Origin of the sequence: Pseudomonas sp. NyZ201 (assembly GCF_049860765.1) — a bacterium.
Lineage (GTDB): Bacteria > Pseudomonadota > Gammaproteobacteria > Pseudomonadales > Pseudomonadaceae > Aquipseudomonas > Aquipseudomonas bharatica.
In genome coordinates, this window is the sequence record NZ_CP187557.1 from 512,473 (window position 1) to 568,376 (window position 55,904).

The window sequence follows — 55,904 nt, forward strand, 5'->3', positions numbered from 1 at the left end:
AGTCCAGCCGCCGCGTCAGCACCATGAATACCCCAAGCAGCGCGAACAGCAGCAAGGCCCCCATCAGCAGCGCGTAATCCTCGGCGCTCAACAGCCCGTAGAGCAGCGCATACAACACCGCCAGGCCGCCAGCGAAACCGAACCCGCGCACACGGCTGTGCAACACGTGGCACAGATAGAAACCGATCAACAGCACACAGCCGCCCGCCGACAACAGATACGCCAGGCCAAACCCGATGTGCTCCGACAACGACAGCAGCAACAGGTAGAACAGCGCCAGGGCCGCGCCCACCAGCGCGTACTGGATCGGGTGCACGCTGAGGTTGCGCAGCACCTCGAAGAGGAAGAAGCCGGCAAAGGTCAAGGCGATGAACAGCAGCGCGTATTTGATCGCCCGCTCGCTCTTCAGGTAGTGGTCCACCGGGTCGACGAAGCTCACGCCAAACGCCCGGCTTGCGAAGCCCTCGCAGTTCTGCTGGGTAGTGCAGCGGCCCAAGGTTTCTTCGAGGTTGGTGGAGAAGAACGAGGTCTGCCATGTCGCCTTGAAGCCCGTCGCGTCGATCTCGCGGCTGGTGGGCAGGTAGTTGCCGATGAAGCTCGGATGCGGCCAGTTGGCGGCGAGCGTCACGCTGCTGCTGCGGCCCACCGGCAGCACATGCAGTTGCCCGGTGCCTTGCAGGTCGAGGTCGAAGGCATAGTCCAGGCGCATCTCTGCCTTGCTGTCGAGGTTGTCGATCACTGCGTGCACGCCGCCGCCCAGCCAGTCCAGCCGGCTGCCGGCGGCGAAGTCCAGGGTGCGGCCGTCGAGCTGCAGTTGCAGGCCGTTCTGGATGCCGCGGATATCGCTGATGCCCACGGCGATGAAGGGCTTGTCGAAGCGGTAGTCGTCCAGGTCGCTGGTGATGCCCCAGTTGGCCGGAACCTTGAACTGCCCGCTGATCCGGCTCTGCGCATGGAACAGCCGCGCTTGGTAGATACCCCGCGAGCGCAGTTCGGTGCTGGCGCTGCCGTCGAGGACGAAACGCTCGGGGAGAAACACCAGGTAGCTCCTGGTCACCTCGGCGGTCTGGAAACTCTTGCCATCCTGGATCTTCCACACCCGCTCGTACTTGCTGTACGGCACCACCAGCAGCGGCCCGCTGATCTGCTGGGCGCGGCTGGCGCTTTGCGCGATATCCTCGACCACGCTGTCGCGCAGGGCCTGGCGTTCATCGATAAGGCCGCCGATCATGACCAGCGGGATCAGCACCACCACCACCAGCAAGGCGATGGTGCCGAGTTTCAGGCTTAGTGACTTGTTCATGCAAAGGGCTCCGCTTGAGAAGGAGCCCAGTCTGGCGGCGCTATGTGGAGGCTTTCGGAAGCTTGTGTGGAGCTTGTGTGGAGAGATTCAGCCCAGGCGACTGGCCGGCAGCCATAGCCGCACGCGCACCCCATCCTCGACATTGGCGATCTCCAGCGAGCCGCCATGCAAGTGCAGCACTTCCTCGACGAAATTCAGGCCCAGGCCGGTGCTCTTGCGGCCCGTGCCCGGGCGCGGCAGCGAATAGAACCGTTCGCTGAGCCGGCCCAGGGCGTAGTCGGGGATGGCCTCGCCCTGGTTGAACAGGCTTAGGGCCACGCGCTGCACATCCTGCTCCAGCTCGAACACCAGCAAACCACCGGGCGGGGTGAAATCGAGGGCGTTTTCCAGCAGGTTGCCGATGGCCTGGCGCATCAGGAAGGGCTCGCAGTACAGCCGGGCCACGGCCGGGATGCGTTGCCGGACCTGCAAGCCGGCGCTTTCGATGCGCGCGCCGCGCGCCATCAGCAGTTCATCGACCAGCGCCGCCACGGCCACCTGCTGTTGATCTTCCAGACCCTGGCGCTGCTCGACCTGGGCCAGGTCCAGCAGGCGCTCGATCAGTTGCTGCATGCGCGCGCTTTCGCTTTCGATATTGCTGGCGAAGCGCTGCCGCTGCTCTTCGCTCATCGGCCCCTGCAGCAGCTCGCTGGCGCCACGGATCGCGGCCAGCGGGCTTTTCAGTTCATGGGTCAGGGTGTGCACGTAGCGTTCGACGTAGTCCTTGCCTTCCAGCTGGGTGCGCATGCGTTCCACGGCGCCGGCCAGCATCGCCAGCTCGCCGCCGCGATAGTGCGGCAGGGCGACCCGCTCGCCCTCGCTGACCGCCTGGGCATAGCGGGTCAGGCGCCGCAGCGAGCGCGCCAGCCACCAGGACAGCGCCGCGCCGACCAGCAGGCCGAGGACGATCAGGCCGATACCGAGGGTGATCAGGCGCTTCTCCGAGCGATCGACGTAGGGCTTGAGCGACAGGTTGGGCTTGGCCACGGTGACTACGCCGATCAGGGTTTCACCATCGCGGATCGGCGCCGCCACGTGCATCACCGACGAGTCGGGATCGTCGGGATCGCTGCGGGTCGAGCGCGCGCCGTACTGGCCGCGCAGGGTCAGGTAGACGTCGTTCCAGCGCGAATAGTCCTGGCCTACAGCCTCGCCGGCAGAGTCGAGCAGAACGATGCCCTTGGCGTCGGTAACGTAGATGCGGTGATTGACTTCGGTCTTGGCCAGGCCCCAGATATCCGCGTTGGGCCGGCGTTGGCCGTAGGCCTTGAGCACGTGCGGCAACTCGCTCTGGCCGAGTGTCCCGGCCTTGACCTGGTCACGCAGGATCTCGGCCAGCAGGTTGGCGGTGTCCACCAGGGTTTCCTCGGTGGACTGGCGCACCGCCGGGCGTACCTGTTCACGCACGGTGTTGAGGACGAACCAGGCGGTCAGCCCGACGAACAGGAAGTACACCAGGAAGATGCGGGTACCCAGGCGCATCAGGCGTGCGCCGGGTTGTAGCTGTAGCCCAGGCCGCGGTGGGTCTGGATTGGCTCGGCATCGGCGACGACCCCGCGCAGCTTGGCGCGCAGGCTCTTGATATGGCTGTCGATGGTGCGCTCGTAGCCGGCGTCGGCGGACACCCCCACGGCATCGAGCAACTGCTCGCGGCTGAACACCCGCTCCGGTTGCGCCAGCAGGCATTGCAGCAGGCGGAATTCATGGCGGGTCAGGTTGAGCAACTGCTCGCGGTAGTGGATCTGCATGCGCAGGGTGTCGAGGCTGAACGGCGTGCTGGCCGGTGCCGGGGCGAGGGCAGGCGCTGGCGCCATGCGCTTGAGGATGGCGCGCACCCGGGCGCTGACTTCACGCGGGCTGAAGGGCTTGACCACATAGTCGTCGGCGCCGATTTCCAGGCCCACCACCCGGTCGATCTCGCTGTCGCGGGCACTGAGGAACATCACCGGCACCTCGCTGAAGCGTCGCAGTTGCCGGCAGGTCTCGAAGCCACTGATATCCGGCAGGCCGATGTCCAGGATCACCAGGTCCGCCGGCTGCTGGCGCAGGCGTTCCAGAGCCCGTTGGCCGAGGCTGACCCACTCGGTGCTGTGGCCGTCGCCTTGCAGGGCGAAGACCAGGGTGTCGGCGATCGCCGCTTCGTCTTCAACGATGAGGATGTGGGGCATGGGCAGTTGCAAGCGGCAAGTGGGAAGCTGCAAGTGTAAAGCGATCTGCCTTTGCTTGCCGCTTATCGCGTGCAGCTTGCAACTGCTGCGTCAGCAGCCGGGCTTGCCGGCGGTGTAGCGACGGGCCGGGTTGACCGCGGCGTTGAACTCGCGCAGGGCCTTGGCGCCAATCAGCAGCGGGTAGTTGAAGCTGCTGCGATCGGTGAGGTTGACCTCGACGGTGCGCTTGACGTCGCCCAGGCACAGTTCCAGGTCGATCACCGGGCGGTGGGCGATATCGGCGCCTTCCTCGTCCTCTTCGTCGGCGCGGTTCTTGATCTTGCTCATGCGCGCGAGCTTGTGTTCGTAGACCTTGTCGTCGGCGTCCTTGGTGGCCAGGCGGAAACGCACCCAGTCCTCGCCGTCACGGGTGAACTGCTCGATGTTCCTGGCCGACAGCGAGGCGGTCAGCGCACCGGTGTCCATCTTGGCCTTGAAGGTCTGGCCGATATCGGCAACGCCGATGTATTCGTAGCGGCCATAGAGGTCGGGCTCGGCGGCCATCACCGGCAGGGACAGCAGGCCGAGCAGGGCAATCAGTGGTTTCAATGCAGTGCTTCCTGGGATCGTGACAGTGCTTAGACTGCCGTTGGGCTACAGGTTCGGCAACAGACTGTAAACAACACAATGTGAAACATTTGTCTGTGACCGTATGCCGGTGGCGTTTGGTGTTCCTCACCCGGCTGCTTAAAATGGCCGACTGTTTTCCCACGATAAGAGTCGACTTATGCGTCGCCTGCTCACCGGCAGTTTCGTCACCCTGTTGCTGTTGCTCAACACCCTGGTCCTTATCGGGCCGCTGATGGTTTTCGCCTTGCTCAAGCTGGTCCTGCCCGGTCGCTACCGCGACTACGCGTCATGGATGGTGATGTGGTTCGCCGAGACCTGGGCCGAGATCGACAAGCTGATCTTCGCCCTGTGCATTCCTACGGTCTGGGATGTGCGCGGCAACTCGAACCTGCGCCTGGACACCTCGTACCTGGCGGTCAGCAACCACCAGACCTGGGTGGATATCCCGGCGTTGATCCAGGTGCTCAACCGCAAGATCCCGTTCTTCAAGTTCTTCCTCAAGAAGGAACTGATCTGGGTGCCGCTGCTGGGCCTGGCCTGGTGGGCGCTGGATTACCCCTTCATGAAGCGCTACAGCAAGGCCTTTCTCGACAAGCACCCGCACCTCAAGGGCCAGGACCTGGAAATCACCAAGGCCGCCTGCGAGCTGTTCAAGCGCCAGCCGGTGACGGTGGTGAACTACCTTGAAGGCACCCGGTTCACCGAGGCCAAGCGTGCGGCGCAGCAGTCGCCGTACAAGCACCTGCTCAAGCCCAAGGCGGGCGGGGTGGCGTTCGTCCTGGCGGCGCTGGGCGAACAGCTGGATGCGCTGCTGGACGTGACCATCGTCTATCCGGGCGACAAGGCCCCGGGGTTCTGGGACCTGGTCAGCGGCTCGATCCCGCGGGTGATCGTCGATATCGAGGTGCGCGAGTTGGACCCGGCGCTGTGGGCCGGCGACTACGAAACCGACCCCGCCGTGCGCCAGGCCGTGCAGGCCTGGGTCAACCAGCTGTGGCACGACAAGGACGAGCGCATCGAGCGCCTGCGCGCCGAATTAAACCGATGAGCGCGGCGTCGGGGCCAGCGGTGCGGTAGTGCCGTGGCCCCAGATGCCGGCCAGGCTCTGCAGCAGCGAACCGGCCACGCCCTGCTGGCCGAGGTATTGCAGGATCAGCGGGGCGAACTGGCCGATCATCCCGGTATCCATGCCCAGTGCGCTGAAGGCGTTGTTCAGGTCGGTGCCGTTCTTCACATTGCCGCCCAGGGCATTGCCCAGGGCCGAGCTTTCTCCGCTCTTGCCGAGCAGTTCACCCAGCCCCGCCAGCCCGCCCAGGGCGTTGTCCCCGGACAGCATGTCCAGGCCCGGTACCGCCTTGCTCAGTTGTTCGTAGTCGCTGCCGCTGAGCTGGTTGCGCGCCAGGCCCAGCAGGGCACCGGTGCCGCCGATGGCTTGCTCGGGCGTGATGTTCAATTGACTGCCCAGGGTATTGAGCAGGTTGGCCGAGGCTTCGGGCGCCTGGACCGGAGCCTTGTTCTGCTGGCCTTGGAGGGTGGAGATGGCGTTGGCCGCATCGCCGAGATTGAAGGCGAACACCGGGGTGGCAGCCAGGGCCAGGAAGGAGACCAGGGCGAAGCGTTTCATGGGGAGGAACCTCGTCAGCCGGGAAAGGCAGGGAAAACGAGGGTTGGATCGGGATTTTGGGGGAATGTTCCCGGGGGCGAGATGGTGGGTGTTCTTGAAGGCCTCATCGCCGGCAACGCCGGCTCCCACAGGTATTGTGTGCACCGCAGAACCTGTGGGAGCCGGCGTTGCCGGCGATTGGGAGCCCCACAGTTTTACCTGAAGAACCCCCTGAACCCATACCACGCCGGCAACCCCAGCCCGACCCAGGACAGGACATCCCACCAGCCATCCCCGAGCAGCGCGGCAAACAGCCCCGCCGCGCCGAGCACGCCGATCAGCAGCGGCATGCCGAATACCTTCCAGTTCATCGGCCCACCTCCGTCCGTCGGCGCACCCACCACAGGTACAGCCCGCTGCCCAGCACGATGATGGTCAGCACATCCAGCGCTGCCCAGAGCATCTGCATGGGGCGGCCGCCGTAGTCGCCGAAATGCAGGGGCGCCGACAGGCCCATGGCATCCATGTACCAGGGGCGCTCGCCCACGGCCGTGACCTTCAGGGTACTGGCATCGATCAATACCGGCGTCAGCAGGTGCGAGGTCAAGTGCGTGCTGCCTTTCATGAACACCGCATAGTGGTGCTCGCTGGAGAAGCGTGTGCCCGGGAAGGCGATGAAGTCCGGCTGCATGCCCGGCGTGGCTCCGGCTGCGATATCCAGGACCCGGCTGACCGGAGCCGGTTCGGTCAGCGGCGGCGCATCCCGGTACGGCGCGACCATCTGTGCCAGGCTGTCGTTGCGCCAGGCGGCGATGACCAGGTCGGACAGCGCGCTGATCACCCCGGTCATGCCGACCACCAAGGCCCAGGTCAGGGTGACGATGCCGATCAGGTTATGCAGGTCGAGCCAGCGCGTACGCCGAGCCTTTTCATGGCGCACGGTGGCGAAGTCCAGGCGGCGCATGAAGGGTGCGTAGAGCACCACCCCGGAAATGATCGCCACCACGAACAGCACGCCCATGAAGGCCAGCAGCAGCTTGCCTGGCAGCCCGGCGAACATGTCCACGTGCAGGCGCAGCATGACCATCATGAAGCCGCCGTTGGCCGACGGCATTTCCACCGCCTCGCCGGTACGGGCGTCGAGCATGAAGGTATGCGACGAGTTCGGCTCGGTGCCGGCGCTGGCCGCCATGATCGCCACCACGCCGTTGCTGTCGTCCTCGTCCCAGCCGAAGTACTGCATCACCTCGCCCGGGCGGTGGGCCTCGGCCTTCAGGACAAGCTGTTGGAGGTCCAGCCTGGGCGTGTCGGCAGGCATCTCCTGCAACTCGGGCGCATCGCCCAGCAGGTGGTCGATCTCGTGATGGAAGATCAGCGGCAGCCCCGTTACTGCCAGGAGCAGCAGGAACAGGGTGCAGATCAGGCTGGTCCAGGTGTGGACTGCGGACCAGCGGCGGATGGTCTTGCTCTTCATCCCGGCTTAGAACTTGTAGTTCACGCTGGCCACCACGTTGCGCTCGTCGCCGTAGTAGCAGTAGTAGCCGTCGCAGGTGGACAGGTAGTCCTTGTTGAACAGGTTCTTCGCGTCCACCGCCACGGTCATGCCCTTGAGGCTGCTGTTGACGCGGCCCAGGTCGTAGTGCACCGAGGCATCGTAGACGGTGTAGGAACCTACATGACCCCAGTAGGTGTTGGTGGTGTTGCCGTAGGTGTCGCCGACATAGCGCACCCCGGCACCAACGCCGAAGCCGTCGAGCAGGCCGCTGCGCCAGGTGTAGTCGGCCCAGGCGGTGGCCTGGTTGCGTGGCACCTGGGCCATGCGCTTGCCTTTCTCTTCTGCGGTGCCCTTGGTGATTTCGCTGTCGTTATAGGTGTACGAGGCCACCAGCTTGAGGCTCTCGGTCACGTCGGACGTGGCTTCCAGCTCCAGGCCACGGTTGCGCACTTCACCGACCTGGCGGGTGATATTGGCCTCGGTGACCGACATGTTTTGCTGGGTCAGGTCGAATACCGCAGCGGTCAGCAGGGTCTTGCTGCCTGGTGGCTGGTACTTCACGCCCAGTTCGTATTGCTTGCCTTCGGTCGGCTTGAAGGTGCCGGTACTGGCGACCTGGGTGCCGATGGCCGGCTGGAACGACTCGGCGTAGGAGATGTACGGGGTGATGCCGTTGTCGAACACGTAGCTCAGGGCCGCGTTGCCGCTGAACTGCTTGTCGCGCAGGGTGTTGGTGGCGTCGCCCAGGTTGTGGAAGGTGGTGCCGTTGTGCACCCAGTCTTCACGACCGCCCAGGGTCAGGCGCCAGTTGTCCAGGGCCAGTTGGTTCTGGATGTACAGACCGGTCTGCTGGATCTTTTGGGTGTAGTCGTACATGTCGAAGTACGTGACGTTGGAGAAGTCCTGTCCGTAGATCGGCTTGTGGATGTTGCTCGACGGCACGCCGGCCGAGCCCCAGCGCCAGCGCGCATCGGAGGTGGAGCGCTGGTGGTCGAGGCCGAGCAGCAGGGTGTGGCTGATTGCGCCGGTCTGGAAATCGGCCTGGAAATTGTTGTCCACGGCGAACTGGCCGATGTCTTCCTCGACGATACCGGCGGTGCGGGCGACTGTGCCATCCGGTTGTACGGCCTGGTCCGGGCCGGCTGGCCAGATACTGCCACCGGCGGTGATGCCCTTGAAGTCCAGCTCGTTGCGGGTGTAGCGCAGGTTCTGGCGGAACTGCCAGGTGTCGTTGAGCCGGGTCTCGAAGGCGTAGCCAAGGGCGTAGTAGGTGCGGTCGTAGGATTCCCAGTCCGGATCGCCAAGGTTCTTGTGATGGGAAATCTTGCCTGCGGCGCTGTCGATCTTGGTTCCTTGCAGCGGCAGGAACTGCCCGGTGATACCGGTATCGTCCCGGGTGAACTGGGAGATGAAGGTCAGCCGGGTATCATCGTTGATATTCCAGGTGACGCTCGGCGCCAGGTTGTAGCGTTTGTCCGGGATGTGGTCGACCGGAGCGTTGCTGTCGCGCACGGTACCGCTGACGCGGTAGAGGAATTGGCCGTCGTCGTCGATCTTGCCGGTGCTGTCGAAGTTGATCTGGCGGTGTTCGTTGCTGCCGACCTGGACTTCCAATTCATTGCTGCTTTCGGCTTGCGGGCGACGGGTGACCATGTCCACCAGGCCGCCGGGCGGGGTCTGGCCATAGACCGAGGAGGCCGGGCCGCGTAGGACGGCGACGCGCTCGAGGTTCCAGGTCTCGATCTTCGGCGTGGCGTAGTTGCCCCGTGGCAACGGCAGGCCGTCGAGGAACTGGGTTGGCACGAAGCCGCGAACCAGCAGCCAGTCGCTGCGCGAGTCGGAGCCGTAGCCGCTGCTTTGCACGCCGGCGGCATAGCGCAGTGCATCGTTGAGGTTGAGGACCGGGCGGTCCTCCATCTGCTGGCGAGTGACCACGGTCATCGAGCGAGGAATCTCGGCAATGGCGGTGTCGGTCTTGGTGCCAGCGGCGGAGCGGGTGGCGGTGTAGCCTTCGACCGCGCCCCAGGCGCTTTCGTAATTGCCGGCGGCGTTGATCTCGGTTTCCGGCAGGGCCAGGGTGCCCTCTGGAATCGCTACCAGGCTGTAGGTGCCGACGCTGCTTTGTTGCAGTTGCAGACCGGTGCCGCGCAGGGCCTGTTGCATGGCGCTGACGCCATCGTACTGGCCGTTGACCGGTGCCGAGCTCTTGCCGCTGGCCAATGCCGGATCCAGCGTCAGGGCGATTCCTGCCTGGCTGGCGATCCGGGTCAGGGTGCTGGCCAGCGGGGCCGCCGGCAGGTTGTAGCTTTGGGTCTGTTCGGCGGCGAGCAGCGGCGTGGCGGCCAGGGGGGCGGCGATGGTGATGGCCATGGCCAGCAGGCTGGGGCGCAGGAGGCTTTCGATTGAGCGGGTCATGCGGGTCCTCGACGGGAATTTTGTACTGAGTAGCCTCCATGCCGAACGAAAAACGAAAAGTGATAGGGGTTAGTGAAAATATTTTTGATTTAGATTTCGGTGGTGTTTGTGAGGGCCTGATCGCTGGCAACGCCAGCTCCCACAGGGATCGCATATTCCCTGTGGGAGCTGGCGTTGCCAGCGATAGGCACAGCACTTATTTGTCTGCGCGAGCCACCACGGTCACCCACCATGGCGTGCGCTGCTGCACCTGCACCGGCAAGGTCGGCAACAGCGACTTCAGCGCCAGGTCGGTGTCATGCAGCGGGAAGCTTCCGGTGATGCGCAGGTCCGCCACTTCCGGTGCCACGCCCAGGTATCCGGTGCGATAACGACCCAGTTCGCCGACCAGATCTGCCAGCCGCACGTTGTCCACCACCAGCATGCCGCGGGTCCAGGCGTCGGCCCCGACCGCGAGTGTGTCGATCCGCCCCAGGCGCTCATGGTTCATCAACACCTGGTGACCTTCCTGCACCACCTGCTCCTCGCCGCTGTCCTGCGGCTTGGCCGCGACTGCCGACTGCAACACGCTCAACCGCGTGCCGTCGCTCTCCAGGCGCACCAGGAAACGGGTGCCCAGGGCACGCAGGCGGCCGTCGTCGGTAGCGACCACGAAGGGCCGTCGGTCGTTGTCCTTGTGTCCGGTCTCGACGGAGATCTCGCCATCGTGCAGGACGATCAGGCGCTCCTTGGCTGTGAAGCGGATATCCACGGCGGAGTGCGTGGCAAGGCTGACCAGGGTGCCGTCGTCCAGGCGCAGGCTGCGGGTTTCGCCGGTGCCGGTGCGTTGGTCGGCGAGCCAGTAGCCCAGCGGCTGGTGCAGGTTGATCCAGTTGAGCAGGCCACCCAGCAGTACCAGGCTGGCCAGCCCGCCGCCGAGCTTGCGCACGCGCTGGCGCAGGCCGACGCGGGATTGCTGCAAGGCCTTGCGTGCCGGGCCCGCGGCCGCGGCGAAACGCTGGTCGAGCATGCCCAGTTGCCGCCAGGCCCGGGCGTGCTCCTCGCTCGCGGCATGCCAGCGCTCGAACTCGGCCCGCTGCTGGGCGCTGTCGCTGCCGGCATCGAAGCACAATTGCCAGTTGATCGCGGCATCGAGCACCGGGGCCGAGACCGGTGCACCATTCATCCCCTTCATGTCGGCTCGCCGTACAGGGCGATGTAGCACTGGCGCATGCCCTGGGCCAGGTACTGGCGCACCCGTGCTACCGAAACGCCGAGCCTGTCGGCGATCTCGGCGTGGCTCATGCCGTCCAGGCGGCTGTGCAGGAAGGCCGCGCGGGCCTTGCTCGACAGCTTGCCGAGCAGACGGTCGATGGCCTTGAGGTCTTCGAGGATCAGGTGCAGGGCTTCCGGAGACGGGTGCTCGGCCTCGGGCATCAGCAGCAGTTCGTCCAGATAGGCCTGTTCCAGCGCGGTGCGGCGGAAATGGTCGAACAGCAGCCCTTTGGCCACCGCCATCAGGAACGCCCGCGGCTGGCGCGGGGCGGTCAGCTCGTCGCGGCCGAGCAGACGAACGAAGGTGTCCTGGCTCAGGTCTTCGGCACGTTCGGCGCTGGCGAGGTTGCGGCGCAGCCAGGCGAGCAGCCAGCTGCGGTGATCGCGGTACAGTGCGCCAACCAGCTCGCTGTGAGGGCTAGGTACGGACGACAAGGCGTTCCCCGGAAAAAGAAAGTGTTAACTAACGAGAATTATTCGCGATTGTGTCAGAGCAGCTAGCACTGTGCAATTAACGCTTATCGGATTGCTCGTTGGTCTTTCCGGGAAAGGTCTTACAAACCGTGATGCTGCTGGCGCTTGCGCCGCCAGCCTTGCAGGCGCTGTTCCAGCTGCCGCGGACTGTCGAGCAACTGGCGTCGGGCCTGGCTGAACAGGATCAAGGCGATTTCGGCAGTAACCTGGGCATCGGCGCTGGCGTTGTGGCGTTCCTCGACCTGCAGGCCGAAATGAGCGATCCAGTCATCGAGCCCGGCGTCCCGTAGCACAACGTCCGGGTTGAGCAGCGGTGCCAGTTCGGCGACATCCATGAACGGGTGCTGGAGCTTGTAGCCGAGGCTGTCCTTGAGTGCGCGGCCCAGCATGCGCTGGTCGAACCCGGCGTGGAAAGCCAGCAGCGGGCTGTCGCCGATGAACTCCATCAGGTCCAGCAAGGCTTGCGCCGGATCGCACCCCGCGGCGATAGCGCTGGGTGCCAGGCCGTGGATCAGCACGCTGGGCGCCAGCTTGTGGTCGTGACGGTGCAGGGTGCGTTCGAATTGCTGGCCGAAGTCGATGGCGCCGTCCTCGATCACCACCGCGCCGATGGACAACACCTGGTCGCGGTTAAGGTTGAGGCCGCTGGTTTCCAGGTCCAGCACCACCCAGCGCTGCTGGCGCAGGGGCCGCTCGTCCAGGACGGGCGCGGCAGCCAGCCGGGCCAGACGCTGGCGCTGGTCGTCCTGCAGGGTGGGTTGGGCGGGACGCAGCCAGGCGAACAGGCTCATAGCTGGTACCGCAGCGCCAGGCTGCTTTGCAGGCGCTGGGCCTGCCGCAGGGATTCACGCAGGATGCGCCGGTCCAGGTCGTTCAGGTCGTCCGGATCGACGCGGTTGGAGTAGGGAAGGTTCTGCCGGGTCTGGATCTGGTGCTGCTGCATGCGGGTCTGCTGGATGAAGTGATACGCCTCCTCGAAGGCACCGCCGTCCAGTGGGTCGATCACCTCTTTTTCCACCAATTGGCGCAGGCGCTCCAGGGTGTTGTTGGCGCTGATGCCGTGGGCCAGGGCCAGCAGGCGTGCGCCATCGACGAAAGGCGTCAGGCCCTGGACCTTGAGGTCGAGGGTGGCGGCCTTGTCATTGCCGCTGCGGGTCAGGACGAATTCGCGGAAGCGGCCCACGGGCGGTTTCTGGCGCAGCGCGTTGTCGGCCATCATGCGCTGGAACAGGCGGTTGTCGGCGACCTGTTCAAGGATGCCGTGGCGCAGTTGCTCGCAGCCCCGGTCATCGCCCCAGACCACCCGCAGGTCGAAGTAAATGCTCGAGGCCAGCAGGTTTTCCGGGGTCGCCTCGCGGATGAATGCGGAGAAGCGCCGGGCCCATTCGCTGCGCGACAGGCACAGCTCCGGGTTGCCGGCCATGATGTTGCCCTTGCACAGGCTGAAGCCGCATTGTGCCAGGTCCTGGTTGATGCGCTGGGCCAGGGGCAGCAGGCGCTCGCGGATCGCGGCGGCTTCCACCGCGTCCTTCGCCTCGAAGAGGATGCCGTTGTCCTGGTCGGTGTGCAGTGTCTGCTCGCGGCGGCCTTCGCTGCCGAAGCACAGCCAGGAGAAAGGTACGCCGGGGTCGCCCTTGTCCTCGATCGCCAGTTCGATCACCCGGCATACGGTGTGGTCGTTGAGCAGGGTGATGATGTGGGTGATCTGCGTCGAGGAGGCGCCGTGGGCCAGCATGCGCTCCACCAACTGGCCGATCTCGCCGCGCAGGGCGACCAGGTTGTCCAGGCGCGGCGCGCTGCGGATGGTGCGGGCCAGGTGAACCAGATCGACCCGTTGCAGGGAAAACAGGTCGCGCTCGGAAACCACGCCGCACAGGCGGCGGTCCTCTACCAGGCAGACGTGGGCGATGTGGCGTTCGGTCATGGCAATGGCGGCATCGAAGGCGCTGGCCTGGGGCGGCAGGTAGAACGGCGAGGCCGTCATGTGCCCGGACACCGCCGAGTCAAGGTCGGTTTCGGCGCGTGCCACCACCTGGCGCAGGTCGCGCAAGGTAAAGATGCCCACCGGAAAGCGCTGCTCATCGACGATCACGATGCTACCGACCTGGCTCTCATCCATCATCCGCACCGCTTCGCGCAGGCTGGTTGCCGGCGTGCAGACCACCGGATGACGCATCGCCAGTTCACCGAGGCGGGTGTTGAGTGAATACTGGTTGCCCAGGGTTTCCACGGCACGGCGCTGGACCTGCTGGTTGACCTGGTCGAGCAGGCTGCTCACGCCACGCAGGGAAAAATCCCGAAACACATCGGACAGGGCGAACAGGCGGATAAAGGCGGCCTTGTTCAGTTGCAGGCAGAAGGTGTCCTCGCCGGCGATATGCTCGGTGCGGGTAGCCCTTTCGCCGAGCAGGGCGGCCAGCGGGAAGCATTCGCCGCGGGTGATTTCGAAGGTGGTTTCCGTGCCGCCCTTGACCACATGGGTGCGCTCGCCGACCACGCGGCCCTGCTTGACGATGAAGAAGTGCTCGACGGGGCCGTCGGCGGGTTTGATGATGCTGTCCCCGGCGGCGTAGAAGCGCAGCTGGCACTGTTCCACCAGGTACGCCAGATGGGCGTTTTCCATCTGGTTGAACGGCGGAAAGCGCTGCAGGAACTGCATGGTCCCCTGGATGTTCTGCATTACCGCGGTTTTACCGGCCTGGTCGAACGCGTCCATTTTGCTCATCAACGGCACCGTCTCGGGGTCTCGTGGGCGAAACCGATTGTTGTTATTGCCGCCATGGTCGGATGTGCAAGGGCCGGGTGCCCATTGGACGTAAGTCTAGGGCGCCGACGAAATGCAGGTTGCAAGCGCTCTGTTTGCGGTCTGAACTTGATAAATGAGCTTTTGCGTGCTCTGGAACCAATGAGATGCCCATGCCTGACCACGACGATTTACTGAGCGACGCAGAGCGCGAGGCCCTGGCGGAAGTGTCCGCACCGCCCGCCCGGCCGCAGAAAGTGCTGGTCGTCGATGATGATGAAGACGCCAGCGAGTTGCTGGCCCAGTACCTCCAGGCCGAAGGCATCGAATGCCTTGCCCTGACCGATGCGCGCGAGGCGCTGAAGACGATCCTGCGCGACCGGCGCATCGGATTGCTGGTCACCGATTTGCGAATGGGGCCCTTCGATGGCCTGGAACTGATCGGCAAGGTGCGCGAGTCGGAGCGGGCGGAGCTGCCGATCATCATCATTTCCGGGGATGCCGGGGTGCAGGACGCGATCACCGCGATGCACCTGAGCGTCGTGGACTTCCTGCTCAAGCCGATCGAGGTGGGGAAATTGATGGAGTTGGTGCGGCGGGAGCTGGGGATCAGCTGAAAAGAAGCCTTTGCACGGACCCTGTGGGAGCGGGTTTACCGGATCGCCGGACCGCCGCGATTACGTCGGTGAATTCACTACCACAATCGCGGGTGAACCCGCTCCCATAGGACCGCGCCGACCAGGACAATCATTGCCTGGTCGACCCATCACTTACAGGCCGTTACGCGCCTTGTACTCGCGACGACGACGATGCAGCACCGGCTCGGTGTAGCCGTTCGGCTGCCTGGCACCTTCCACTACCAGCTCGACCGCCGCCTGGAAGGCGATGTTGTTGTCGAAGTCCGGTGCCATCGGGCGGTACAGCGGGTCGTTGGCGTTCTGCTTGTCCACCACCGGCGCCATGCGCTTCAGGCCTTCCACTACCTGCGCTTCGGTCACCACGCCATGTCGCAGCCAGTTGGCCAGCAACTGGGCGGAGATGCGCAGCGTGGCGCGGTCTTCCATCAGGCCGACATCGTTGATGTCCGGCACCTTCGAACAACCCACGCCCTGGTCGATCCAGCGCACCACGTAGCCAAGGATGCCCTGGGCATTGTTGTCCAGCTCGTTGCGGATTTCCTCGGCGGACCAGTTGGTGTCCGGTGCCAGCGGGATGGTCAGGATGTCGTCCACGGACGCCGGGGCGCGCTTGGCCAGTTCGGCCTGGCGTTCCTTGACGTTGACCTTATGGTAATGCAGCACGTGCAGGGCCGCAGCGGTCGGCGACGGTACCCAGGCGGTGTTGGCACCGGCCAGCGGGTGGGCGATCTTCTGCTCCAGCATGTCGGCCATCAGGTCCGGCATGGCCCACATGCCCTTGCCGATCTGGGCACGGCCTTGCAGGCCGGTGGCCAGGCCGATATCGACGTTGGAGTTCTCGTAGGCGCCGATCCATTTCTGCGCCTTCATGGCACCCTTGCGCACCATCGCGCCGGCTTCCATGGAGGTGTGGATCTCGTCGCCGGTACGGTCGAGGAAGCCGGTGTTGATGAACACCACGCGCTCGCTGGCGGCCTTGATGCATGCCTTGAGGTTGACCGTGGTGCGGCGCTCCTCGTCCATGATCCCGACTTTCAGGGTGTTGTGCGGCAGGCCCAGCATGTCTTCGATGCGGCCGAACAGCTCGTTGGTGAATGCGGCTTCTTCCGGGCCGTGCATCTTCGGCTTGACGATGTACACCGAACCCTTGCGGCTGTTCTTGCGCGAGGTGTTGCCGTTCAGGTTGTGCATCGCCGCGAGGTTGGTGACCAGGCCGTCGAGGATGCCCTCGGGCACTTCGTTACCGTCCTTGTCGAGGATCGCGTCGATGGTCATCAGGTGACCGACGTTGCGCACGAACAGCAGCGAACGACCGTGCAGGGTGACAGTGCCACCGTTCGGCGCGGTGTACTCGCGGTCCGGGTTCATGGTGCGGGTGAAGGTCTGGCCGTTCTTGCTTACGCTTTCCGCCAGGTCGCCCTTCATCAGGCCCAGCCAGTTGCGATAGACCACGACCTTGTCGTCGGCATCCACGGCAGCGACAGAGTCTTCGCAGTCCATGATGGTGGTCAGGGCGGCTTCGACCAGGATGTCCTTCACGCCGGCGGCGTCGGTCTGGCCGACCGGGGTGGTCGGGTCGATCTGGATTTCGAAGTGCAGGTCGTTGTGCTTGAGCAGGATGCCGGTCGGCTCGCTGGCCTGGCCCTGGAAGCCGATCAGTTGCGCGTCGTCACGCAGGCCGCTGTTGCTGCCACCCTTGAGGGCGACGATCAGTTTGCCGCCTTCGATGCTGTAGCGGGTGGCGTCGACGTGGGAGCCGGCGGCCAGTGGCGCGGATTCGTCGAGGAAGGCGCGGGCGAAGGCGATGACCTTGTCGCCGCGCACCTTGTTGTAGCCCTTGCCCTTTTCGGCGCCGCCTTCTTCGCTGATGGCATCGGTGCCGTACAGCGCGTCATACAGCGAGCCCCAGCGGGCGTTCGAGGCGTTCAGGGCGAAACGGGCGTTCATCACCGGAACCACCAGCTGCGGGCCGGCCATCACGGCGATTTCTTCGTCGACATTCTGGGTGGACACCTGGAAATCCGACGCTTCTGGCAGCAGATAACCAATTTCCTGAAGGAAAGCCTTGTAGGCCGCGGCGTCATGGGCCTGGCCTTTGCGCGCCTGGTGCCAGGCATCGATCTGCGCTTGCAGGGTGTCGCGTTTGCTCAGCAGGGCTTTGTTCTTTGGAGCGAGGTCGTGGATGATCTTTTCCGCACCTGCCCAGAACTTCTCGGCGCTGACGCCGGTTCCGGGAATCGCTTCGTTGTTCACGAAGTCGAACAGGACTTTGGCGACCTGAAGGCCACCGACTTGAACGTGTTCAGTCATTGCTTGCCTCACTCTGCTCAGCTATATCGCTTTTCTATTTATGCCTTGCGCGCTTCTCTAAACACGGCACCAGGACATGCCCTGACGGGCGACTGGATGCGGCCCGCCAGGCTGGCTGGAGGGCGGTTGCGCATTTTCACAGGCGCTTGGCAGACATCGATCGGAACGTTTTGTAGTCCACGCTGCGGCATACTACATGATGCGCTGCGCATGTGAAAATTAGACTAAATACGTCGTTCTGCGACCGTTTGGTCGCATGGGGTCACGCTGGGAAAGGATATGTTCGCAAAAAACGTGTGGATTGTTCCAGATAAATCTTAAAACAGTACACGATTCGCTTTTCCGTTCCTCTGCGGCAGGTTGCCGCGCCTTGCCTATACTGACCCGACGCCATGCTGCCAGCGGCGTTTCCACCGGTATTGCAGAGGGTCGTCCGCGTGAACCATCTTGTTCTCACCGTCATTGCCGCCGACAAGGCCGGGCAGGTCGAGCGTATCGCCCAAACCATCGCCGAGCATAACGGCAATTGGCTGGAAAGCCGCATGTCGCGGATGGCCGGGCAGTTCGCCGGGATCCTGCGCATCGCCGTGCCGGCCGAGTCCCATGATGAACTGGTCCACGCCCTGCAGGCCCTGGGCGAGCGTGGCATTCGCGTGTTGATCGCGGAAAGCGGGATCGAGCCATCCTGTTCATGGAAGCCGATTGCCATGAGCCTGGTGGGCAATGACAGGCCCGGGATCGTCCGCGATATCACCCGTCTGCTGGCCGAGCAGGGCGTCAATGTGGAGCGCTTGAGTACCGACGTGCGCCCGGCACCGATGAGCAGCGAGCCGCTGTTCCATGCCGAGGCCCTGCTTGCGGTACCGCTGACCCTGTCGCTGGACGGCCTGCAGGCGCGCCTTGAAGAGCTGGCCGACGACCTCATGGTCGAGCTGGAACTGCGTCCGGAGGAGTAGGTTATCCCCAGGCACTTATCCCGTTTTCGCGTGGATCGCCCTGTGGATAAGCTGGGGGCTGCGACGTGCAGGCCACGTGAATCAAGGCTTCCCAAGGATTGAGCAAAAAACCGCCAGAAATCAGCGGCTTGTGCACAAAGCGCGGGGATGAGGGTGTGGATAACCTTGGGAGAGGTTGCTACAGGCCACGAATCACGTGGCCTGTAGCGGCTTGATCGTTTTTTGATCAGGCGCGCTTGCGCAGGCTCAGCCAGGCATCGACGCTGTACAGGGCCAGGCCGGCCCAGATAAACATGAACGCAACCAGGGTGCTGCTCGACAGGTGCTCGTCGAACAGCAGCACTGCCTGCAGCAGCACCAGGGTCGGCGCCAGGTACTGCAGGAAGCCCAGGGTGGTATAGGGCAGATGGCGGGCCGCCGCGTTGAAGCTGACCAGCGGCACCAGGGTCACCGGCCCGGCAGCCATCAGCCACAACGCCTGGCTTGTGGTATAGAACTCCGGCTGGGCGCTGCTGGCCATCGGGTTGAGCAGCAGCCAGCCGATGGCGATCGGCACCAGCATCCAGGTTTCCACTACAAGGCCGGGCAAGGCCGCTACAGGCGCCTGCTTGCGGATCAACCCATAGAAACCGAAGCTCAGCGCCAGGGCCAGCGATACCCACGGCAGGCTGCCCACTTGCCACACCTGCTGCGCCACGCCCGCCGCCGCCAGGCCCACCGCGACCCATTGCAGGCGGCGCAGGCGCTCACCGAGCAGGAGCATGCCCAGCAACACGTTGACCAGCGGGTTGATGTAGTAGCCGAGGCTGGCTTCGAGCATGCGCCCGTTGTTCACCGCCCAGACGTAGGTCAGCCAGTTGAAGGCGATCAACGAACCGCTCAGGGCCAGGATGGCCAGGCGCCGCGGGTTCTCGCGCAGCTCGCGCCACCAGCCGGGGTGTTTCCAGACCAGCAGCAACGCCGCGCCGAACAGCGCCGACCACAGCACCCGGTGGACGATGATTTCCACCGCCGGGACGCTTTGCAGGAGCTTGAAGTAGATGGGGAACAGGCCCCAGATGATGTAGGCGGTCAGGCCGAGAATGTACCCGCGGCGCGGGTTGGCGGCAGTCATGAGGATCCTTGCTTGGGCTAACGGGTTGCGCGGCTATTGTAGACAGAGGTCCTGCCGCTTCTAGAACAATTTCAGTGGCTCTTCTTCCAGTGCCGCGCACTGCTCGCGCAATGCCAGGATCTGGTCGCCCCAATAGCGCTCCTGGCCGAACCAGGGGAAGCTGCGCGGGAACGCCGGATCGTCCCAGCGCCGCGCCAGCCAGGCGCTGTAGTGCAAAAGGCGCAGGCCGCGCAGGGGCTCGATCAAGGCCAGCTCGCGGGGATCGAAATCGTGGAATTCGTTGTAGCCATCCATCAGCTCGGCGAGCTGGCCGAGGCGCTCTTCGCGGCTGCCGGCGAGCATCATCCACAGGTCCTGGACTGCGGGGCCCATGCGACAGTCGTCGAGGTCGACGATATGGAATACCTCGTCACGGCACATCAGGTTGCCGGGGTGGCAGTCGCCATGCAGGCGGATCTGCTGGTGCGGTGTGCGGGCGTAGATGGCCTCGATGCGCTTGAGCAGGTCGCGAGCCACGGATTCGAAGGCCGGAAGCAGGCTTTTCGGCACGAAGTCGCCTTCCAGCAGGGTGCTCAGCGAGGCGTGGCCAAAGTTATCCACAGCGAGGCTTTCGCGCTCGACAAAAGGACGGCTGGCACCGACCGCATGCAGGCGGCCGAGCAACTGGCCGAGGCGATAGAGCTGGTCGAGATTGCCTGGCTCCGGCGCACGACCGCCACGACGGGGGAACAGCGCAAAACGAAAACCGGCGTGTTCGAACAGGGTCTTGCCGTTATGCAGCAGCGGGGCGACCACGGGCACTTCGCACCCGGCCAATTCGGCGGTGAAGGCATGTTCCTCGAGAATGGCGGCATCGCTCCAGCGGCCGGGGCGGTAGAACTTGGCGATCACCGGCTCGGCGTCTTCGATGCCGACCTGGTACACGCGGTTCTCGTAGCTGTTCAGTGCCAGCACGCGGGCATCGCTGAGCAGGTCCTGGCTTTCGATGGCATCCAGGACCAGATCGGGGGTGAGGGTATCGAAGGGGTGGGACATGCGCGACTCCGGCTGCGCGGCGGGGAAAAGGGCCGCATCGATTCCGGCATGGTAACCCAGGGGCTGTTTCCTGGAGAGGTCCAATTCTCAAGGCATTCAGAGAACCTTGTGGCAGCTGGCAAGCCAGCTCCCACAGGGTTTTGTGTTAACCAGTCCTTTGTGTCAGGCGCCGATGATGCCGCCATCCTCCCGGGTAATCGCCATTACCGACGACCGTGGCTTGCCATTCGGCAGGTGCTCGGGGAAGGTCGAGCCGCCGGTTTCGCCCGGGTGCTGGATACCGACGAACAGGGTCTTCTGGTCCGGCGCAAAGGCGATTCCGGTCACCTCGCAAGCTACCGGCCCGACCATGAAACGGCGGATCTCCCCGGTCGCCGGATCGGCGCAGAGCATCTGGTTGTTGCCCATGCCGGCAAAATCCCCGGCATTGCTGTAGTCGCCGTCGGTGAGGATCCACAGCCGGCCGTCCGGGTCGAAGCCCAGGCCGTCGGGGCTGTTGAACATGTTCTGTGCGGTGACGTTGCCCGAGCCGCCTTTGGCCGTTCCTGGATGCACCTGCGGATTGCCGGCGACCACGAAGAGATCCCAGTCGAAGGTCATCGAGCCATGGTCATCACCTGTTTCGCGCCAGCGCAGGATCTGCCCGTAGACGTTCTTCTCCCTAGGGTTCGGGCCGCCGACCGGCTGGCCTTCTTCACCGCGCTTGACGTTGTTGGTGAGGGTGCAATAGACCTGCCCGTCCTTCGGGCTGACTACGATCCATTCCGGACGGTCCATGCGCGTAGCCTTCAGCACGCTGGCGGCCAGCCGCGCGTGGATCAGGACCTGCGCCTGGCTGGCGAAACCGGCGGCCGCGTTGAGGCCGTTCTTGCCGTGGGTGAGTTCCAGCCACTGGCCCTTGCCCTTCGGATGCCCGGGGTTGCCGTCGCCATCGTCGAAGCGGGCCACGTACAGGGTGCCGTGGTCCAGCAGGTTGCGATTGGCGGTGGGGTTCTTGTGGTCGATGCGCTCGCGGCTGATGAACTTGTAGATGAACTCGCCGCGCTCATCGTCGCCCATGTACACCACGGCGCGGCCGTCGCGGGTTTCGCCCAGTGCTGCGTTTTCGTGCTTGAAACGGCCGAGGGCGGTGCGCTTGACCGGGGTGGACTGCGGATCGAACGGATCGATTTCCACCACCCAGCCATGGCGGTTCAACTCGTTGGGGTTTTTCGCCAGGTCGAAGCGCGGGTCATGCTGGTGCCAGCCGACCTCCTTGCCCGCCACCGAGGCGCCATAGCGCTTCTGTCCGGCATCGAAGGCCTGCTGCGGATCGCTGCTGCCGAAGCAATCGGTGAAGTTTTCTTCGCAGGTCAGGTAGGTGCCCCAGGGCGTCTTGCCGTTGGCGCAGTTCTGGAAGGTGCCGAGGACCTTGCTGCCGCTGTTGTCGGCGGCGGTGCGCAGCCAGGCATCGCCGGCCGCCGGGCCGCTCATGCGCATCGGGGTGTTGCCGTGGATGCGCCGGTTGTACCTGGAGTCCTGGACGAACTGCCATTGGCCGTTCCTGCGCTGCACTTCGATCACCGACACACCCTCGGCCGCCTGGGCCTTGTGCACGTCCTCGGCGTTGGCCGGCTGGCCGCCGTGATCGAACAGGTAGCGATAGTTGGTGTACTCGTTGTTGATCGCCATCAGCGCGCGGTTTTCATCGCCCGGGAAGGGGAACAGGCTCATGCCGTCGTTGTTGTCGCCGAACTGCACTTCCTGGGCCTTGGCCGTGCCCTTGCCGGACGGGTCGAAAGCCGGCGCTCCGGGATGCAGGGGCTGGCCCCAGCTGATCAGCACCGAAGCCTTGTAGCCCGGCGGCAGGCTGATGCCGTCGGCGGTGGAGGAAGCAATCGCGCTGAATCCGAGCAACGGGCTGCCGGACGCGGCGCTGACACTGTTGGCCAGCACGCTGCGGCTCAGCAGGCTGCCGCCGAGAAACAGCGCCGCTCCACACAAGGCGCCGGCACCGATGAAACGGCGACGGCTGAGGCCGACCAGTTGCTCGAGGTCGGTCGGCTGGTTTTCTTCTAATAGGTTCATGTCAGGCTCCCTGCGGTTCGTGGCAGTCACCTTAATCAGGCCCTATGACAGTTTTGTGGCGTTTTTCAGGCGGGTATTCCGAGAAGAACGTAGGTAGGAAGGAAGGTGACCTGTACGAAACTTCCGACGCCAAGGCTGTGGGTGTTCAGCCAGTCCGGCTCGGCGAACGCACACAGGGTCTGTCCGCTGCCCAGGCTCAGGCGCAGTTCGCTGGCGCCCTGGGGATCTTCCTGCACCTCGTCGATACGCGCTTCCAGGCAGTTGCTGCCGTGCGCGACCGCAGCGTCGCGGCTGGCCAGTTGCAGCCAGCCGGCCTTTATCAGGGCGACCACGGTGGTGCCGATCTGCAGTTCCAGGCGCTGGGTGCTGTCGCGGGTGATCTGCGCCTGGATGCGCAGGTCGCCGGGCAGGGTCAGTTCGATGGTGTCGTTGCGGCCTTGCGGGTGGATGGCGCTGACCTGTCCATGCAACTGGTTACGCGCGCTGGTGCGCAGCATCAGGCGCCCGATCAGGTCGAGGTCGCTGCTGTCTTCGGCTTCCTCAAGGACCTGCGCCTGAAGAACCTGCAAACGCTGGTACAGGCGCAGCACTCGGCGGCCTTCGTCCGACAGCTGAGCGCCACCACCGCCACGGCCCCCGGCACTTCTCTCCACCAATGGCCGGGCGGCCAGGTTGTTGAGTTCGTCGATGGCATCCCAGGCGGCCTTGTAACTCATCCCCGCTGCCTTGGCGGCACGTGTGATGGAGCCTTGCTCATCGATGTGCTGCAACAGGGCGATGCGTTGCGGGCGACGGACGATGTGCTGGGACAGGGGCGTAGGCAATGACATGGGAACCGGTACCAAGGCTGGCGATGATCGGCAGGAAAGTGCCCGCCTGACCCTGCCAAGTCAAGCGCTGCCGGGGCGCGGCGTGCGTGCCAGGCAATAGACGTCCACCCGCGCCGCGCCGGCGTCGCGCAACAGCCGGGCCAGGGCCTGGGCGGTGGCGCCGGTGGTCATGACATCGTCCACCAGGGCCACATGCAGGCCTTCGACGGCCTCGGGCCGGACGATGGCGAAGGCGTTGGCGAGGTTGCGCCTGCGCGCACGGGCATCCAGTTCCTGTTGCGCGATGGTCTCGACAGGGCGGGTCAGTAAGTCAGGGTCGCAGGAAATCGACAACTGCGCCGCGATCCATTGGCCAAGCATCGCGGCCTGGTTGTAGCCGCGCTGGCGCAAACGTTGCCTGGCCATCGGCACCGGTAGCAGCAGGGCCGGGCGTGGCAGCCCTTCGGCGAAACGATGGGCCAGCCAGTTGCCGAGCATCTGCGCCAGCAACCGGCCCAGCGGCCATTGGCGCTGGTGCTTGAAACGGGTGATCAGGGCATCCAGCGGAAATCCGTAGTGCCACGGCACCAGCACCCGCCTGAACGCCGGACGCCGTCGCGCGCACTGGGCGCAGAGCAGGCCGTCGATCGGCAAGGGCAGGGCGCATACCCGGCACTGTTCATCCAACCACGGCAATTCACTTTCACAGGGCATGCAGATGGGCTGAGCCTGCTCGGACGGTTCGTCGCATAAAAGGCAGTATTGGTTGTTATTTGAACAGATGTAAACCTGATGTTTAGATCCGGGTTGACAGTGCATGGGCCTTCCATAACTATGCGGACTATCCGTGATGCGCTGGCGGGCAATCCGATCCCGGCGCCAGTACAAGCCTAAACAAGGAAACACCCATGAGCGCCAGCACAACTGCAACGCTTCGTCACGACTGGTCCCTGGCCGAAGTCAAAGCCCTGTTCCAGCAGCCGTTCAACGACCTGCTGTTCCAGGCGCAGTCGGTGCATCGGGCGCATTTCGACCCCAATCGCGTCCAGGTTTCCACCCTGCTATCGATCAAGACTGGTGCCTGCCCGGAAGATTGCAAATATTGTCCGCAGTCCGGTCACTACAACACCGGCCTGGACAAGCAGAAACTGATGGAAGTGCAGAAGGTGCTGGAGGAAGCCGCCCGGGCCAAGGCCATCGGTTCCACCCGTTTCTGCATGGGCGCGGCGTGGAAACACCCGTCGGCCAAGGACATGCCCTACGTGCTGGAGATGGTCAAAGGGGTCAAGGCCATGGGCCTGGAAACCTGCATGACCCTCGGCCGCCTTGACCAGGAGCAGACCCAGGCCCTGGCCGACGCCGGTCTCGACTACTACAACCACAACCTCGATACCTCGCCGGAGTTCTACGGCAGCATCATCACCACCCGCACCTACGCCGAGCGCCTGCAAACCCTGGCCTATGTGCGCGACGCCGGGATGAAGATCTGTTCCGGCGGCATCCTCGGCATGGGCGAGTCGCTGGATGACCGCGCCGGCCTGCTGATCCAGCTGGCCAACCTGCCGGAGCATCCCGAGTCGGTACCGATCAACATGCTGGTCAAGGTCGCCGGCACGCCGCTGGAAAACGCCGAGGAGGTCGATCCGTTTGATTTCATCCGCATGCTTGCGGTGGCGCGGATCCTCATGCCGCAGTCCCATGTGCGGCTGTCTGCCGGGCGTGAGCAGATGAACGAGCAGATGCAGGCGCTGGCCTTCATGGCCGGCGCCAACTCGATCTTCTATGGCGAGAAGCTGCTGACCACCGCCAACCCCCAGGCCGACAAGGACATGCGCTTGTTCGCCCGCCTCGGTATCCAGCCCGAAGCCCGCGAGGAGCATGCCGACGAGGTGCACCAGGCGGCCATCGAGCAGGCGCTGGTCGAGCAGAAGAGCAGCGAACTGTTCTACGACGCCGCATCGGCCTGAGGCCTGCATGAGCTTCGATCTTCGCGCGCGCCTTGAACAACGGCGCGCCGCTGACCTGTACCGTCAGCGCCCGTTGCTACAGAGTCCGCAGGGTCCGCAGGTGGTGGTGGACGGGCAGTCGCTGCTGGCCTTCTGCAGCAACGACTACCTGGGCCTGGCCAATCACCCCGAGGTGATCGCTGCCTGGCGTGCCGGCGCCGAACGCTGGGGCGTGGGCGGTGGCGCCTCGCACCTGGTGGTCGGCCACAGTACGCCGCATCACCAGCTGGAAGAAGCCCTGGCCGAGTTCACCGGACGCCCGCGAGCGCTGTTGTTCACCACCGGCTACATGGCCAACCTCGGCGCGGTCACCGCGCTGGTGGGGCAGGGCGACACCGTGCTGCAGGACCGTCTCAACCATGCGTCCCTGCTGGACGCCGGCCTGCTCAGCGGCGCACGTTTCAACCGCTACCTGCACAACGATGCCGACAGCCTCGACAAGCGCCTGGACAAGGCCGAAGGCAATACCCTGGTGGTGACCGACGGTGTCTTCAGCATGGACGGCGATATCGCCGACCTGCCCGAACTGGTGAACCGTGCCCAGGCCAAGGGGGCCTGGCTGATGGTCGATGACGCTCATGGCTTCGGTACCCTGGGGCGCAAGGGCGGCGGTGTGGCCGAGCATTTCGGCTTGAGCCTGGACGAACTGCCGGTGCTGGTCGGCACCCTGGGCAAGGCCTTCGGCACCGCAGGCGCCTTTGTCGCCGGCAGCGAGGATCTGATCGAAAGCCTGGTGCAGTTCGCCCGTCCTTATATCTACACCACCAGCCAGCCTCCGGCGCTGGCCTGCGCCACCCTGAAAAGCCTGGCCCTGCTGCGCGACGAACACTGGCGCCGCGAGCACCTGGCCGCGCTGATCGCCCAGTTCCGCGGTGGCGCCGAGGCAATCGGGCTGGAGCTGATGGACAGCTTCACGCCGATCCAGCCGATCATGATCGGCGATGCCGGGCGCGCCTTGCACCTGTCGCGGATGTTGCGCGAGCGCGGGCTGCTGGTCACCGCCATCCGTCCACCCACCGTGCCCGCCGGCAGCGCCCGCTTGCGTGTAACGCTAACGGCTGCGCACAGCGCCGCGCAGGTCCAGCTATTGTTGAATGCATTGGCCGAGTGCTATCCGCTGTTGGAGCCTGTCGATGCGTAACCATCTGATTCTTCTGCCGGGCTGGGGCCTGGGCAGCGCCGCGCTGGAACCGCTGGCGGCAAGCTTGAGGGCACAGGATGCCGGACTCCGGGTCGAACTGGCGGCCCTGCCCAGCCTGGTCAGCGACGACCCGCAAGCCTGGCTCGACGAGCTGGACCGAAGGCTGCCCAAGGACACCTGGCTGGGTGGCTGGTCGCTGGGCGGCATGCTCGCTGCCGAGCTGGCGGCGCGGCGTGGCGATCACTGTTGCGGGCTGCTGACCTTCGCCAGCAACCTCAGCTTCGTCGCCCGCGCCGACTGGCCGGACGGCATGCCGCCGGACACCTTCGAGACCTTCGTGGACGGCTGTCGCAGCCATACGGCGGTGACGCTCAAGCGCTTCAAGTCGCTGTGCAGCGAGGGAGCCCAGGAGCCGCGCAGCGTGCTGCGGCAACTGGGCATCGGCGTGCCCGATACCGACCCGGTGCTGCTGGTCAAGGGCCTGGAGGTGCTCGGGCGCCTGGACACCCGTGCGGCATTGCAGGCCTATACCGGGCCGCAACTGCATTTGTTCGCCGGTTCCGACGAGCTGGTGCCGGCCCAGGCTGCCCGGGCCCTTAGCGAGTGGCTGCCGGATGTCGAGGTGGGCCTGGTCGAGGGGGCCTCCCACGCTTTCATCCTCGAGTATCCGCAAGAGCTGGCAGCCAATATCAAGACCTTCCTGCATGAGAGTGGCGATGACTGATCTATCCCGACCGGCCCTGCCCGGCGCCTTGCCCGACAAGCGCCAGGTTGCCGCGTCCTTTTCCCGTGCCGCCGCCAGTTATGACAGCGTTGCCGAGCTGCAACGGGCGGTAGGCAGCCAGTTGCTGGAGCGTGTGCCGCAGGAACTGGTGCCGCGTTGCTGGATCGATCTCGGCAGCGGTACCGGCTACTTCAGCCGGGCGTTGCAGGGGCGTTATGCCGAGGGAGTCGGTGTGGCGGTGGATATCGCCGAAGGCATGCTGCGCCATGCCCGCGATGCAGGGGGCGCGGCGTATCACGTCGCTGGCGATGCCGAGCGCCTGCCGCTGCGCCCGGCCTGTGCCGACCTGGTGTTTTCCAGCCTTGCGGTGCAATGGTGCGCGGATTTTCGCGCCGTGCTGGGCGAGGCGCGCCGGGTGCTGCAACCTGGCGGCGTACTGGCGTTTTCCAGCCTGTGCGTCGGTACCTTGCAGGAGCTGCGGTCGAGCTGGGAGGCGGTGGACGGCCTGGTGCATGTCAATCGTTTCCGCCGCTTCGAGGATTACCAGCGCCTGTGCGGCGCAAGCGGGCTGGAGGTGCTCGACCTGCGCGCACAACCCCATGTGCTGCACTACCCTGATGTGCGCAGCCTGACCCATGAACTCAAGGCCCTGGGTGCGCACAACCTCAATCCCGGGCGTCCCGCCGGGCTGACCGGGCGGGCGCGGATGCAAGGCTTGTTGCAGGCTTACGAGCAGTTTCGCCAGGCGCAGGGCCTGCCGGCGACCTACCAGGTGGTCTATGGCGTCTTGCGCAAGCCGCTGACGGAAGGGGAGTGAGATGAGCGCGGCCTATTTCATCGCCGGAACCGACACCGACGTCGGCAAGACCACCGTCGCCGCCGGGCTGTTGCATGCGGCGCAACTGGCCGGGCTCAGCACTCTGGGCGCCAAGCCGGTGGCCTCGGGCTGCGAGGTCACGCCCAAGGGGCTGCGCAACAGCGACGCCCTCGCGTTGATGGCGCAGAGCAGCGTCAAGCTGCCTTATGAGCGGATCAATCCCTTCGCTTTCGAACCGGCCATTGCCCCGCATCTGGCAGCGCGGGAGGCCGGCGTCGACCTGAGTGTGGCGGGCCTGCTCGGCCCCATGCGCGAGGTGTTGGCCGCGGGCGCGGATTTCACCCTGATCGAAGGTGCCGGTGGCTGGCGCGTGCCGTTGTCCCATCATGCCAATCTGTCGGACCTGGCGATCGCCCTGAAACTGCCGGTGATCCTCGTAGTGGGCGTGCGGCTCGGCTGCATCAGCCATGCGTTGCTCAGCGCCGAGGCAATCGCCCGGGATGGCCTGCAATTGGCGGGGTGGGTCGCGAACATCGTCGATCCGCGGACCTCGCGACTGGAAGAGAACCTGGCCAGCCTGGCCGAGCGTCTGCCGGCACCGTGCCTTGGGCGGGTGCCGAAGTTGAAGATCGCCTCGGCGGAAGCGGTGGCGGAGCATTTGCAGATCGATCTTCTGGACTGACACGGACCCTGTGGGAGCGGGTTCACCCGCGATGACGATGGTAGGTTCACTAACGTAATCGCGGGTGAACCCGCTCCCACAGGGTCCGCGCATCCAGCAGGTCTGCTAGTTCCTCTCTATTGCAGCAGCCAACCCCATTAGTGTTTTTCAACGGCATTCCTTGCCTATCTCTGCTTCAATAGGCCACTGTATTGCCATCCCCTTTTCTGGAGTTTTGAAATGGAAATCTCGGGCAGTTCTGCATTCTATGCCGGCCTGGGCGCCATTCAGGCCGGACAGCAGCGCGTCGACCAGGCCGCCAGCCAGATCGCCAATAACACCGTGGAGCGGGCCGCCACCAGTCAATCCAGCGATTTCCAGGCCGAGCGCCTGCGCGCCGTGGATCGCAGCCAGCAGATGGACATGGCCACCACCAGCGTCGAGCAGGCCTTGGGCAAGCATCAGGTCGAACTCGGTGTCAAAGTGGCCAAAGCATCGGACGAAATGCTCGGCACCTTGATCGATACCTACGCCTGAGGCGCGACGCCTCAGGCTTCATCTTTCTTCCCTACTCTTTATGCATCAGCGCCTTGGCTTTCCTGCCAGGCGTTCGGCTACCTGCTGCAAAGACTTTTCCTACGTTCGTAGTTCGTCTGGACGATGGCAGAAGTGTCATTGGCCGGGTGTTGACAAGGCATGGGCGTAAACGTATGTTTCAAACAATCGTTTGACCCCAAGGCCGAACTGCTCGGCGTGGTCTTTCAACCCAACTAGGATTCATCAGCAGAGGTTCATCGCTATGCCTGACTACAAAGCCCCCTTGCGTGATATTCGTTTCGTCCGTGATGAACTGCTCGGCTATGAAGCGCACTATCAGAGCCTGCCGGGTTGCCAGGACGCCACGCCGGACATGGTCGACGCCATCCTCGAAGAGGGCGCCAAGTTCTGTGAGCAGGTGCTGGCACCGCTGAACCGCGTGGGTGACCTGGAAGGCTGCACCTGGAGCGAATCCGGCGTTAAGACCCCGACCGGCTTCAAGGAAGCCTACAAGCAGTTCGTCGAAGGCGGCTGGCCGAGCCTGGCCCACGACGTCGAGCACGGCGGCCAGGGCCTGCCGGAGTCGCTGGGCCTGGCCATCAGCGAGATGGTCGGCGAGTCCAACTGGTCCTGGGGCATGTACCCGGGCCTGTCCCATGGCGCGATGAACACGCTTTCCGCCCACGGTACCGCCGAACAGCAGCACACCTACCTGAGCAAGCTGGTGACCGGCGAATGGACCGGCACCATGTGCCTGACCGAGCCGCATTGCGGTACCGACCTGGGCATGCTGCGTACCAAGGCCGAGCCCCAGGCCGACGGTTCCTACAAGGTTACCGGCACCAAGATCTTCATCTCCGCCGGTGAGCACGACATGGCCGACAACATCGTCCATATCGTCCTGGCCCGCCTGCCCACAAAGCGCGGGATGAGGGTGTGGATAACCTTGGGAGAGGTTGCTACAGGCCACGAATCACGTGGCCTGTAGCGGCTTGATCGTTTTTTGATCAGGCGCGCTTGCGCAGGCTCAGCCAGGCATCGACGCTGTACAGGGCCAGGCCGGCCCAGATAAACATGAACGCAACCAGGGTGCTGCTCGACAGGTGCTCGTCGAACAGCAGCACTGCCTGCAGCAGCACCAGGGTCGGCGCCAGGTACTGCAGGAAGCCCAGGGTGGTATAGGGCAGATGGCGGGCCGCCGCGTTGAAGCTGACCAGCGGCACCAGGGTCACCGGCCCGGCAGCCATCAGCCACAACGCCTGGCTTGTGGTATAGAACTCCGGCTGGGCGCTGCTGGCCATCGGGTTGAGCAGCAGCCAGCCGATGGCGATCGGCACCAGCATCCAGGTTTCCACTACAAGGCCGGGCAAGGCCGCTACAGGCGCCTGCTTGCGGATCAACCCATAGAAACCGAAGCTCAGCGCCAGGGCCAGCGATACCCACGGCAGGCTGCCCACTTGCCACACCTGCTGCGCCACGCCCGCCGCCGCCAGGCCCACCGCGACCCATTGCAGGCGGCGCAGGCGCTCACCGAGCAGGAGCATGCCCAGCAACACGTTGACCAGCGGGTTGATGTAGTAGCCGAGGCTGGCTTCGAGCATGCGCCCGTTGTTCACCGCCCAGACGTAGGTCAGCCAGTTGAAGGCGATCAACGAACCGCTCAGGGCCAGGATGGCCAGGCGCCGCGGGTTCTCGCGCAGCTCGCGCCACCAGCCGGGGTGTTTCCAGACCAGCAGCAACGCCGCGCCGAACAGCGCCGACCACAGCACCCGGTGGACGATGATTTCCACCGCCGGGACGCTTTGCAGGAGCTTGAAGTAGATGGGGAACAGGCCCCAGATGATGTAGGCGGTCAGGCCGAGAATGTACCCGCGGCGCGGGTTGGCGGCAGTCATGAGGATCCTTGCTTGGGCTAACGGGTTGCGCGCTATTGTAGACAGAGGTCCTGCCGCTTCTAGAACAATTTCAGTGGCTCTTCTTCCAGTGCCGCGCACTGCTCGCGCAATGCCAGGATCTGGTCGCCCCAATAGCGCTCCTGGCCGAACCAGGGAAGCTGCGCGGGAACGCCGGATCGTCCCAGCGCCGCGCCAGCCAGGCGCTGTAGTGCAAAAGGCGCAGGCCGCGCAGGGGCTCGATCAAGGCCAGCTCGCGGGGATCGAAATCGTGGAATTCGTTGTAGCCATCCATCAGCTCGGCGAGCTGGCCGAGGCGCTCTTCGCGGCTGCCGGCGAGCATCATCCACAGGTCCTGGACTGCGGGGCCCATGCGACAGTCGTCGAGGTCGACGATATGGAATACCTCGTCACGGCACATCAGGTTGCCGGGGTGGCAGTCGCCATGCAGGCGGATCTGCTGGTGCGGTGTGCGGGCGTAGATGGCCTCGATGCGCTTGAGCAGGTCGCGAGCCACGGATTCGAAGGCCGGAAGCAGGCTTTTCGGCACGAAGTCGCCTTCCAGCAGGGTGCTCAGCGAGGCGTGGCCAAAGTTATCCACAGCGAGGCTTTCGCGCTCGACAAAAGGACGGCTGGCACCGACCGCATGCAGGCGGCCGAGCAACTGGCCGAGGCGATAGAGCTGGTCGAGATTGCCTGGCTCCGGCGCACGACCGCCACGACGGGGGAACAGCGCAAAACGAAAACCGGCGTGTTCGAACAGGGTCTTGCCGTTATGCAGCAGCGGGGCGACCACGGGCACTTCGCACCCGGCCAATTCGGCGGTGAAGGCATGTTCCTCGAGAATGGCGGCATCGCTCCAGCGGCCGGGGCGGTAGAACTTGGCGATCACCGGCTCGGCGTCTTCGATGCCGACCTGGTACACGCGGTTCTCGTAGCTGTTCAGTGCCAGCACGCGGGCATCGCTGAGCAGGTCCTGGCTTTCGATGGCATCCAGGACCAGATCGGGGGTGAGGGTATCGAAGGGGTGGGACATGCGCGACTCCGGCTGCGCGGCGGGGAAAAGGGCCGCATCGATTCCGGCATGGTAACCCAGGGGCTGTTTCCTGGAGAGGTCCAATTCTCAAGGCATTCAGAGAACCTTGTGGCAGCTGGCAAGCCAGCTCCCACAGGGTTTTGTGTTAACCAGTCCTTTGTGTCAGGCGCCGATGATGCCGCCATCCTCCCGGGTAATCGCCATTACCGACGACCGTGGCTTGCCATTCGGCAGGTGCTCGGGGAAGGTCGAGCCGCCGGTTTCGCCCGGGTGCTGGATACCGACGAACAGGGTCTTCTGGTCCGGCGCAAAGGCGATTCCGGTCACCTCGCAAGCTACCGGCCCGACCATGAAACGGCGGATCTCCCCGGTCGCCGGATCGGCGCAGAGCATCTGGTTGTTGCCCATGCCGGCAAAATCCCCGGCATTGCTGTAGTCGCCGTCGGTGAGGATCCACAGCCGGCCGTCCGGGTCGAAGCCCAGGCCGTCGGGGCTGTTGAACATGTTCTGTGCGGTGACGTTGCCCGAGCCGCCTTTGGCCGTTCCTGGATGCACCTGCGGATTGCCGGCGACCACGAAGAGATCCCAGTCGAAGGTCATCGAGCCATGGTCATCACCTGTTTCGCGCCAGCGCAGGATCTGCCCGTAGACGTTCTTCTCCCTAGGGTTCGGGCCGCCGACCGGCTGGCCTTCTTCACCGCGCTTGACGTTGTTGGTGAGGGTGCAATAGACCTGCCCGTCCTTCGGGCTGACTACGATCCATTCCGGACGGTCCATGCGCGTAGCCTTCAGCACGCTGGCGGCCAGCCGCGCGTGGATCAGGACCTGCGCCTGGCTGGCGAAACCGGCGGCCGCGTTGAGGCCGTTCTTGCCGTGGGTGAGTTCCAGCCACTGGCCCTTGCCCTTCGGATGCCCGGGGTTGCCGTCGCCATCGTCGAAGCGGGCCACGTACAGGGTGCCGTGGTCCAGCAGGTTGCGATTGGCGGTGGGGTTCTTGTGGTCGATGCGCTCGCGGCTGATGAACTTGTAGATGAACTCGCCGCGCTCATCGTCGCCCATGTACACCACGGCGCGGCCGTCGCGGGTTTCGCCCAGTGCTGCGTTTTCGTGCTTGAAACGGCCGAGGGCGGTGCGCTTGACCGGGGTGGACTGCGGATCGAACGGATCGATTTCCACCACCCAGCCATGGCGGTTCAACTCGTTGGGGTTTTTCGCCAGGTCGAAGCGCGGGTCATGCTGGTGCCAGCCGACCTCCTTGCCCGCCACCGAGGCGCCATAGCGCTTCTGTCCGGCATCGAAGGCCTGCTGCGGATCGCTGCTGCCGAAGCAATCGGTGAAGTTTTCTTCGCAGGTCAGGTAGGTGCCCCAGGGCGTCTTGCCGTTGGCGCAGTTCTGGAAGGTGCCGAGGACCTTGCTGCCGCTGTTGTCGGCGGCGGTGCGCAGCCAGGCATCGCCGGCCGCCGGGCCGCTCATGCGCATCGGGGTGTTGCCGTGGATGCGCCGGTTGTACCTGGAGTCCTGGACGAACTGCCATTGGCCGTTCCTGCGCTGCACTTCGATCACCGACACACCCTCGGCCGCCTGGGCCTTGTGCACGTCCTCGGCGTTGGCCGGCTGGCCGCCGTGATCGAACAGGTAGCGATAGTTGGTGTACTCGTTGTTGATCGCCATCAGCGCGCGGTTTTCATCGCCCGGGAAGGGGAACAGGCTCATGCCGTCGTTGTTGTCGCCGAACTGCACTTCCTGGGCCTTGGCCGTGCCCTTGCCGGACGGGTCGAAAGCCGGCGCTCCGGGATGCAGGGGCTGGCCCCAGCTGATCAGCACCGAAGCCTTGTAGCCCGGCGGCAGGCTGATGCCGTCGGCGGTGGAGGAAGCAATCGCGCTGAATCCGAGCAACGGGCTGCCGGACGCGGCGCTGACACTGTTGGCCAGCACGCTGCGGCTCAGCAGGCTGCCGCCGAGAAACAGCGCCGCTCCACACAAGGCGCCGGCACCGATGAAACGGCGACGGCTGAGGCCGACCAGTTGCTCGAGGTCGGTCGGCTGGTTTTCTTCTAATAGGTTCATGTCAGGCTCCCTGCGGTTCGTGGCAGTCACCTTAATCAGGCCCTATGACAGTTTTGTGGCGTTTTTCAGGCGGGTATTCCGAGAAGAACGTAGGTAGGAAGGAAGGTGACCTGTACGAAACTTCCGACGCCAAGGCTGTGGGTGTTCAGCCAGTCCGGCTCGGCGAACGCACACAGGGTCTGTCCGCTGCCCAGGCTCAGGCGCAGTTCGCTGGCGCCCTGGGGATCTTCCTGCACCTCGTCGATACGCGCTTCCAGGCAGTTGCTGCCGTGCGCGACCGCAGCGTCGCGGCTGGCCAGTTGCAGCCAGCCGGCCTTTATCAGGGCGACCACGGTGGTGCCGATCTGCAGTTCCAGGCGCTGGGTGCTGTCGCGGGTGATCTGCGCCTGGATGCGCAGGTCGCCGGGCAGGGTCAGTTCGATGGTGTCGTTGCGGCCTTGCGGGTGGATGGCGCTGACCTGTCCATGCAACTGGTTACGCGCGCTGGTGCGCAGCATCAGGCGCCCGATCAGGTCGAGGTCGCTGCTGTCTTCGGCTTCCTCAAGGACCTGCGCCTGAAGAACCTGCAAACGCTGGTACAGGCGCAGCACTCGGCGGCCTTCGTCCGACAGCTGAGCGCCACCACCGCCACGGCCCCCGGCACTTCTCTCCACCAATGGCCGGGCGGCCAGGTTGTTGAGTTCGTCGATGGCATCCCAGGCGGCCTTGTAACTCATCCCCGCTGCCTTGGCGGCACGTGTGATGGAGCCTTGCTCATCGATGTGCTGCAACAGGGCGATGCGTTGCGGGCGACGGACGATGTGCTGGGACAGGGGCGTAGGCAATGACATGGGAACCGGTACCAAGGCTGGCGATGATCGGCAGGAAAGTGCCCGCCTGACCCTGCCAAGTCAAGCGCTGCCGGGGCGCGGCGTGCGTGCCAGGCAATAGACGTCCACCCGCGCCGCGCCGGCGTCGCGCAACAGCCGGGCCAGGGCCTGGGCGGTGGCGCCGGTGGTCATGACATCGTCCACCAGGGCCACATGCAGGCCTTCGACGGCCTCGGGCCGGACGATGGCGAAGGCGTTGGCGAGGTTGCGCCTGCGCGCACGGGCATCCAGTTCCTGTTGCGCGATGGTCTCGACAGGGCGGGTCAGTAAGTCAGGGTCGCAGGAAATCGACAACTGCGCCGCGATCCATTGGCCAAGCATCGCGGCCTGGTTGTAGCCGCGCTGGCGCAAACGTTGCCTGGCCATCGGCACCGGTAGCAGCAGGGCCGGGCGTGGCAGCCCTTCGGCGAAACGATGGGCCAGCCAGTTGCCGAGCATCTGCGCCAGCAACCGGCCCAGCGGCCATTGGCGCTGGTGCTTGAAACGGGTGATCAGGGCATCCAGCGGAAATCCGTAGTGCCACGGCACCAGCACCCGCCTGAACGCCGGACGCCGTCGCGCGCACTGGGCGCAGAGCAGGCCGTCGATCGGCAAGGGCAGGGCGCATACCCGGCACTGTTCATCCAACCACGGCAATTCACTTTCACAGGGCATGCAGATGGGCTGAGCCTGCTCGGACGGTTCGTCGCATAAAAGGCAGTATTGGTTGTTATTTGAACAGATGTAAACCTGATGTTTAGATCCGGGTTGACAGTGCATGGGCCTTCCATAACTATGCGGACTATCCGTGATGCGCTGGCGGGCAATCCGATCCCGGCGCCAGTACAAGCCTAAACAAGGAAACACCCATGAGCGCCAGCACAACTGCAACGCTTCGTCACGACTGGTCCCTGGCCGAAGTCAAAGCCCTGTTCCAGCAGCCGTTCAACGACCTGCTGTTCCAGGCGCAGTCGGTGCATCGGGCGCATTTCGACCCCAATCGCGTCCAGGTTTCCACCCTGCTATCGATCAAGACTGGTGCCTGCCCGGAAGATTGCAAATATTGTCCGCAGTCCGGTCACTACAACACCGGCCTGGACAAGCAGAAACTGATGGAAGTGCAGAAGGTGCTGGAGGAAGCCGCCCGGGCCAAGGCCATCGGTTCCACCCGTTTCTGCATGGGCGCGGCGTGGAAACACCCGTCGGCCAAGGACATGCCCTACGTGCTGGAGATGGTCAAAGGGGTCAAGGCCATGGGCCTGGAAACCTGCATGACCCTCGGCCGCCTTGACCAGGAGCAGACCCAGGCCCTGGCCGACGCCGGTCTCGACTACTACAACCACAACCTCGATACCTCGCCGGAGTTCTACGGCAGCATCATCACCACCCGCACCTACGCCGAGCGCCTGCAAACCCTGGCCTATGTGCGCGACGCCGGGATGAAGATCTGTTCCGGCGGCATCCTCGGCATGGGCGAGTCGCTGGATGACCGCGCCGGCCTGCTGATCCAGCTGGCCAACCTGCCGGAGCATCCCGAGTCGGTACCGATCAACATGCTGGTCAAGGTCGCCGGCACGCCGCTGGAAAACGCCGAGGAGGTCGATCCGTTTGATTTCATCCGCATGCTTGCGGTGGCGCGGATCCTCATGCCGCAGTCCCATGTGCGGCTGTCTGCCGGGCGTGAGCAGATGAACGAGCAGATGCAGGCGCTGGCCTTCATGGCCGGCGCCAACTCGATCTTCTATGGCGAGAAGCTGCTGACCACCGCCAACCCCCAGGCCGACAAGGACATGCGCTTGTTCGCCCGCCTCGGTATCCAGCCCGAAGCCCGCGAGGAGCATGCCGACGAGGTGCACCAGGCGGCCATCGAGCAGGCGCTGGTCGAGCAGAAGAGCAGCGAACTGTTCTACGACGCCGCATCGGCCTGAGGCCTGCATGAGCTTCGATCTTCGCGCGCGCCTTGAACAACGGCGCGCCGCTGACCTGTACCGTCAGCGCCCGTTGCTACAGAGTCCGCAGGGTCCGCAGGTGGTGGTGGACGGGCAGTCGCTGCTGGCCTTCTGCAGCAACGACTACCTGGGCCTGGCCAATCACCCCGAGGTGATCGCTGCCTGGCGTGCCGGCGCCGAACGCTGGGGCGTGGGCGGTGGCGCCTCGCACCTGGTGGTCGGCCACAGTACGCCGCATCACCAGCTGGAAGAAGCCCTGGCCGAGTTCACCGGACGCCCGCGAGCGCTGTTGTTCACCACCGGCTACATGGCCAACCTCGGCGCGGTCACCGCGCTGGTGGGGCAGGGCGACACCGTGCTGCAGGACCGTCTCAACCATGCGTCCCTGCTGGACGCCGGCCTGCTCAGCGGCGCACGTTTCAACCGCTACCTGCACAACGATGCCGACAGCCTCGACAAGCGCCTGGACAAGGCCGAAGGCAATACCCTGGTGGTGACCGACGGTGTCTTCAGCATGGACGGCGATATCGCCGACCTGCCCGAACTGGTGAACCGTGCCCAGGCCAAGGGGGCCTGGCTGATGGTCGATGACGCTCATGGCTTCGGTACCCTGGGGCGCAAGGGCGGCGGTGTGGCCGAGCATTTCGGCTTGAGCCTGGACGAACTGCCGGTGCTGGTCGGCACCCTGGGCAAGGCCTTCGGCACCGCAGGCGCCTTTGTCGCCGGCAGCGAGGATCTGATCGAAAGCCTGGTGCAGTTCGCCCGTCCTTATATCTACACCACCAGCCAGCCTCCGGCGCTGGCCTGCGCCACCCTGAAAAGCCTGGCCCTGCTGCGCGACGAACACTGGCGCCGCGAGCACCTGGCCGCGCTGATCGCCCAGTTCCGCGGTGGCGCCGAGGCAATCGGGCTGGAGCTGATGGACAGCTTCACGCCGATCCAGCCGATCATGATCGGCGATGCCGGGCGCGCCTTGCACCTGTCGCGGATGTTGCGCGAGCGCGGGCTGCTGGTCACCGCCATCCGTCCACCCACCGTGCCCGCCGGCAGCGCCCGCTTGCGTGTAACGCTAACGGCTGCGCACAGCGCCGCGCAGGTCCAGCTATTGTTGAATGCATTGGCCGAGTGCTATCCGCTGTTGGAGCCTGTCGATGCGTAACCATCTGATTCTTCTGCCGGGCTGGGGCCTGGGCAGCGCCGCGCTGGAACCGCTGGCGGCAAGCTTGAGGGCACAGGATGCCGGACTCCGGGTCGAACTGGCGGCCCTGCCCAGCCTGGTCAGCGACGACCCGCAAGCCTGGCTCGACGAGCTGGACCGAAGGCTGCCCAAGGACACCTGGCTGGGTGGCTGGTCGCTGGGCGGCATGCTCGCTGCCGAGCTGGCGGCGCGGCGTGGCGATCACTGTTGCGGGCTGCTGACCTTCGCCAGCAACCTCAGCTTCGTCGCCCGCGCCGACTGGCCGGACGGCATGCCGCCGGACACCTTCGAGACCTTCGTGGACGGCTGTCGCAGCCATACGGCGGTGACGCTCAAGCGCTTCAAGTCGCTGTGCAGCGAGGGAGCCCAGGAGCCGCGCAGCGTGCTGCGGCAACTGGGCATCGGCGTGCCCGATACCGACCCGGTGCTGCTGGTCAAGGGCCTGGAGGTGCTCGGGCGCCTGGACACCCGTGCGGCATTGCAGGCCTATACCGGGCCGCAACTGCATTTGTTCGCCGGTTCCGACGAGCTGGTGCCGGCCCAGGCTGCCCGGGCCCTTAGCGAGTGGCTGCCGGATGTCGAGGTGGGCCTGGTCGAGGGGGCCTCCCACGCTTTCATCCTCGAGTATCCGCAAGAGCTGGCAGCCAATATCAAGACCTTCCTGCATGAGAGTGGCGATGACTGATCTATCCCGACCGGCCCTGCCCGGCGCCTTGCCCGACAAGCGCCAGGTTGCCGCGTCCTTTTCCCGTGCCGCCGCCAGTTATGACAGCGTTGCCGAGCTGCAACGGGCGGTAGGCAGCCAGTTGCTGGAGCGTGTGCCGCAGGAACTGGTGCCGCGTTGCTGGATCGATCTCGGCAGCGGTACCGGCTACTTCAGCCGGGCGTTGCAGGGGCGTTATGCCGAGGGAGTCGGTGTGGCGGTGGATATCGCCGAAGGCATGCTGCGCCATGCCCGCGATGCAGGGGGCGCGGCGTATCACGTCGCTGGCGATGCCGAGCGCCTGCCGCTGCGCCCGGCCTGTGCCGACCTGGTGTTTTCCAGCCTTGCGGTGCAATGGTGCGCGGATTTTCGCGCCGTGCTGGGCGAGGCGCGCCGGGTGCTGCAACCTGGCGGCGTACTGGCGTTTTCCAGCCTGTGCGTCGGTACCTTGCAGGAGCTGCGGTCGAGCTGGGAGGCGGTGGACGGCCTGGTGCATGTCAATCGTTTCCGCCGCTTCGAGGATTACCAGCGCCTGTGCGGCGCAAGCGGGCTGGAGGTGCTCGACCTGCGCGCACAACCCCATGTGCTGCACTACCCTGATGTGCGCAGCCTGACCCATGAACTCAAGGCCCTGGGTGCGCACAACCTCAATCCCGGGCGTCCCGCCGGGCTGACCGGGCGGGCGCGGATGCAAGGCTTGTTGCAGGCTTACGAGCAGTTTCGCCAGGCGCAGGGCCTGCCGGCGACCTACCAGGTGGTCTATGGCGTCTTGCGCAAGCCGCTGACGGAAGGGGAGTGAGATGAGCGCGGCCTATTTCATCGCCGGAACCGACACCGACGTCGGCAAGACCACCGTCGCCGCCGGGCTGTTGCATGCGGCGCAACTGGCCGGGCTCAGCACTCTGGGCGCCAAGCCGGTGGCCTCGGGCTGCGAGGTCACGCCCAAGGGGCTGCGCAACAGCGACGCCCTCGCGTTGATGGCGCAGAGCAGCGTCAAGCTGCCTTATGAGCGGATCAATCCCTTCGCTTTCGAACCGGCCATTGCCCCGCATCTGGCAGCGCGGGAGGCCGGCGTCGACCTGAGTGTGGCGGGCCTGCTCGGCCCCATGCGCGAGGTGTTGGCCGCGGGCGCGGATTTCACCCTGATCGAAGGTGCCGGTGGCTGGCGCGTGCCGTTGTCCCATCATGCCAATCTGTCGGACCTGGCGATCGCCCTGAAACTGCCGGTGATCCTCGTAGTGGGCGTGCGGCTCGGCTGCATCAGCCATGCGTTGCTCAGCGCCGAGGCAATCGCCCGGGATGGCCTGCAATTGGCGGGGTGGGTCGCGAACATCGTCGATCCGCGGACCTCGCGACTGGAAGAGAACCTGGCCAGCCTGGCCGAGCGTCTGCCGGCACCGTGCCTTGGGCGGGTGCCGAAGTTGAAGATCGCCTCGGCGGAAGCGGTGGCGGAGCATTTGCAGATCGATCTTCTGGACTGACACGGACCCTGTGGGAGCGGGTTCACCCGCGATGACGATGGTAGGTTCACTAACGTAATCGCGGGTGAACCCGCTCCCACAGGGTCCGCGCATCCAGCAGGTCTGCTAGTTCCTCTCTATTGCAGCAGCCAACCCCATTAGTGTTTTTCAACGGCATTCCTTGCCTATCTCTGCTTCAATAGGCCACTGTATTGCCATCCCCTTTTCTGGAGTTTTGAAATGGAAATCTCGGGCAGTTCTGCATTCTATGCCGGCCTGGGCGCCATTCAGGCCGGACAGCAGCGCGTCGACCAGGCCGCCAGCCAGATCGCCAATAACACCGTGGAGCGGGCCGCCACCAGTCAATCCAGCGATTTCCAGGCCGAGCGCCTGCGCGCCGTGGATCGCAGCCAGCAGATGGACATGGCCACCACCAGCGTCGAGCAGGCCTTGGGCAAGCATCAGGTCGAACTCGGTGTCAAAGTGGCCAAAGCATCGGACGAAATGCTCGGCACCTTGATCGATACCTACGCCTGAGGCGCGACGCCTCAGGCTTCATCTTTCTTCCCTACTCTTTATGCATCAGCGCCTTGGCTTTCCTGCCAGGCGTTCGGCTACCTGCTGCAAAGACTTTTCCTACGTTCGTAGTTCGTCTGGACGATGGCAGAAGTGTCATTGGCCGGGTGTTGACAAGGCATGGGCGTAAACGTATGTTTCAAACAATCGTTTGACCCCAAGGCCGAACTGCTCGGCGTGGTCTTTCAACCCAACTAGGATTCATCAGCAGAGGTTCATCGCTATGCCTGACTACAAAGCCCCCTTGCGTGATATTCGTTTCGTCCGTGATGAACTGCTCGGCTATGAAGCGCACTATCAGAGCCTGCCGGGTTGCCAGGACGCCACGCCGGACATGGTCGACGCCATCCTCGAAGAGGGCGCCAAGTTCTGTGAGCAGGTGCTGGCACCGCTGAACCGCGTGGGTGACCTGGAAGGCTGCACCTGGAGCGAATCCGGCGTTAAGACCCCGACCGGCTTCAAGGAAGCCTACAAGCAGTTCGTCGAAGGCGGCTGGCCGAGCCTGGCCCACGACGTCGAGCACGGCGGCCAGGGCCTGCCGGAGTCGCTGGGCCTGGCCATCAGCGAGATGGTCGGCGAGTCCAACTGGTCCTGGGGCATGTACCCGGGCCTGTCCCATGGCGCGATGAACACGCTTTCCGCCCACGGTACCGCCGAACAGCAGCACACCTACCTGAGCAAGCTGGTGACCGGCGAATGGACCGGCACCATGTGCCTGACCGAGCCGCATTGCGGTACCGACCTGGGCATGCTGCGTACCAAGGCCGAGCCCCAGGCCGACGGTTCCTACAAGGTTACCGGCACCAAGATCTTCATCTCCGCCGGTGAGCACGACATGGCCGACAACATCGTCCATATCGTCCTGGCCCGCCTGCCCGATGCACCAGCTGGCACCAAGGGCATTTCCCTGTTCATCGTGCCCAAGTTCCTGCCGAACGCCGAAGGTGGCGTGGGCGAGCGCAACACCGTTACCTGCGGTTCCATCGAGCACAAGATGGGTATCCACGGCAACGCTACCTGCGTGATGAACTTCGACGCGGCTACCGGCTTCCTGATCGGCCCGGCCAACAAGGGCCTGAACTGCATGTTCACCTTCATGAACACCGCTCGCCTGGGTACCGCGCTGCAAGGCCTGGCCCACGCCGAGGTGGCGTTCCAGGGTGGCCTGAAATATGCCCGCGACCGCCTGCAGATGCGCTCGCTGACCGGCCCGAAAGCGCCGGACAAGGCGGCCGACCCGATCATCGTGCACCCGGACGTGCGGCGCATGCTGCTGACCATGAAAGCCTTCGCCGAGGGTAACCGGGCGATGGTCTACTTCACCGCCAAGCAGGTGGACATCGTCAAGTACAGCCAGGACGAAGAAGAGAAGAAAAAGGCCGACGCGCTGCTGGCCTTCATGACCCCGATCGCCAAGGCGTTCATGACCGAGGTCGGCTTCGAAGCGGCCAACCACGGTGTGCAGATCTATGGCGGCCACGGCTTCATCGCCGAGTGGGGCATGGAGCAGAACGTACGCGACAGCCGTATCTCCATGCTGTACGAAGGCACCACCGGCATCCAGGCCCTTGACCTGCTGGGCCGCAAGGTACTGATGACCCAGGGCGAAGCGCTGAAGGGCTTCACCAAGATCGTGCACAAGTTCTGCCAGGCCCAGGAAGGCAACGAAGCCGTCAAGGAGTTCGTCGAGCCGCTGGCCGCGCTGAACAAGGAATGGGGCGAACTGACCATGAAGGTCGGCATGGCCGCCATGAAGGACCGCGAGGAAGTGGGTGCCGCCTCGGTGGACTACCTGATGTATTCCGGTTATGCCTGCCTGGCTTACTTCTGGGCCGACATCGCCCGCCTGGCGGCCGAGAAACTGGCTGCCGGCACCAGCGAGGAAGCCTTCTACACCGCCAAGCTGCAGACCGCGCGCTTCTACTTCCAGCGCATCCTGCCGCGTACCCGCACCCACGTGGCGACCATGCTGTCGGGCGCGAACAACCTGATGGCGATGGACGAGGAGCACTTCGGCCTGGCGTACTGAGTCATCCGCTTCAACGAAAAACGCCTGCCCTCACCGGCAGGCGTTTTTTTTCGCCCTCGAAAAGCTGGACGCGGACCCTGTGGGAGCGGGTTCACCCGCGATTGCGATAGTGAATCCAACATTGCAATCGCGGGTGAACCCGCTCCCACAGGGTCCGCGTACCGCTTTCGGAATTGATCCAGCAAATGAGCTTCAAGCTCCAGCCCTTTGGTGCCGTTAAATAAATTGGCGCCAAAATTTCATCTATTCATGTGCATTATCGATACAGTAAAGGCACAATGACATTATCGATCTGCTGGATCGGAGAGTTCCCTTGTTTCGTTTGTCTGCTGTACGCCTGAGTCACTTCCTCCCCGGGGCCTTCCTCCTGCTGTCCGGGCTCGCCGCTGCCTACGTGCGCGATCTGTCGGTGTTCTTCACCTCGCTGTTCAACGTCCTGCCCACCCTGGTGCTGCTGCTCGGCGGTGCCTACTGCGCGGTGTATCGCCGGCAGCGCGAGCTGTTCCTGATGATCACCGTGTACATCGCCTACTACCTGCTGGATACCCAGACCGACTTCTACCGCGACCACGGCCGCGTGCGCGAGGACGCGGCCGTGGTGTTCCACCTGGTGTGCCTGCTGCTGCCGATGCTGTTCGCCCTGTTCGGCGCCTGGCAAGAGCGTACCCATCTGTTCCAGGACATGGTGGCGCGCTTCGCCGTGCTGCTGGCGGTGGGCAGCGTGGCGCTGGGCCTGGAGCAGAGTTACCCGCAGGCACTGCTGAACTGGCTGGCGGAAATCCGCTGGCCGGCGCTGCATGGGCAGTGGATGAGCTTGATCCAGATGTCCTACCCGGTGTTCTTCCTTGCCTTCGTGGTGCTCGTGGTGCAGTACCTGCGCGAGCCACGGCCCTTGCACGCGGCGCAGATCATCGGCCTGGTCGGGATCTTCTGGATGCTGCCGCAAACCTTCATCCTGCCGTTCACCCTGAACATCATGTGCAGTCAGGTGATGCTGATGATCGCTGCGTCGGTGTCCCACGAGGCCTACCAGATGGCCTTCCGCGACGAGCTGACCGGCCTGCCGGGGCGACGCGCGCTGAACGAGCGCATGCAGCGCCTGGGGCGCAACTACGTGCTGGCGATGACCGACGTCGACCACTTCAAGAAATTCAACGACACCCATGGCCACGATGTCGGCGACCAGGTGCTGCGCCTGGTAGCGAGCAAACTGTCCAAGGTCACCGGCGGCGGTCGCGCCTATCGCTACGGTGGCGAGGAGTTCTGCCTGGTTTTCGCCGGCAAGACCCTGGAAGAGTGCATCCCGCACCTGGAAGCCGTGCGCGAGATGATCGCCAACTACGCTATCCAGCTGCGCAACCAGGAGAGCCGCCCGCAGGATGACCAGCAGGGCCGCCAGCGCCGCGGCACGGCGGGCAGCGGCAGTGTGTCGGTGACGGTCAGCGTCGGCGTGTGCGAGCGCCATCCCGAGCACCGCACTCCTGAAGAAGTGCTCAAGGCCGCCGACCAGGCGCTCTACGCAGCCAAGGGCGCAGGGCGTAACTGCGTGATGGCCCATGGGCAAAGAGAGAAGCGGGGAGCCTTGCGCGTGGCGTGACCGAAACTGACTTATCGGTCTTTAGATGACCCTATGTGTCGCAAAAGTTGTTCGGTTACACTCCAAGACCTTAGTACCGGTCCCTTGCGGGATTGCCCACGACTCAAGGTGTGAGAGGTTGCCATGGCTGACTACAAAGCGCCGCTGCGCGATATGCGCTTCGTTCTCAACGAAGTTTTCGAAGTCTCGAAACTGTGGGCAGCCCTGCCCGGACTGGCTGACGCGGTGGACGAAGACACCGCCCTGGCCGTGCTGGAGGAAGCCGGCAAGGTTACCGCCAAGACCATCGCTCCGCTGAGCCGCGCCGCCGACGAGGAAGGCTGCCACTGGGATAACGGTGCGGTGCGCACGCCGGCCGGCTTCATCGACGCCTATCGCACCTACGCCGAAGGTGGCTGGGTCGGTGTCGGTGGCGATCCGGTGTACGGCGGCATGGGAATGCCCAAGGTGATCTCGGCCCAGGTCGAGGAAATGGTCAACTCGTCGAGCCTGGCCTTCGGCCTGTACCCGATGCTGACCGCCGGCGCCTGCCTGTCGATCAATGCCCACGCCAGCGAAGAGCTGAAGGAAAAATACCTGCCGAACATGTACGCCGGGGTCTGGGCCGGTTCCATGTGCCTGACCGAGCCTCACGCCGGCACCGACCTGGGCATCATCCGCACCCGCGCCGAGCCGCAGGCGGACGGCAGCTACAAGGTCAGTGGGACCAAGATCTTCATTACCGGCGGCGAGCACGACCTCACCGAGAACATCATCCATCTGGTGCTGGCCAAGCTGCCGGACGCGCCGGCGGGGCCGAAGGGCATCTCGCTGTTCCTGGTGCCCAAGTTCCTGGTCAACGCCGACGGCAGCCTGGGCGAGCGCAACCCGGCCAATTGCGGTTCGATCGAGCACAAGATGGGTATCCAGGCGTCGGCCACCTGCGTGATGAACTTCGACGCCGCCGTCGGCTATCTCGTCGGCGAGCCGAACAAGGGCCTGGCGGCCATGTTCACCATGATGAACTACGAGCGCCTGGGTGTCGGTATCCAGGGCCTTGCCTCGGCGGAGCGCTCCTACCAGAACGCCATCGAATACGCCCGTGACCGCCTGCAAAGCCGTGCCCCGACCGGGCCACAGGCCAAGGACAAGGTCGCCGATCCGATCATCGTCCACCCCGACGTGCGCCGCATGCTGCTGACCATGAAGGCGCTGAACGAAGGTGGCCGTGCCTTCTCCACCTACGTTGCCATGCAATTGGACACCGCCAAGTACAGCGAGGACGCCAGCACCCGCAAGCGCGCTGAAGACCTGGTGGCGCTGCTGACCCCGGTGGCCAAGGCCTTCCTCACCGACCTCGGGCTGGAGAGTGCCGTGCATGGCCAGCAGATCTTCGGTGGCCACGGCTATATCCGCGAGTGGGGCCAGGAACAGCTGGTACGTGATGTGCGCATCACCCAGATCTACGAAGGCACCAACGGTATCCAGGCCCTGGACCTGATGGGGCGCAAGATCGTCGGCAGCGGCGGTGCGTTCTACAAGTTGTTCGCCGACGAGATCCGCCATTTCACCGCTACCGCCGGCAGTGACCTTGGCGAGTTCGTCAAACCGCTGAATGCTGCGCTGGATGACCTGGATGCCCTGACCGCCTGGGTACTGGACCGGGCCAAGGGCAATCCGAACGAGATCGGCGCGGCGTCGGTCGAGTACCTGCACGCCTTCGGCTATGTCGCCTACGCCTACATGTGGGCGCTGATGGCGCGCACGGCGCTGGCGAAGCAGGGCGAAGAGGACTTCTACGCCAGCAAGCTGGGCACCGCACGCTTCTACTTCGCCCGCCTGTTGCCGCGCTTGCAGTCGCTGTGCGCCTCGGTCAAGGCTGGCAGCGAGTCGCTGTACCTGCTGGAGGCCGAGCAGTTCTGAGGTGAAAGCGTCATGTAAGCATTTGCTTACATGACGTGGTGACGTTTGGCGTCTTCTCTAGGATTGGATCCGAAGTTAATCTTCTTTCCATGGACGAAGCGCAGGACGCGCAAAGTACATCACAAGGACGGAACGAAGGAAGCCTGCCCGGGACGGTGGGACGAAAGGGAAGTCAAAGGGAAACAGTCTGAGAAAACCTCGCTTCGGCGGGGTTTTCTTTTGCCTGCGTTTTTTCTCCGGCTAGCCAAGCACGTCCAGCGCTGAAACGCCCATCTGCCGCGGATCGATCTCTTCTTCCAGCAACGTGCGCAGCAGTTCCACCGAGGCCTGCTGGCGTTGCGCATCGCGAAACACCAGGCCGACCTTGAGCGGCACCCGTGGCTCGCTCAATGGCTTCCAAAGCAGTTCGTGATCCTCCGAGGCCTCCCGCGCACGCCCCGGCAGCACCGTGGCCAGCGAGGTATGGTGCAGGCTGTCGAGAATCCCGCCCATGTTGTTCATTTCCGCCTGTACCTGTGGACGCCGCCCGAGGTTGGCCAGCTGGCCTTGCCAGATCTGCCGCACCTGGAATTCCTCGCCGAGAAGGATCATCGGCAGTTCCGCCGCCTGCTTCAGCGAGACCTTCTTGAATTCGCGCAGCGGGTGGGTGGCGGGAATCACTACCTGCAACTCGTCCTCGTACAACAGCAATCCGTGCAGCCCCGGCTGGCGAGGCGGCAGGTAGCTGATGCCGATATCCAGGCTGCCGTTGAGCAAGCGTCGTTCGATTTCCTGGCCTGACAATTCGTAGATCTGCACCACAAGGTGCGGCTGCGCCTTGCGCACCCGGTCGAGCAGTTGCGGAACCATGCTCGGCCGCACCGTTTGCAGTACGCCGATGGCCAGGGTGCGCAGGGCCTGGCCCTGGAAATTGCGCAGGGCGTCGCGGGCCCGTTGCATGCCGTCGAGCAAGGGCAGGGCATGGTTGTACAGGGTGTGCGCGGCAAGGGTCGGCAGCAGGCGCTTGTTGCCCCGTTCGAACAGGCTGACATCGAGGCTGTGTTCGAGCTGGCGGATCTGCTGCGACAGCGCCGGCTGGGACAGCGACAGGCGTTCGGCGGCGCGGCCGACATGGCCTTCTTCATACACCGCGACGAAATATCGCAGTTGGCGGAAATCCATAAGCTTTACTTATCGAAAATGCTCGAAAAACGAAATGGCCCGAAGGCCGTCGGAAGCCTACTCTACGCCCGTATTCACGAGGTTTACAGGCCCAGAGGGCGCAATGAGCAGCGTACAGGTGGATGGCGTTTACATAGGCAAGGCTAAACCTCGGTGGGAGCATGCTGGCTTGAGGAAACGGGTGGATCGTCCGGCCCTGTCGTCACGCTGGCTGGAAGGGCTGCGCGCATGAACCTGTTCAATCTGCGTCGCCAGCTGGCTCCCGTGGTCGATGTCGCGCCGCTGCCGGGTGAACCCGTCGATCCGTTGTCGCGGGAATGCCTGATGCCGAGCAAGCAACTGGCCGAGCAGGTTTTCGTTCGTGGCCAGGGTTCCTGGCTATGGGATAGCGAAGGCCGGGCATTTCTCGACTTTACCCAGGGCAATGCGGTCAACAGCCTCGGGCATAGCCCCAAGGTGCTCGTGCAGGCCCTGAGCGGCCAGGCGCAGGCGCTGATCAACTCCGGGGCCGGCTTTCATAACCGCGAGCATCTGAAGCTGGTCAACCTACTCTGCCAGAGCACCGGCAGCGACCAGGCCCATCTGCTCAACAGCGGTGCGGAAGCCTGCGAGGGCGCGATCAAGCTGGCGCGCAAATGGGGCCAGCTGCATCGTAATGGCGCCTACCACATCATCAGCGCCAGCCAGGGCAGCCATGGCCGTAGCCTCGGCACCCTGGCCGCCTCGGACCCGCTGCCGTGCAACCGCTGCGAGCCAGGCCTGCCGGGTTTCAGCAAGGTGCCGTTCAACGACCTGGCGGCGCTGCACGCGGCAGTGGACTCGCGCACCGTGGCGATCATGCTCGAGCCGATCCAGGGCGAAGCCGGAGTGATCCCGGCGACCCGGCATTACCTCAAGGGGGTCGAGCGCCTGTGTCGCGAACTGGGGATCCTGCTGATCCTCGATGAGGTGCAGACCGGCATGGGCCGCTGCGGTGCCCTGCTGGCCGAGCAAACCTATGGCGTGCGCGCCGATATCCTCACCCTGGGCAAGGGCCTGGGCGGCGGTGTGCCACTGGCTGCGCTGCTGGCCCGCGGCACGGCGTGTTGCGCAGAAGCCGGCGAACTGGAAGGCAGCCATCACGGCAATGCATTGATGAGTGCTGCGGGGCTGGCCGTGCTGGAAACCGTGCTTGAGCACGGCTTCCTCGACCAGGTGGGCGCTGCCGGCCGTCACCTGCGTGATGGCCTCAGCCGTCTGGCCGGGCGCTACGGCCTGGGCGAGGTGCGTGGGCAGGGTTTGCTCTGGGGGCTGGAGCTGCATGAGCCGTTGGCGGCACAAGTGGTCAAGGCGGCACGCCAGGAAGGTCTGCTGCTCAATGCGCCGCAAGCCAGTGTGTTGCGCTTCTCGCCGGCGCTGACCGTCAGCCACGGCAATATCGACGAGATGCTCCTGCGCCTGGCCCGGGCCTTCGCCCGGGTGCATACCGCGCAGCTCGGCAGCCGCTCGTAAACGAATTCAAAGAACCGTCTCGCGTTCCTGCGCGTCGCCCCGGGCCTGTTGTTTTTGGTCCGGGGCGTTTTTTGTGCGCGGGAAACAAGCGGAACCGTCCGGGCTGGGCCAGAGTCAGTATGAGGACACTACTTTGGGAGCTTTGCCATGGACCTGATTCGTATCATCTTCGCCATTCTCCTGCCTCCGCTGGGTGTGTTCCTGCAGGTCGGCTTCGCCGGTGCGTTCTGGCTGAATATCCTGCTGACCCTGCTGGGCTACATCCCGGGGATCGTGCATGCGGTGTATATCATCGCCAAGCGATAGAAGGCATACACAATACCCTGTGGGAGCGGGTTTACCCGCGATTACGTCGGTGATTTCACTACCGCAATCGCGGGTGAACCCGGTCCCACAGGGTCAGCTTTCGAGAATCCTGCTGTAGAACTTCCATTCCTCCTCCAGCGCATGCGCCAGGTTCGCCGCCGTTCTGAAGCCATGCCTTTCGGTCGGGTAGAAATGGCCCTCGGCCTCGATGCCGTTGTCCTTCAACGCCTTCAGCATCGCGCGTGTCTGCTCCGGCACCACCACCGCATCCAGTTCGCCCTGGAAGAAGATCACCGGCACGCGGATATTGCCCGCATGCAATAGCGGCGTGCGTTCGCGGTAGCGCTCGATATCCCGCTCGGGATCGCCGATCAGCCAGTCCAGGTAATCGCCTTCGAACTTGTGCGTGGCCCTGGCCAGTGCCAGCGGGTCGCTCACGCCGTACAGGCTGGCACCGCCGCGGAACACATCCTCGAAGGCCAAGGCGCAGAGCGTGGTATAGCCGCCGGCACTGCCGCCACGAATGAACGCCTGGTACGGATCGATCAGCCCTTCACCAGCCAGGTACAGCACCGCCGCGCAGGCATCCTCGACATCCACCTTGCCCCAGCGCAGGTGCAGCGCCTGGCGATAGGCCCGGCCATAGCCGCTGCTGCCGCGATAGTTGAGGTCGGCCACGGCAAAGCCACGCTGGGTCCAGTACTGGATACGCGGGTCGAGCACCGGATAACAGGCCGAAGTCGGCCCGCCATGGACGAACACCACCAGCGGCGCAGGCTTGCTGCCGTTCATCGCCGGATAGAAGAAACCATGGGCCTCGCCGTCGCCGCTGGGATAGCTGAAACCGCGCGGCTTGCTGATGCGCTCGGCCGGCAGGGGCTGCACGCCGCCGGCCAGTACCTGCACCGAGTGATCGCGGCGGTCGATGGCGATCACTGCCGCCGAATGCAGCGGCGAGGCGGCGACGGCGTAGATGAAGTGGTCGTCCAGGTCCAGGCAGCGCAAGCGGCTGTATTCGCTTTCGATCGTGGTCAGTTCGCCGTCGCGCTTGCGCAGGCCGAGGCGGGAGAAACCCTGCTCGAACCAGGTGGCGAGATAACCATCGTCCAGCGCCAGCCAGGTGCTGGCGCCCAGTTGCCATGGCGCCGCGGCGTGGTCGGCATCGCAGCTCGGCAACGCCTGCCAGCCTTGCGCGGTCTCGCCCCACGGCTGCCAGAAACCATTGAGATCGGACAGGCAATACAGCCGCCCTTCGCGGTCGAAACGCGGCTGCTGCAGGGATTGCGCCGGGCCCTGGTCACCCGCGACGCAGCGGACTTCGCCGTTAGCTTCGCGGATATACAGGCGGGTCGCGGTCCAGGGTTGGTCCGGTCGGCTCCATTCGATCCAGGCCAGGCGCTGGCCGTCGTCGCTCAGGGTTGGCGAGGCATAGAAGTCGGCGCCCTCGGCGAGGATCTCGCGTCGGCCTTGGCTGATCGCGACCAGACGGTGCTCCTTGCCGCTTTCCTCGACGGCCAGCACTCGCCCGCCGGCCCAGACCAGGTCGCCGTAACGTCGCTCGCCCTGGGTCAAGGCCAGCGGTTGACCGCCGTCCAGTACCTGGCGATACAGCTGCTGGTCCGCCTCGTTGACGAAGAACACCTCGTTCTCGCCCAGGCAGAACGAACGTCCGCCGTACTCATACACCCGGCTGCGTACGCTGAACCCGTCCGGGGTCAGGCAGCGGGCCTGGCCGTTGCGCCATTGCCAGATACGGCAGGCACCGTCACGAGGACGGAACTCGTTCCAGAATAGGCCATCGCGGCCAGCCTTCAGTTCGGCGAAATCGGTGCCGGCGGCGACGGCCTGGTCGGCGCTGAAGCGCTCAGCCGCGGGCGATAAGTCGTGAGGTGCGCTCATTGCGGAAAGTCATCTCCTCGATGGTCAGGGTGGCGGTCTCGGCCTCCTCCCTGGCGGCGAGGATGATGCCGTGGTCCGCCGACTTGGAGCATACCGGATCGGCCTTGCTGGCATCGCCGGTGAGCATGAACGCCTGGCAGCGGCAGCCGCCGAAATCCCGCTCCTTTTCGTCGCAGGAGCGGCAGGGTTCGGGCATCCAGTCGTAACCCCGGTAGCGGTTGAAGCCGAAGGAGTCGTACCAGATGTGCTGCATGCTGTGCTCGCGCACGTTGGGGAACTGCACCGGCAGTTGCCGCGCGCCATGGCAGGGCAGGGCGGTGCCGTCCGGGGTGACCGTGAGGAACACGCTGCCCCAGCCGTTCATGCAGGCCTTGGGCCGTTCTTCATAGTAGTCCGGGGTAACGAAAATGAGCTTGCACGGGTTGCCTTCGGCCTTGAGCCGTTCGCGGTACTCGTTGGTAATGCGCTCGGCACGCTCCAGCTGGGCCTTGGTGGGTAGCAAGCCGAGCCGGTTCAGGTGGGCCCAGCCGTAGAACTGGCAGGTGGCGAGTTCGACGAAGTCGGCTTCCAGGGCGATGCACAGCTCGATGATGCGGTCGATGCGATCGATGTTGTGCCGGTGGGTGACGAAGTTGAGCACCATCGGATAACCGTGGGCCTTCACCGCCCTGGCCATTTCCAGCTTCTGCGCGAAAGCCTTCTTCGAGCCGGCGAGCAGGTTGTTCACTTGCTCGTCGCTGGCCTGGAAGCTGATCTGGATATGATCCAGGCCGGCTTTCTTGAACGTGGCGATCTTCTCTTCGCTGAGGCCGATGCCGGAGGTGATCAGGTTGGTGTAGTAACCCAGGCGCCGGCCTTCGCCGATCAGCTCGGCGAGGTCCTGGCGCACCAGCGGCTCGCCACCGGAAAAGCCCAGCTGGGCGGCGCCCATTTCCCGCGCCTCGGCCATCACCTTGAACCACTGCTCGGTGCTCAGCTCCTTGCCCTGTTCGGCGAAGTCCAGCGGGTTGGAGCAATACGGGCACTGCAGCGGGCAACGGTAGGTCAGTTCGGCCAGCAGCCACAGCGGCAGGCCGACCCCGGGCTTTTCACTCAAGGTTGATCCAGTGTTCGGCACGGGCCACCTCCATGAATTGCTCGATGTCTTCGGGAAGCTCGGGCACCCCCGGGAATTTCTCGTCGAGCAAGGCGATGATCGCTGCCACGTCGCGCTCGCCGTCGATCAGCTCGCCGATCAGCGCGGCGCTCTCGTTGAGCTTGATCATGCCCTCGGGGTACAGCAGGACGTGGGCCTTCTGCGCCGGTTCGTACTGGAAACGGTAGCCGGGACGCCAGCGCGGGGTCAGGTGACGGTCGAAGCTCATAGCGCGATCCCCTTGTGCCAGACCCGCTCGCTGGTGACGCTGTGGTAAGGCGGGCGGTCGAGTTCGTAGGCCATGCTCATGGCGTCGAGCATGCTCCACAGGATGTCCAGCTTGAACTGGAGTATTTCCAGCATACGCTGCTGCCCCTCCACCGTCGTGTAGTGCTGCAGGGTGATGCTCAGGCCGTGCTCGACATCGCGTCGCGCCTGGCTCAGGCGGGTGCGGAAGTAGCTGTAGCCGGCCGGGTCGATCCACGGGTAATGCTGCGGCCAGGTGTCCAGGCGCGATTGGTGGATCTGCGGGGCGAACAACTCGGTCAGCGAGCTGCTCGCCGCCTCCTGCCAACTGGCGCGGCGGGCGAAGTTGACGTAGGCATCGACGGCGAAGCGTACGCCGGGGAGTACCAATTCCTGGCTGCGCAACTGGTCCGGATCCAGGCCGACGGCCTGGCCGAGACGCAGCCAGGCCTCGATGCCACCGTCCTCGCCGGGAGCACCGTCGTGGTCGAGCAGGCGCTGGATCCACTCGCGGCGAACTTCCCGGTCCGGGCAGTTGGCGAGGATCGCCGCGTCCTTCAGCGGGATGTTCACCTGATAGTAGAAACGGTTGGCGACCCAGCCCTGGATCTGCTCGCGGGTCGCACGGCCCTCGTACATCGCCACGTGATACGGGTGGTGGATGTGGTAGTAGGCGCCCTTGGCGCGCAGCGCCTGTTCGAATTCGGCGGGGGACATCGGTTGGCTCATGGCGGCGGCTCCTAGAGGGTGATGCTCATGCCGTCGAAGGCGACTTCCACGCCACGGCGGTGCAGCTCGGCGCGCTCGGCCGAGTCCTCGTCGAGAATCGGGTTGGTGTTGTTGATGTGGATAAGCACCTTGCGCTGTTCAGGGAAGGCTTCGAGCACTTCGAGCATGCCGCCGGGGCCGTTCTGCGGCAGGTGGCCCATCTCCGTGCCGGTGCGGGTGCCGACGCCGCGGCGCTGCATTTCGTCGTTATCCCACAGGGTGCCGTCCACCAGCAGCACGTCGGCGTCGTGCATGCGTTGCAACAGGCCGGCATCGACCTTGCCCAGGCCCGGGGCATAGAAGAGTTTGCCGCCGGTGCGCAGGTCTTCGACCATCAGCCCGAGGTTGTCGCCGGGATGCGGGTCGAAGCGGTGCGGGGAATAGGGCGGTGCTGCGCTGCGCAGCGGGAACGGGCTGAAGCGCAGGTTGGGACAGGCTTCGATGGTGAAGCTGGCATCCAGCTCGATGCGGTTCCAGACCAGGCCGCCATTCCAGTGTTGGAGCATGTTGAACAGCGGGAAGCCGGTGGTCAGGTCCTGGTGGACCATCTCCGTGCACCAGACCTGGTGCGGGCAACCTTCGCGCAGGCTGAGCAGGCCGGTGGTGTGGTCGATCTGGCTATCGAGCAGGACGATCGCGTCGATGCCGGTATCGCGCAGGGCCCGGGCCGGTTGCATCGGCGCGAAGCCTTGCAGTTGGGCGCGGATATCCGGCGAGGCGTTGCACAGGATCCAGTGCTCGCCGTCATCGGACAGGGCGATGGACGATTGGGTGCGGGCCGTGGCGCGCAGGCTGCCATCGCGGTAACCCTTGCAGTTGGCGCAGTTGCAGTTCCACTGCGGGAATCCTCCGCCGGCGGCGGAACCTAGAATCTGGATGTACATGGCTTGCTCCCGCCGCGTCCGAAAATGAAAACGCCCCGGCTGGCCGAGGCGTCGTACCGCAAAAAGGCTTAGCGATTCGCGAAGTACATGGTCACTTCAAAGCCGATACGCAGGTCAGTGTATGCAGGTTTGGTCCACATGGGATTACTCCTTCCGGATAGGTCAGGTGAGGGACAGCTACTCATTTAGTCCATCCCCGGGAATGAAGGGTTCACATCGCCGGGATAGCGCAATCCTACTAGATTTTTTGTACTGGATGGTTAATCAAGGGTGAAAGGTCTTTTACCTGGACGGTAAGAATCCTGGCGCGGCGGGGCCGTTGGCGAGGATCAGCCAGTGCCTGCCGCTGGCAAGATCGGCCCGGGCGCGGTCGATATCGGGCTGCCGGAGCTGCCTGATCCGCGCGGCGAGCACCTGCGGATCAGCCTGGTCGCCGCCCGCCAGGTGCGCTTGCCAGAGCCATTCGGCCAGGTCTGCATTGGGCATGACCGCTGCGTGGAACTGCGCGGCGAGGTTGTCGCGCGAGGCCTCCGGCAGCAGGGCGGGACGGGCGAAGAAATCACCCAGGTGGCCAAGTATTTCAGCGTGGCTGGCGCCGGGCGATTGCACACCGAACATCAGGCCGCTGTAGCCATGAACCTGACGGAAGGTGCTGAACACTGCATAACCCAGTTGCAATTCGCTGCGCAGGCGCTGGTAGAACGGGCCTTGGATCAGGTGGGCGAGCAGGCGGCCTGCGGCTTCGTCGGCAACCGGGACGAACAGCAGCAGGGCCTGCTCGCCGCCGCTTTCGCCGCACTGCTGCCATTGACTGGGCAGGAGGCGTGGACGGGATGGTTTGTACGGCGTACCAGCGAGGCGACCGAGCAGGTGATTCAAGGCATTGCCTGCCGCTGCGTCGAAGCCTGTTGCCAGCGCAGTCCAACCGGGCTGGCCTGCGCCTGCCAGGACCTGTGGCAGCTGCTGCATCAATTGTCGGAGCGGGATCAGCGGCGGCTCGGCAGACGCACCGACGGCCGGCGGATTCGCGAGTGTCTGCAGTGCCTGCTCGACCACGCCAAGCACCATGGCCGGTGCGCCACAGCAGCGCAGTTGCCAGGTGTTGGCGCTGCGCGTCCAGTCGAGCTCAACCCCGATGTGCCTGGCACGCTCGCTCAAGGGCTTGAGCACATCGCGCAGGTGTTCGGCCTGCCAGCGAATGTACAACGCGGCGTATTCGCCGGAGGCCGGAAGCACCGAACTGTAGGCCAGGCCGGCCGGCACCGGCGTGCCTGGCATTTGCGCCACAACCGCCGACAGCAGTGGCTCCGGCTGCGGAAATTTCCATGGATGCCGGGATTCGCCGGGGTATTCCGGCACGATCGGCACTCCGTCGTCGCGTCTTGCCAGCTCCAGTGCACCGGGCGAGCGGCAGGCTTGCAGGCGTTGGTACTCCAGCAACAGGGCGCTGTGGTCGGCCTTGCCGAAGAAGGCCAGCCAGTCGCGGATCAGCCGTTCCACCTCTGTCCTGTCCGCTGTTGCCGAGAGCCGGGCCTTGAGGTGCAGCAGGGCCTGGCCGGCGAACCGGTACAGCACGGTAAAGGCGAAGTCTTGCAGCCAGCCGCGCTCGCGCAGTTCATGCCCCAGCCCGCCCGGACGGCTGTCAGTGATCCAGGTGGTGAGGTAATCGAAGGAGGCGTTGTCGGGCAGATCCTCGTGGGCGAGCAGCACATCCAGCTGGCCTTCGATCTGCCCGGGCTGCAGCGGCCCGTCGAGCAGTGGCGGTGCCGCACTCTGCCTGACCTTTTCGCCTGGTGCGAACAGTGCGCCGAACTGCCGCGCCAGCGCTTCCAGCGGTTG

At 64.7% G+C, this 55,904-nt stretch carries 50 protein-coding genes and 2 pseudogenes (2 of these 52 only partly in view); 21 read left to right on the top strand and 31 right to left on the bottom strand.

Annotation, left to right across the window (positions count from 1 at the left end; genetic code table 11):
* The 4 genes from creD to ACPFMA_RS02230 all read right to left on the bottom strand — a co-directional run.
* Positions 1-1,303, bottom strand: partial view of a cell envelope integrity protein CreD gene (gene creD, locus ACPFMA_RS02215; RefSeq protein ID WP_425929611.1) — the 5' portion only. 29 nt of this gene lie to the left of the window's left edge; only the first 1,303 of its 1,332 coding nucleotides appear in the window; the start codon lies at positions 1,301-1,303; its stop codon lies beyond the left edge, outside the window.
* Positions 1,304-1,390: 87 nt separating this feature from the next.
* On the bottom strand, positions 1,391-2,824 hold the full coding sequence (gene creC / locus ACPFMA_RS02220; RefSeq protein ID WP_425929612.1) for a two-component system sensor histidine kinase CreC: 1,434 nt from the start codon (positions 2,822-2,824) through the stop codon (positions 1,391-1,393).
* Entirely contained in the window at positions 2,824-3,510 is a 687-nt protein-coding gene (gene creB, locus ACPFMA_RS02225) for a two-component system response regulator CreB (protein WP_425929613.1), read from the bottom strand. Before creB ends, creC begins: the two co-directional genes overlap by 1 nt.
* Positions 3,511-3,600: 90 nt before the next feature.
* The gene (locus ACPFMA_RS02230) at positions 3,601-4,098 is read right to left on the bottom strand and encodes an ATP-dependent zinc protease family protein (RefSeq protein WP_420058643.1); all 498 of its coding nucleotides are present in this window, start codon (positions 4,096-4,098) and stop codon (positions 3,601-3,603) included.
* Between the two features lie 178 nt (positions 4,099-4,276).
* On the opposite strand from ACPFMA_RS02230, the gene ACPFMA_RS02235 reads away from it, so the two are divergent.
* Entirely contained in the window at positions 4,277-5,167 is an 891-nt protein-coding gene (locus ACPFMA_RS02235; protein ID WP_064303676.1) for an acyltransferase, read from the top strand.
* On the opposite strand, the gene ACPFMA_RS02240 is transcribed toward ACPFMA_RS02235, so the two are convergent.
* The 8 genes from ACPFMA_RS02240 to ACPFMA_RS02275 all read right to left on the bottom strand — a co-directional run bounded on the left by ACPFMA_RS02240 (position 5,156) and on the right by ACPFMA_RS02275 (position 14,085).
* Complete coding sequence (locus ACPFMA_RS02240) at positions 5,156-5,743, bottom strand: DUF2780 domain-containing protein (RefSeq protein WP_425929614.1); 588 nt, start codon at positions 5,741-5,743, stop codon at positions 5,156-5,158. The two genes, ACPFMA_RS02235 and ACPFMA_RS02240, sit on opposite strands and share 12 nt — an antisense overlap.
* Before the next feature lie 194 nt (positions 5,744-5,937).
* Positions 5,938-6,093: a hypothetical protein gene (locus ACPFMA_RS02245; protein ID WP_425929615.1), complete on the bottom strand. Its 156-nt coding sequence runs from the start codon at positions 6,091-6,093 to the stop codon at positions 5,938-5,940.
* Positions 6,090-7,196, bottom strand: a complete 1,107-nt coding sequence (locus ACPFMA_RS02250; RefSeq protein WP_425929616.1) for a PepSY-associated TM helix domain-containing protein — start codon at positions 7,194-7,196, stop codon at positions 6,090-6,092. Before ACPFMA_RS02250 ends, ACPFMA_RS02245 begins: the two co-directional genes overlap by 4 nt.
* Before the next feature lie 6 nt (positions 7,197-7,202).
* The gene (locus ACPFMA_RS02255) at positions 7,203-9,632 is read right to left on the bottom strand and encodes a TonB-dependent siderophore receptor (RefSeq protein WP_420058639.1); all 2,430 of its coding nucleotides are present in this window, start codon (positions 9,630-9,632) and stop codon (positions 7,203-7,205) included.
* Positions 9,633-9,828: 196 nt separating this feature from the next.
* On the bottom strand, positions 9,829-10,806 hold the full coding sequence (locus ACPFMA_RS02260) for a FecR domain-containing protein (RefSeq protein WP_064303672.1): 978 nt from the start codon (positions 10,804-10,806) through the stop codon (positions 9,829-9,831).
* The gene (locus ACPFMA_RS02265; RefSeq protein WP_009404165.1) at positions 10,803-11,321 is read right to left on the bottom strand and encodes an RNA polymerase sigma factor; all 519 of its coding nucleotides are present in this window, start codon (positions 11,319-11,321) and stop codon (positions 10,803-10,805) included. The genes ACPFMA_RS02260 and ACPFMA_RS02265 overlap by 4 nt, the downstream gene beginning before the upstream one ends.
* A gap of 119 nt (positions 11,322-11,440) precedes the next feature.
* Positions 11,441-12,151 (bottom strand): 3'-5' exonuclease, encoded by a 711-nt coding sequence (locus ACPFMA_RS02270; protein WP_420058638.1) that lies wholly within the window; start codon positions 12,149-12,151, stop codon positions 11,441-11,443.
* Entirely contained in the window at positions 12,148-14,085 is a 1,938-nt protein-coding gene (locus ACPFMA_RS02275; protein ID WP_064303019.1) for a DUF294 nucleotidyltransferase-like domain-containing protein, read from the bottom strand. The genes ACPFMA_RS02270 and ACPFMA_RS02275 overlap by 4 nt, the downstream gene beginning before the upstream one ends.
* 191 nt (positions 14,086-14,276) lie before the next feature.
* On the opposite strand from ACPFMA_RS02275, the gene ACPFMA_RS02280 reads away from it, so the two are divergent.
* Complete coding sequence (locus tag ACPFMA_RS02280) at positions 14,277-14,720, top strand: response regulator (protein ID WP_037061633.1); 444 nt, start codon at positions 14,277-14,279, stop codon at positions 14,718-14,720.
* Between the two features lie 153 nt (positions 14,721-14,873).
* Here ACPFMA_RS02280 and ACPFMA_RS02285 read toward each other — a convergent pair whose 3' ends face one another.
* Positions 14,874-17,051: a malate synthase G gene (locus ACPFMA_RS02285; RefSeq protein ID WP_420058637.1), complete on the bottom strand. Its 2,178-nt coding sequence runs from the start codon at positions 17,049-17,051 to the stop codon at positions 14,874-14,876.
* 437 nt (positions 17,052-17,488) lie between these two features.
* Between ACPFMA_RS02285 and ACPFMA_RS02290 the strand changes: the two genes are divergently transcribed.
* The gene (locus ACPFMA_RS02290) at positions 17,489-18,007 is read left to right on the top strand and encodes a glycine cleavage system protein R (protein WP_425929617.1); all 519 of its coding nucleotides are present in this window, start codon (positions 17,489-17,491) and stop codon (positions 18,005-18,007) included.
* A 226-nt stretch (positions 18,008-18,233) separates the two neighbouring features.
* Here the strand turns inward: ACPFMA_RS02290 and rarD (ACPFMA_RS02295) are convergent, their stop codons facing one another.
* From rarD (ACPFMA_RS02295) to ACPFMA_RS02315, 5 genes are all read right to left on the bottom strand, one after another.
* On the bottom strand, positions 18,234-19,121 hold the full coding sequence (rarD, locus tag ACPFMA_RS02295) for an EamA family transporter RarD (protein ID WP_009404173.1): 888 nt from the start codon (positions 19,119-19,121) through the stop codon (positions 18,234-18,236).
* Positions 19,122-19,181: 60 nt separating this feature from the next.
* The gene (locus ACPFMA_RS02300) at positions 19,182-20,156 is read right to left on the bottom strand and encodes a serine/threonine protein kinase (RefSeq protein ID WP_425929618.1); all 975 of its coding nucleotides are present in this window, start codon (positions 20,154-20,156) and stop codon (positions 19,182-19,184) included.
* A 162-nt stretch (positions 20,157-20,318) separates the two neighbouring features.
* A complete protein-coding gene (locus ACPFMA_RS02305) occupies positions 20,319-22,223 on the bottom strand; it encodes a PhoX family protein (protein ID WP_425929619.1) in 1,905 nt (634 codons plus the stop codon).
* 65 nt (positions 22,224-22,288) lie between these two features.
* Positions 22,289-23,053 (bottom strand): TOBE domain-containing protein, encoded by a 765-nt coding sequence (locus ACPFMA_RS02310; RefSeq protein WP_420058635.1) that lies wholly within the window; start codon positions 23,051-23,053, stop codon positions 22,289-22,291.
* Between the two features lie 60 nt (positions 23,054-23,113).
* On the bottom strand, positions 23,114-23,851 hold the full coding sequence (locus ACPFMA_RS02315) for a ComF family protein (protein ID WP_064303014.1): 738 nt from the start codon (positions 23,849-23,851) through the stop codon (positions 23,114-23,116).
* Positions 23,852-23,940: 89 nt separating this feature from the next.
* Here ACPFMA_RS02315 and bioB (ACPFMA_RS02320) point away from each other — a divergent pair, with 89 nt between their 5' ends.
* The 7 genes and pseudogenes from bioB (ACPFMA_RS02320) to ACPFMA_RS02350 form a co-directional block, all read left to right on the top strand.
* Positions 23,941-24,999, top strand: a complete 1,059-nt coding sequence (gene bioB / locus ACPFMA_RS02320; RefSeq protein ID WP_425929620.1) for a biotin synthase BioB — start codon at positions 23,941-23,943, stop codon at positions 24,997-24,999.
* Positions 25,000-25,006: 7 nt separating this feature from the next.
* The gene (gene bioF, locus ACPFMA_RS02325; RefSeq protein WP_425929621.1) at positions 25,007-26,179 is read left to right on the top strand and encodes an 8-amino-7-oxononanoate synthase; all 1,173 of its coding nucleotides are present in this window, start codon (positions 25,007-25,009) and stop codon (positions 26,177-26,179) included.
* On the top strand, positions 26,172-26,903 hold the full coding sequence (locus tag ACPFMA_RS02330; protein WP_420058633.1) for an alpha/beta fold hydrolase: 732 nt from the start codon (positions 26,172-26,174) through the stop codon (positions 26,901-26,903). The genes bioF (ACPFMA_RS02325) and ACPFMA_RS02330 overlap by 8 nt, the downstream gene beginning before the upstream one ends.
* Positions 26,896-27,720, top strand: coding sequence for a malonyl-ACP O-methyltransferase BioC (gene bioC / locus ACPFMA_RS02335; RefSeq protein WP_425929622.1), 825 nt, complete (start codon positions 26,896-26,898; stop codon positions 27,718-27,720). The genes ACPFMA_RS02330 and bioC (ACPFMA_RS02335) overlap by 8 nt, the downstream gene beginning before the upstream one ends.
* Position 27,721: 1 nt before the next feature.
* Positions 27,722-28,402: a dethiobiotin synthase gene (gene bioD / locus ACPFMA_RS02340; RefSeq protein WP_425929623.1), complete on the top strand. Its 681-nt coding sequence runs from the start codon at positions 27,722-27,724 to the stop codon at positions 28,400-28,402.
* A 219-nt stretch (positions 28,403-28,621) separates the two neighbouring features.
* Positions 28,622-28,918 carry a pyrroloquinoline quinone biosynthesis protein PqqE gene (locus tag ACPFMA_RS02345; RefSeq protein ID WP_425929624.1) on the top strand — a complete coding sequence of 99 codons (297 nt, stop codon included), beginning with the start codon at positions 28,622-28,624 and terminating at the stop codon, positions 28,916-28,918.
* A 262-nt stretch (positions 28,919-29,180) separates the two neighbouring features.
* Positions 29,181-29,834 (top strand): annotated as a pseudogene (locus ACPFMA_RS02350) (phenylacyl-CoA dehydrogenase); the annotation flags it as partial.
* A 91-nt stretch (positions 29,835-29,925) separates the two neighbouring features.
* On the opposite strand, the gene rarD (ACPFMA_RS02355) reads toward ACPFMA_RS02350, so the two are convergent.
* The 5 genes and pseudogenes from rarD (ACPFMA_RS02355) to ACPFMA_RS02375 all read right to left on the bottom strand — a co-directional run bounded on the left by rarD (ACPFMA_RS02355) (position 29,926) and on the right by ACPFMA_RS02375 (position 35,541).
* Positions 29,926-30,813, bottom strand: a complete 888-nt coding sequence (gene rarD / locus ACPFMA_RS02355) for an EamA family transporter RarD (protein WP_009404173.1) — start codon at positions 30,811-30,813, stop codon at positions 29,926-29,928.
* A 59-nt stretch (positions 30,814-30,872) separates the two neighbouring features.
* Positions 30,873-31,846 (bottom strand): annotated as a pseudogene (locus tag ACPFMA_RS02360) (serine/threonine protein kinase).
* 162 nt (positions 31,847-32,008) lie between these two features.
* Positions 32,009-33,913 carry a PhoX family protein gene (locus tag ACPFMA_RS02365; RefSeq protein WP_425929619.1) on the bottom strand — a complete coding sequence of 635 codons (1,905 nt, stop codon included), beginning with the start codon at positions 33,911-33,913 and terminating at the stop codon, positions 32,009-32,011.
* 65 nt (positions 33,914-33,978) lie between these two features.
* Positions 33,979-34,743 (bottom strand): TOBE domain-containing protein, encoded by a 765-nt coding sequence (locus ACPFMA_RS02370; RefSeq protein WP_420058635.1) that lies wholly within the window; start codon positions 34,741-34,743, stop codon positions 33,979-33,981.
* Positions 34,744-34,803: 60 nt separating this feature from the next.
* Positions 34,804-35,541 carry a ComF family protein gene (locus tag ACPFMA_RS02375; RefSeq protein ID WP_064303014.1) on the bottom strand — a complete coding sequence of 246 codons (738 nt, stop codon included), beginning with the start codon at positions 35,539-35,541 and terminating at the stop codon, positions 34,804-34,806.
* Between the two features lie 89 nt (positions 35,542-35,630).
* Here ACPFMA_RS02375 and bioB (ACPFMA_RS02380) point away from each other — a divergent pair, with 89 nt between their 5' ends.
* The 9 genes from bioB (ACPFMA_RS02380) (at position 35,631) to ACPFMA_RS02420 (ending at position 46,175) form a co-directional block, all read left to right on the top strand.
* Positions 35,631-36,689, top strand: coding sequence for a biotin synthase BioB (bioB, locus tag ACPFMA_RS02380; protein ID WP_425929620.1), 1,059 nt, complete (start codon positions 35,631-35,633; stop codon positions 36,687-36,689).
* A 7-nt stretch (positions 36,690-36,696) separates the two neighbouring features.
* Positions 36,697-37,869 carry an 8-amino-7-oxononanoate synthase gene (gene bioF, locus ACPFMA_RS02385; protein WP_425929621.1) on the top strand — a complete coding sequence of 391 codons (1,173 nt, stop codon included), beginning with the start codon at positions 36,697-36,699 and terminating at the stop codon, positions 37,867-37,869.
* Entirely contained in the window at positions 37,862-38,593 is a 732-nt protein-coding gene (locus ACPFMA_RS02390) for an alpha/beta fold hydrolase (RefSeq protein ID WP_420058633.1), read from the top strand. The genes bioF (ACPFMA_RS02385) and ACPFMA_RS02390 overlap by 8 nt, the downstream gene beginning before the upstream one ends.
* Entirely contained in the window at positions 38,586-39,410 is an 825-nt protein-coding gene (bioC, locus tag ACPFMA_RS02395) for a malonyl-ACP O-methyltransferase BioC (RefSeq protein ID WP_425929622.1), read from the top strand. The genes ACPFMA_RS02390 and bioC (ACPFMA_RS02395) overlap by 8 nt, the downstream gene beginning before the upstream one ends.
* 1 nt (position 39,411) lies before the next feature.
* Positions 39,412-40,092, top strand: a complete 681-nt coding sequence (gene bioD / locus ACPFMA_RS02400; protein WP_425929623.1) for a dethiobiotin synthase — start codon at positions 39,412-39,414, stop codon at positions 40,090-40,092.
* 219 nt (positions 40,093-40,311) lie between these two features.
* Positions 40,312-40,608: a pyrroloquinoline quinone biosynthesis protein PqqE gene (locus ACPFMA_RS02405; protein WP_425929624.1), complete on the top strand. Its 297-nt coding sequence runs from the start codon at positions 40,312-40,314 to the stop codon at positions 40,606-40,608.
* Between the two features lie 262 nt (positions 40,609-40,870).
* Positions 40,871-42,676 carry a phenylacyl-CoA dehydrogenase gene (locus ACPFMA_RS02410; RefSeq protein WP_064303008.1) on the top strand — a complete coding sequence of 602 codons (1,806 nt, stop codon included), beginning with the start codon at positions 40,871-40,873 and terminating at the stop codon, positions 42,674-42,676.
* Between the two features lie 313 nt (positions 42,677-42,989).
* Positions 42,990-44,273 carry a GGDEF domain-containing protein gene (locus ACPFMA_RS02415; RefSeq protein ID WP_064303007.1) on the top strand — a complete coding sequence of 428 codons (1,284 nt, stop codon included), beginning with the start codon at positions 42,990-42,992 and terminating at the stop codon, positions 44,271-44,273.
* A gap of 123 nt (positions 44,274-44,396) precedes the next feature.
* Positions 44,397-46,175 (top strand): acyl-CoA dehydrogenase C-terminal domain-containing protein, encoded by a 1,779-nt coding sequence (locus ACPFMA_RS02420; protein WP_009404199.1) that lies wholly within the window; start codon positions 44,397-44,399, stop codon positions 46,173-46,175.
* A 240-nt stretch (positions 46,176-46,415) separates the two neighbouring features.
* On the opposite strand, the gene ACPFMA_RS02425 is transcribed toward ACPFMA_RS02420, so the two are convergent.
* Complete coding sequence (locus ACPFMA_RS02425) at positions 46,416-47,336, bottom strand: LysR family transcriptional regulator (RefSeq protein ID WP_064303005.1); 921 nt, start codon at positions 47,334-47,336, stop codon at positions 46,416-46,418.
* Positions 47,337-47,564: 228 nt separating this feature from the next.
* Here ACPFMA_RS02425 and ACPFMA_RS02430 point away from each other — a divergent pair, with 228 nt between their 5' ends.
* Together ACPFMA_RS02430 and ACPFMA_RS02435 are read left to right on the top strand one after the other, a co-directional pair.
* Positions 47,565-48,827, top strand: a complete 1,263-nt coding sequence (locus ACPFMA_RS02430) for an aspartate aminotransferase family protein (RefSeq protein WP_064303004.1) — start codon at positions 47,565-47,567, stop codon at positions 48,825-48,827.
* A gap of 147 nt (positions 48,828-48,974) precedes the next feature.
* Complete coding sequence (locus tag ACPFMA_RS02435) at positions 48,975-49,133, top strand: YqaE/Pmp3 family membrane protein (protein WP_009404205.1); 159 nt, start codon at positions 48,975-48,977, stop codon at positions 49,131-49,133.
* Positions 49,134-49,226: 93 nt separating this feature from the next.
* Here the strand turns inward: ACPFMA_RS02435 and ACPFMA_RS02440 are convergent, their stop codons facing one another.
* The 7 genes from ACPFMA_RS02440 to pqqF all read right to left on the bottom strand — a co-directional run.
* Positions 49,227-51,032, bottom strand: a complete 1,806-nt coding sequence (locus ACPFMA_RS02440) for a prolyl oligopeptidase family serine peptidase (RefSeq protein WP_425929625.1) — start codon at positions 51,030-51,032, stop codon at positions 49,227-49,229.
* A complete protein-coding gene (gene pqqE, locus ACPFMA_RS02445) occupies positions 50,998-52,149 on the bottom strand; it encodes a pyrroloquinoline quinone biosynthesis protein PqqE (protein ID WP_425929626.1) in 1,152 nt (383 codons plus the stop codon). The genes ACPFMA_RS02440 and pqqE overlap by 35 nt, the downstream gene beginning before the upstream one ends.
* Positions 52,121-52,396 carry a pyrroloquinoline quinone biosynthesis peptide chaperone PqqD gene (pqqD, locus tag ACPFMA_RS02450; protein WP_009404210.1) on the bottom strand — a complete coding sequence of 92 codons (276 nt, stop codon included), beginning with the start codon at positions 52,394-52,396 and terminating at the stop codon, positions 52,121-52,123. The genes pqqE and pqqD overlap by 29 nt, the downstream gene beginning before the upstream one ends.
* Positions 52,393-53,142 (bottom strand): pyrroloquinoline-quinone synthase PqqC, encoded by a 750-nt coding sequence (gene pqqC / locus ACPFMA_RS02455; RefSeq protein ID WP_009404211.1) that lies wholly within the window; start codon positions 53,140-53,142, stop codon positions 52,393-52,395. Before pqqC ends, pqqD begins: the two co-directional genes overlap by 4 nt.
* Before the next feature lie 11 nt (positions 53,143-53,153).
* Positions 53,154-54,065, bottom strand: coding sequence for a pyrroloquinoline quinone biosynthesis protein PqqB (gene pqqB, locus ACPFMA_RS02460; RefSeq protein ID WP_425929627.1), 912 nt, complete (start codon positions 54,063-54,065; stop codon positions 53,154-53,156).
* A gap of 68 nt (positions 54,066-54,133) precedes the next feature.
* On the bottom strand, positions 54,134-54,205 hold the full coding sequence (pqqA, locus tag ACPFMA_RS02465; protein ID WP_003243383.1) for a pyrroloquinoline quinone precursor peptide PqqA: 72 nt from the start codon (positions 54,203-54,205) through the stop codon (positions 54,134-54,136).
* 142 nt (positions 54,206-54,347) lie between these two features.
* Positions 54,348-55,904, bottom strand: partial view of a pyrroloquinoline quinone biosynthesis protein PqqF gene (gene pqqF / locus ACPFMA_RS02470; RefSeq protein WP_425929628.1) — the 3' portion only. Its footprint extends 594 nt past the window's final position; the window shows 1,557 of its 2,151 coding nt (coding positions 595-2,151); its start codon lies off the right edge, out of view — the gene reads right to left on this strand; the stop codon is at positions 54,348-54,350.

What these genes read in the sequence shown, in the direction of transcription:
- creC (WP_425929612.1), bottom strand. Translation starts at nt 2,824, where the DNA reads ATGCGCCTGGGTACCCGCATCTTCCTGGTGTACTTCCTGTTCGTCGGG.
- creB (WP_425929613.1), bottom strand. Translation starts at nt 3,510, where the DNA reads ATGCCCCACATCCTCATCGTTGAAGACGAAGCGGCGATCGCCGACACC.
- ACPFMA_RS02235 (WP_064303676.1), top strand. Translation starts at nt 4,277, where the DNA reads ATGCGTCGCCTGCTCACCGGCAGTTTCGTCACCCTGTTGCTGTTGCTC.
- ACPFMA_RS02240 (WP_425929614.1), bottom strand. Translation starts at nt 5,743, where the DNA reads ATGAAACGCTTCGCCCTGGTCTCCTTCCTGGCCCTGGCTGCCACCCCG.
- ACPFMA_RS02245 (WP_425929615.1), bottom strand. Translation starts at nt 6,093, where the DNA reads ATGAACTGGAAGGTATTCGGCATGCCGCTGCTGATCGGCGTGCTCGGC.
- ACPFMA_RS02250 (WP_425929616.1), bottom strand. Translation starts at nt 7,196, where the DNA reads ATGAAGAGCAAGACCATCCGCCGCTGGTCCGCAGTCCACACCTGGACC.
- ACPFMA_RS02255 (WP_420058639.1), bottom strand. Translation starts at nt 9,632, where the DNA reads ATGACCCGCTCAATCGAAAGCCTCCTGCGCCCCAGCCTGCTGGCCATG.
- ACPFMA_RS02260 (WP_064303672.1), bottom strand. Translation starts at nt 10,806, where the DNA reads ATGAAGGGGATGAATGGTGCACCGGTCTCGGCCCCGGTGCTCGATGCC.
- ACPFMA_RS02270 (WP_420058638.1), bottom strand. Translation starts at nt 12,151, where the DNA reads ATGAGCCTGTTCGCCTGGCTGCGTCCCGCCCAACCCACCCTGCAGGAC.
- ACPFMA_RS02275 (WP_064303019.1), bottom strand. Translation starts at nt 14,085, where the DNA reads ATGAGCAAAATGGACGCGTTCGACCAGGCCGGTAAAACCGCGGTAATG.
- ACPFMA_RS02280 (WP_037061633.1), top strand. Translation starts at nt 14,277, where the DNA reads ATGCCTGACCACGACGATTTACTGAGCGACGCAGAGCGCGAGGCCCTG.
- ACPFMA_RS02285 (WP_420058637.1), bottom strand. Translation starts at nt 17,051, where the DNA reads ATGACTGAACACGTTCAAGTCGGTGGCCTTCAGGTCGCCAAAGTCCTG.
- rarD (WP_009404173.1), bottom strand. Translation starts at nt 19,121, where the DNA reads ATGACTGCCGCCAACCCGCGCCGCGGGTACATTCTCGGCCTGACCGCC.
- ACPFMA_RS02300 (WP_425929618.1), bottom strand. Translation starts at nt 20,156, where the DNA reads ATGTCCCACCCCTTCGATACCCTCACCCCCGATCTGGTCCTGGATGCC.
- ACPFMA_RS02305 (WP_425929619.1), bottom strand. Translation starts at nt 22,223, where the DNA reads ATGAACCTATTAGAAGAAAACCAGCCGACCGACCTCGAGCAACTGGTC.
- ACPFMA_RS02310 (WP_420058635.1), bottom strand. Translation starts at nt 23,053, where the DNA reads ATGTCATTGCCTACGCCCCTGTCCCAGCACATCGTCCGTCGCCCGCAA.
- ACPFMA_RS02315 (WP_064303014.1), bottom strand. Translation starts at nt 23,851, where the DNA reads ATGCACTGTCAACCCGGATCTAAACATCAGGTTTACATCTGTTCAAAT.
- bioB (WP_425929620.1), top strand. Translation starts at nt 23,941, where the DNA reads ATGAGCGCCAGCACAACTGCAACGCTTCGTCACGACTGGTCCCTGGCC.
- bioF (WP_425929621.1), top strand. Translation starts at nt 25,007, where the DNA reads ATGAGCTTCGATCTTCGCGCGCGCCTTGAACAACGGCGCGCCGCTGAC.
- ACPFMA_RS02330 (WP_420058633.1), top strand. Translation starts at nt 26,172, where the DNA reads ATGCGTAACCATCTGATTCTTCTGCCGGGCTGGGGCCTGGGCAGCGCC.
- bioC (WP_425929622.1), top strand. Translation starts at nt 26,896, where the DNA reads ATGACTGATCTATCCCGACCGGCCCTGCCCGGCGCCTTGCCCGACAAG.
- bioD (WP_425929623.1), top strand. Translation starts at nt 27,722, where the DNA reads ATGAGCGCGGCCTATTTCATCGCCGGAACCGACACCGACGTCGGCAAG.
- ACPFMA_RS02345 (WP_425929624.1), top strand. Translation starts at nt 28,622, where the DNA reads ATGGAAATCTCGGGCAGTTCTGCATTCTATGCCGGCCTGGGCGCCATT.
- rarD (WP_009404173.1), bottom strand. Translation starts at nt 30,813, where the DNA reads ATGACTGCCGCCAACCCGCGCCGCGGGTACATTCTCGGCCTGACCGCC.
- ACPFMA_RS02365 (WP_425929619.1), bottom strand. Translation starts at nt 33,913, where the DNA reads ATGAACCTATTAGAAGAAAACCAGCCGACCGACCTCGAGCAACTGGTC.
- ACPFMA_RS02370 (WP_420058635.1), bottom strand. Translation starts at nt 34,743, where the DNA reads ATGTCATTGCCTACGCCCCTGTCCCAGCACATCGTCCGTCGCCCGCAA.
- ACPFMA_RS02375 (WP_064303014.1), bottom strand. Translation starts at nt 35,541, where the DNA reads ATGCACTGTCAACCCGGATCTAAACATCAGGTTTACATCTGTTCAAAT.
- bioB (WP_425929620.1), top strand. Translation starts at nt 35,631, where the DNA reads ATGAGCGCCAGCACAACTGCAACGCTTCGTCACGACTGGTCCCTGGCC.
- bioF (WP_425929621.1), top strand. Translation starts at nt 36,697, where the DNA reads ATGAGCTTCGATCTTCGCGCGCGCCTTGAACAACGGCGCGCCGCTGAC.
- ACPFMA_RS02390 (WP_420058633.1), top strand. Translation starts at nt 37,862, where the DNA reads ATGCGTAACCATCTGATTCTTCTGCCGGGCTGGGGCCTGGGCAGCGCC.
- bioC (WP_425929622.1), top strand. Translation starts at nt 38,586, where the DNA reads ATGACTGATCTATCCCGACCGGCCCTGCCCGGCGCCTTGCCCGACAAG.
- bioD (WP_425929623.1), top strand. Translation starts at nt 39,412, where the DNA reads ATGAGCGCGGCCTATTTCATCGCCGGAACCGACACCGACGTCGGCAAG.
- ACPFMA_RS02405 (WP_425929624.1), top strand. Translation starts at nt 40,312, where the DNA reads ATGGAAATCTCGGGCAGTTCTGCATTCTATGCCGGCCTGGGCGCCATT.
- ACPFMA_RS02410 (WP_064303008.1), top strand. Translation starts at nt 40,871, where the DNA reads ATGCCTGACTACAAAGCCCCCTTGCGTGATATTCGTTTCGTCCGTGAT.
- ACPFMA_RS02420 (WP_009404199.1), top strand. Translation starts at nt 44,397, where the DNA reads ATGGCTGACTACAAAGCGCCGCTGCGCGATATGCGCTTCGTTCTCAAC.
- ACPFMA_RS02425 (WP_064303005.1), bottom strand. Translation starts at nt 47,336, where the DNA reads ATGGATTTCCGCCAACTGCGATATTTCGTCGCGGTGTATGAAGAAGGC.
- ACPFMA_RS02430 (WP_064303004.1), top strand. Translation starts at nt 47,565, where the DNA reads ATGAACCTGTTCAATCTGCGTCGCCAGCTGGCTCCCGTGGTCGATGTC.
- ACPFMA_RS02435 (WP_009404205.1), top strand. Translation starts at nt 48,975, where the DNA reads ATGGACCTGATTCGTATCATCTTCGCCATTCTCCTGCCTCCGCTGGGT.
- ACPFMA_RS02440 (WP_425929625.1), bottom strand. Translation starts at nt 51,032, where the DNA reads ATGAGCGCACCTCACGACTTATCGCCCGCGGCTGAGCGCTTCAGCGCC.
- pqqD (WP_009404210.1), bottom strand. Translation starts at nt 52,396, where the DNA reads ATGAGCTTCGACCGTCACCTGACCCCGCGCTGGCGTCCCGGCTACCGT.
- pqqC (WP_009404211.1), bottom strand. Translation starts at nt 53,142, where the DNA reads ATGAGCCAACCGATGTCCCCCGCCGAATTCGAACAGGCGCTGCGCGCC.
- pqqB (WP_425929627.1), bottom strand. Translation starts at nt 54,065, where the DNA reads ATGTACATCCAGATTCTAGGTTCCGCCGCCGGCGGAGGATTCCCGCAG.